The organism is Lactococcus sp. S64 (genome assembly GCF_016516525.1).
GTDB classification, from domain to species: domain Bacteria; phylum Bacillota; class Bacilli; order Lactobacillales; family Streptococcaceae; genus Lactococcus; species Lactococcus lactis.
On the sequence record NZ_JACVUQ010000008.1, the window covers coordinates 1 to 57,671 of the forward strand.

A 57,671-nucleotide genomic window follows, 5' to 3' on the forward strand; every position below is an offset into this window, starting at 1 on the left:
CAAACCGTTACCTATATCTATACTAAAAATCCAATCGAAATAAAAACTGGATCAGTAACTATTAAGTATGTTGATACAAACGGAAATTCCATTTCTGATGTAATTACAAAATCTGGAAATGTAGGGTCTTCTTTTGATAGTGAACAAAAAATTATTTTGGGCTACACTTTTAAAGAAGTTCAAGGAAATAAAAGTGGACTATTTTCAACTACTCCTCAAACCGTTACCTATATCTATACTAAAAATCCAATCGAAATAAAAACTGGAACAGTGACTATTAAGTATATTGATACAAATGGAAATTCCATTTCTGACGAAATTACAAAATCTGGAAATGTAGGGTCTTTATACACTAGCGAACAAAAGAAAATTTTAGGATATAATTTCAAGGAAATTAAAGGAATTGCGGAGGGACAATTTACAATTGAATCCCAAACTGTAACCTACGTTTATACAAAGATTTCAACTCCTACAATAATCAAAACTTCTGTAATTCCACCTAAAACTTTATCAGTAAAAACCCTACCAAAAGAATCTTTACCCGAAACTGGCGATAAATTTTTTGGCTTCACTTTACTTTCAGGAAGTCTTCTAATTCTCGTTAGCACTACCCTTTATCTATTGAAATCTAGAAAATATAAATAATAAAAAAGAGAAGTTATTAGTAACTTCTTTTTTTATTTTGTTTAAAATAATCTTTTATATTGACATATCGTATTTTTTCGATATAATAGTTTTATGGAAAATGTGGAAACTTTTAAAACCCTATCAAATGAATATCGATTGAAGATTCTTACTTTACTTAAAGAACCAAAAAAACATTTCTACAACGAAACTAAAGTAGATGAAGTTGAAACGGGTGTTTGTGTAGGTGAAATCCAAAAATTACTGAACTTAACTCAGTCTACTACTTCTCATTATTTATCTATGTTAGAAAAAGACAATTTATTAATTGCTACTCGCATTGGTAAATGGACCTATTATCGTCGAAATGAGGAGATGATTTCCGATTTTAAAAATTTCATATTAGAAGAGTTATAATTAACTTTCTTTTTACTTCTTCATATCGATATTTCTCGAATTATAGTTTTAATAATCTACTTTCCAAATATAATAATAACAGGATAAAAATATGCCAAATCAATTAACTGATCATGTTACCTTACGTCATGGGGCAACTTTAAACAACCGTATTGTAATGTCTCCAATGCAAACTCATTCTGGTTTAAAAGGTGGTTTCGCTTCTGATGATACTATTCAATATTACTCTGCCCGTTCACAAGCGGCAGGTATGTTAATTACAGAATTCCATTATGTAAGTGAAAATGGTGGACCAGCATATGTGCCAGGATATCCTGAACAATTAGGAGCTTATTCTGACGCTCATCTTGAAGGACTACGAAAAACTGCACAGGCTCTAAAAAAAGATGGAAATAAAGCTATTCTTCAAATTCATCATGCTGGGCGAGCCGCTGTAGGACGTCATGTTAATGGATTAGATGTGGTGGCTCCTTCTGCTATCGATTTTTCTTTCTTAGATTACCCTGTTCGTGAACTCACACTAACAGAGATTGATGATATTATTCTTGATTTTGGTAAAGCCACAAAACGGGCAATTGATGCCGGCTTTGACGGTGTTGAAATTCATGGTGCCAATCATTATTTAATTCAACAATTTTTCTCAAAACTTTCTAATCTTCGCACAGATAAATGGGGTGGTTCACTGGAAAATCGAATGGCCTTTCCGCTAGCTGTTGTTAAAGAAGTAAAAGCAATCGTTGATGAATATGCTCCTAAAGACTTTATCATTGGTTACCGTATTTCTCCTGAAGAACTTCATGGAAAAAATGTTGGCTATGATTATAAAGAAGCTCTCTCACTTATCTCTGAAGTAATTAAATATGAACTTGATTATATCCATCTTTCATTATGGGCAGGATACAATTCTAAACCTGAAAATAGCGAAAAATCTTATGCTGAACTTTTTAGAGAAATCTTAGATGATAAAACAAAACTTCTTATTGTCGGTGGTATTTTTGGGGAGGATACAGCGACTGATGCGATTGAAAACTATGCTGATTTAATTGCTGTTGCTCGTGGAACTTTGATTGACCCTAACTTTGCTAAAAAAGTTACTGAAGGAAAAGGGGACACAATTCTTCATAAGATTAGTCCGGAAACAGTTGAGTATTCTCACTTAACTCCTGGATTACTTGAAGCCTTTAGCCGTGAAGATTCTCTTGGCTTACCTCCTTTACCCGGAGGCGAATCAATCAGGACTTTGCATACAGGAAAGTACGATATATAATTATTTCCTCACAGAAATTTCTGTGGGGATTTTTAAATATCTAGTAGCAATTTTTTTACTTCCTTTGTTTACAATTTTGGAAGATAGCATCAAAAACACTGAATCCTCTGGTATTTTTGAATTACATTTAACTTTTTGTTAGAATAGAGGACATAAGAAAGGAGTATTAATATGTTCTCATTAAGAAAACCAATTGCTTCTCTAAAAGAAATTATTCTCAAAAGCATTTGGTTCGGATTTATTTCAGGTATGATTTCTGGAATGGTTAAAATTGGTTGGGAAGCAATTCTTCCGCCACGAACTATTGCTCGTAATTTAACCAACCCTCCACAACATATGATGGAACAGTTTGGTGTGCCATCTTCTCTCACCCACTCATACATTTTATATTCTCAAGATCAAAAAGTATTTTGGTTCTCTTTGATTCTTCACTTTAGTTTTTCAATTTTCTTTGCTGCATTATTTATTTTTATAGCGCAATACTGGAAAGCTATCACTTTATGGCAAGGTGCTGCTTATGGTATTGTAATATGGATTATCTGGCATATTATCTTAATGCCAGCTATGGGAACAGTTCCTGCTCCTTGGAACCAACCTTTCGACGAACACTTTTCTGAGTTCTTTGGACATATTGTTTGGGCCTGGGCCATTGCAGCGTGCACCTACTATTTAATAGCTAAAGATAAAAAAGGACACTTAGAAAATATTTAATATAGTAGAAGGATTATTCCTTCTTTTTTATTTTTTTTAGTTCTTTTTCAGAAAAATATTGCCCTGTTTATCTCTAAAAGGATTGGATTAACAGATATTTTATCAAAATATCATAAACCTGATTTTAAATTTCAATCTAAGGGCAAATACTTTATTACCTATTAATTTTCTCGTATATTGCAAATACTTTGTTTTTGTGTTAAACTGAACTTGGAATTTCGTTGTGATTGTTATAGTCCCTTTCGTTAAAAAAAGAAAGGAGAATGTATTATGATGACATACACTAACAAAAATAAATTTTTTGAGTATAGTATTCAACTTGATACTTCAAAAAATGTGTTTCAAGCTTTTTTGGCTAACAAACCTCAAATTTTTGGTATTGGTAATACAATTGAAGAAGCAACACACAATTTAGAAAAAATAGTATAGGAGAATAAGTCAATGGATGAACATCCCTCACCGTAAAAGTATCTACTTTAGGATATAGAGTAGGTGCTTTTTTTGTTGTCAAATTTTTTCAAATACACTTTTAAGCTACCTATTTTTATCCATTGTTTATATTCCTTAAAAAATTTTTATTCATGTTATACTTATTTAAATAGCTTTATTAGGCTTGTCAATCTATCTAAATTTTGGAGGTTTCTCTTTTGAAAAAACTTTTTACCGCACCTATGAGCAAATCAGCAGTTCCTCTATCACTGATTTTACTATTAGCTGGGTTTTTAGCATTATCTTTTGGGCTGCCAGTTATTGCTCCTTTTTCCTTAGCTATTGCTGGATTTATCAGCCTTTACATTCTTTTTGGAAAAAAGGGAATTTCTTACACTTTTTCTAAACCTCAAAAAATAGTGAGTACTTATTTTGCTGGACTTATAGGTGCTTATATCTTTGCTGGAGTTGGCATTCTAATTACTAAAATACTATTAGGAAGTTCTCCAAATTCTAATCCAGTAGCAGATGGAATGACTATTTTTGGACTTCTTAAGACAATTCCTATGCTTTTAGGGGAAGAGTTAATTACAATAATTTTACTTATAATTATCGCAAATTTATTAGGTGGAACACGCAAAGCTTTAATTGTTGCGGTTATCATATCCACTTTAATATTCGGATTTCTACATTTACCTACTTACGACTGGAATTTTGCCCAAGTTATTTTTATTATTGCAGCCGCGAGAATTCCCTTTACCCTTGCCTCTTTAAGGAGCGACTCCTTGTATACAGGTTTACTTATTCATATTACCTATGATTGGATTATTTTTATCCTCGTAATCCTATCACATCACTAATTCATTCTGTGATTGCCCTTCTAATTGTAAATATTTTATTAAGTAATTAAGATAAATAGCTCCTATGATAGGGGCTATTTATCTTAATTACTTAATAAAACCATTTGAAGTCTTAATATTAGGCAGAGGACCAGTAGTTGTATTACCGCTTGTCCCAATATATGTATTTCCATTCGTTGAAGTATCTTCTTGTGCTTCAGCTTCTGGATTCTGGACTGTATAGTCACTTTGATAAAGATAGTCACCATTTGTATGGAAGGAATATCCATTGTTATCAGTCTCATTTTTATGATCTAATTCGAGAGAGACTCTTAATTTATGACTGACAAATTTGATACTATCTTTATAGAGTTCTACCATACTTCTTCCTTGGTTACTGAAAGTTCTCCAATCAAAAGTTAATTGTTGTTTAGAGTAATTACTAAAAGTTAAAGCGTTAGAAATAAGCTCTTTAATATCTTTTGGTGTGATATCAGTCTGAATATTATCATCTAAAGAATCAATAATAGAATATAAATTAGTGAAAGAAGTCATTGATTTTAACTTTTCCTCAACTGCTGAAATTACCTTTTGTTGCCTGAAACCTCTCATAATATCTGTATCTACATGTCGTTCTCTAGCATATGAAAGAGCCTTGGCACCATCTAAGTGTTGCTTACCTGAATTAAACTTTATAGACTCAATACCACTTTCATCAGTACCCATAAATGACTTTTCAACATCAATATCAATTCCACCTATAGCATCAATAAGCTTAATAAATGAATTGAAATTAAAAACACAATAATGATCAATAGGAATATTAAAAGTTTTTTCTACCGTGTTAACTGAAGCCGAAGGTCCTCCATAAGTATAGGCAGCTTCTATCCGTTGCATACCTTTGTATGATTTTGAATCAATTTGAACAAAACTATCGCGAGGGATACTACAAAAAGTTGTCGTTTTTGTTTTTTTGTTAATTGTAATAATCATCATCGCATCCGTTCGCGTCGTTCCCAAATTTCTCTCTTGAGTATTATCTAAACCCATGATCAAAAATGACTCTGTATCTTTATGTTTCTCAGATTTATAGTTATTATCAACTTTATGATAACCCTTGTCTAATATATTATTTAAGCGATGATTGGCCATAGCGATATACCCGAATACTCCAACTGCTATTATTATTACTAGAGATATGAGAAATCCGACCATTTTTTTTATTTTATTATTTCTTTTTCTCCTATGTGGAATCATATTAATGTTTCTTCCTTTCTTTTACCTACTAAAAATTTTTATTAACCTTAAGTTCTGTCATGACTACCATCTCATTAGTAATTTCTTCAACAATACTTGAGATACTACTTATAGTTCTTTGATTTCTTGGGATATCAATGTTGTAAACTTTCGCAATCCTCCCTGGATTTGAATCTAACAATATAATCCTATCAGACATCTGCACTGCTTGTTCTATATCGTGCGTAATCATTACAATTGATTTTGTGACAATTTGTTGACTTAACCACATACTTATTAGTTGATCTGACAGCTGTTTGGATGTTACAACATCTAAAGCAGAAAAAGGTTCATCAAGTAATAATAATGTAGGTTCTGCGGCTAAAGCTCTAGCAAATCCTACTCTTTGTTTCATTCCGCCAGAAATTTCTCTTGGATATGATTTTTCATTGCCCTCTAGCCCAATCATTTTTATTAGTTTTTTTACTCTATCATTAATTTCATTTTTAGATATTTTCAAATTATTATCTATGCCAAATGAAACATTTTTATAAACATTTAACCATGGGAATAGAGCAAAATTCTGAAAAACCATACTAATGTTTGGATCCGGTTCTTTAATCTTTTTTCCTTCAAAGATGATTTCTCCATGACTTGGATGAACAAGACCAGCTAAACTTCTCAATAATGTCGATTTCCCTGCTCCTGATTGTCCAATAAGACTTACAAATTCTCCTTCCTTTACGGTAAAGTTTATGTCTTTCAGAACTTGTATATATTTCTTTGATCTTTCTACTCCATAATCTTTGCAGAGTGAAGTTACTTTTATTAAATTTTTCTTTTCCATTCTTATTTCCTCCCTTTTTAATAATGGAATTTTTCTCTAGCATATTTGTAAAGTGGTTGCCAAACGAATATAATACACAATCCTACTACAGCACACATCGCCAAAGTACCAAGTGCTGATTTATCTTTAATTCCATCATTCACAGCAATATATTGCCCTAAGCCAGTAACATTTATTGTTTCTTTACCCCACTGTAGGCTTTCCGCTGCTATATCTGCATTCCATGCTGCTCCCGCAGCATTTATGATAGCTGTTATCAAGTACGGAAACATTGATGGAATGAGATAGCGAGTCCACCACTTAAACTTGGATAATGGAAAAATTTTTGTGACTTCTTTTATATCATCTGGTATTGCTAAATACCCAGCAATAACATTGAAAAAGTAATACCATTGACAACCAACCATGATTAGCGGCAAAATCCACCACTCAAGTTGCTTATACCCTAAACTAATAAAAATTACTATGAATGGAGTATATACGTTTGAAGGAATCGATCCAACAACTTGTCCAATTGGTTGGATAAAGCTTAAACGTCTTTTGTTACTTGCAACCCAAACCCCAAGAGGTGTAAAAATCGCTGCTGCTATAAGCATTGCTAATACTACCCTCAATGTAGTTAAAAGCATTAAGTGAGGGATTATTGAAAAATCTTCATGAGGTAAGAATCTATAAAGTTTAATAGCAGAGATAACAACCGCATACCCTAAAAGGATATACCAAATGATTGAAATATATTTCTTAACTTTTCCTAGATATTTAAAAATAAGATTTATCCTAAGAATATACCAAACTCTAGGTAACTTAAAAATCCAGAAATCTTTTATTTTTTGAATCCATTTCATTAATATTTTTCCAAAATTAGATGCTTTTACTAAATTGTATACAATTGATTTTGGAGGATTACCTTGAGTTGTTCCTTCATCATAACGATAATAATAAGTAGCTTTAACCAAAGGTTGAAAAACTAAGAAATTTAGTATGACGACATTAATAATTAAAGCAATAACAGCGAAACCACAAGCTTTAAAGTCTGCGCGATCTAATGCAACTTGAATATAAGAGCCAATTCCTGGCAAAATTAAAGTTTCAGACTTAGGGATTGCGACGGTAACCTGTTCACTTGCAACAATGGCAAACCATGCTGCTGACTGAGATATGACAAGATTCCATAGTAGGCCTGGAATTGAATATACAAATTCAAGACGCCAAAATTTTTCCCAAGCACTATATCGAAATTGTGATGTTACTTCTTTCAAATCTTTGGGAACTACTTCCATTATTTGGTAAAGTGACAACATGATGTTCCATGCTTGTCCAGTAAATACTGCAAAAATGGCAAGCGCTTCAGCTCCCATTACATTACCTGGATATAATCCAAGTAAAAATGCAGTAGTGAATGTCATGAAACCTAATAAAGGAACTGATTCTAAGAAATTGACCATCGGCAAAATAATTCTTCTTGCAGTTTTAAACTTAATTGCCAATACACCACAAATAACAGAGAATAAAATTGACCACATCATTCCTACAATCATGCGAAACATTGTTCGCATTGAAAAATACGCAAGGTTTCCAATAGATAAAAAATCGTGCATTTTCTTGACATCATCCACTGAACTTTGAGAAGGTAACGATGAAAGGGGTTGGTTAATAGTTATTTGTGTCACAATAAGAATAAATGCAAACAAACAAATAATACCAATTAAAATAAAATCACCCATAATAGATTTTACTTTTGGTTGTTTTGTATCAAGATATTTTCTTCTTGACATAAAAAGCCTCCTTTTCATATAAAGGGAGGCTCTCAAAATCAATAGATTATTAGTCTATTTAATCACGACATTTGAGTTTTGGCTTTCTGAGACGTAAGAAATGATATTTCTAGTTATCTTGGAAAAGCCTTGATTCGACTAGTCCTGCTTTACCCATTATTGTCTCTCGACAGTTTTGAGCGATAACCTATGTTCTTCAGAGTAACCTCACCTAATATGATTAGTTTTTATTTACTACAAAAAAAGTATAGCACTAGCTATACTTTTTGTCAAATTAAAACGGGTAACCTACTTAAATTCTTTTTATTTCAAATTTTAAATAAATTATTTTGAAAAATACTTTTTTTAAACTAAATCGGGTACAATCCGTGTTCCTGCCCCACTTTTAACAAAGTTTTCCACATTTTCAAGTGAAGTAATCGTGGCTTGCTTACCAGTATTTTCGACAAAAGCGACAGCTGCTGCCACTTTTGGTTTCATAGAACCTGCCGCAAAATAACCTTCCTCTAGATATTGACGCATTTCGCTAACTGGTACAACTCCTAACGCTTTTTGGTTGGGTTTACCAAAATTTAAAAAGACATCACCGACAGAGGTAAAAATAACTAGTTCATCAGCATCAACAAGTTCTGCTAATTTTGCTGCCGAAAAATCTTTGTCAATTACCGCTTCAACTCCTTGATATCCCTTATTTTTTTCAATAACAGGAATTCCTCCGCCACCAGATACTGTAACCAAAGCTGATGATTCTAACAATGGTTTAATTGCGTTAGCTTCAACAATTTTGAGAGGTAAAGGTGAAGGAACTACTCTTCGGTAACCTCGTCCAGAATCCTCAATCAATTTCCAATCAGGATATTGAGTCTGAATATTTTTAGCCTCTTCTTGGCTATAAAAAGGTCCAATAGGTTTTGTCGGATTTTTAAAAGCCTCATCATTAGCATCAACTACTGTTCTTGTCACTACAGAAACAAATGGAACATCAGACATTCCATTATTAGCAAGAGCTTCTGTAAAAGCTTGTGCCATCCAATAACCGATTTGCCCTTGAGTCATAGCAACAGCTGTATCAAGTGGCATTGCCGGATTTTTAACTGAATTACTTTCAAGTTGTTGCAAAAGTAAATTACCAACTTGGGGGCCATTTCCATGAGTGACGACCATTTCAACATCATTGTCTTTTATTAAAGGCATTAATTGTTCGGCAGTCTTATTAAGTGCCATAGATTGTGCTTGCGCTGTAGGGTCGCTAGTTAAAATAGCATTCCCCCCTAGAGCAACTACAATACGTTTTGCCATTTTCTGTTAAATCCTCTCTACTCCTTATTTGGCTTTAGGTTGTTGTTGAGTAATACAATGGATATTTCCTCCACCATAAACTACTTCAACAGTGTTCACGCCAACTATTTCGCGGTCTGGAAACATCTCTTGAACTTGTTTTAATGCTAGAGCATCATTTTCATCACCGTATTGTGGTACGATAACTCCTTTGTTTGTAATCAAGAAATTCATATATGAAGCAATACAAATATCTCCGTCTTCACGTGGCATTGTTCCTTCAACTGTATCAATTCTAAATTGTTTTTTAATCGTTACATTTTTAGCTGGACAAGTCAATTTATGAACTTTGAGTTGACGTCCTTTAGCATCTGTCATTTGGCTCAAGCGTTTATAGGCATCTTGTGCTGCTTCATAAAAAGGTGACTTCTCATCCTCAGTATAAATGCATGCAACTTCCCCTGGTGCTACGAAGCAAGCAACATCATCCACGTGACCATTTGTTTCTTCTGGGTCAATTCCATCCCCAAGCCAAAGAATTTTTTCAGCATTCAAATGTTCTTTAAGTTTATTTTCAATGTCCTCTTTGCTCATGTGAGGATTGCGTCCTTCAGATAAAAGGCACATTTCAGTAGTCAAAACTGTTCCTTGACCGTCAACATGGAACGAACCTCCTTCAAGAACAAAATCATCTGTCCGATAAGAGTCAACACGTTCTAATTCACAAACTTTTTGTGCCACTAGATCATCTTGATCCCAAGGAAAATATAGACCATCAACAAGTCCACCCCAAGCGTTAAAAGTCCAGTCATTTGCTCGAAGTTCGCCCTTATCATTAATTACAAAACTTGGCCCACAGTCACGAACCCACGAGTCGTTGTTAGAAACTTCAAGCACACGAACGTCAGCGGGTAATTGATATCGAGCATTTTGATATTGGGATTGTGAAACTAACATTGTTACTGGTGTAAATCTACTAATTGCTTTAGCAACATTAGTAAAGGCAATCTGAACAGGTTTTGCTCCATCACGCCAGTTATCTGGACGTTCGGGCCAGATCATAAAAATTTGATCTTGAGCTTCAAATTCACCAGGCATCCGAAAACCATCTTCTTTTGGTGTTGTACCAATAATACGTTTTGCCATTTTTTCTCTCCTATTTTTTTATTTTTTTAAATTTAATAATTAATTCACCAATCACAATAAAAATAATTGCGCCAATTGTAATCGGTAATTGTTCTGTTAATGATGCCTTATCATATTGCAAGGGTATGGCTGTAAAAATTAATGATATGATAATAATAATCATTGGTAAGGCCATATATACTTTCAAGATTCCGTCACTACCACTCACTTTAAATGGACGTGGAGTCTCAGGGTCAATCTTGCGCAATTTATAAAAAGCAGGGAAGACCGGAATATAACTCAATAAAAATAGTACTAAATTTAGTGAGAAGAATGACCAGAACAAATCTTGGTTGGGTAATAATGGGGCAATCACAACAATAAATGTCGCTACAATCCCATTCATCAAAGCTGCCCCCCAAGAAATTCCATTAGAAGCATGTCTTTTTGAGAAGAATTTAGGCATATCACCATTATCAGCAGCATAACTAGCAATATTATTAACCCCTTGTGACCAAGAAACCATATTACCCACTAAAGTCAGCATAAACAAGAAAGCGATTAAACTAATGAACCAACCTGTCGGTGTACCCAGCATCACTTGGAAACTATCTACCAATCCCGAACTTGTCGATAATTTATCGGTTGGAATAGCAACACCGATCCCAAAGGCCGAAAACATATAAATCGCTGCAATTACGATCCCACCAATGATGATTGATTGTGGGATTTGTTTCTTAGGATTTTCCATACTGTCAGCAAAAGTACAAATGACTTCAAACCCCAGTAAGTTAAAAATGATTACTGAGATAAATGATAGACTATGCAAATCAAAACTTGGAAGTAATGATGCTAAAGTATAATGATTTGCTACTCCCTTAGTCAAAGCTGAATAAACTCCTAAGCCTCCTAATGCTAATGCTAAGAATACCTTAATTACTGCGCCGCCATTTAAAATCCAAACGCTATCACTTACTGGATATAAACTAATCAAAACAATAACCCAGATGAAAATTAATTCAATTAATAGTGAAATACCTGTATTTAATTGAAAGCCAAACATTGTATGCAATAAATCAGGACAAAGTACAGCAAGTGAAGCCATCCATAATGGGAAGTTTACCCAATAAAACCACGAAGCACGCGCTCCCCAACGATGACCAAAGGCTTTTGTAATCCAATCATACAGCCCACCCTCACCAGTATAAGTTGTTCCAAGTTCAGATGTAATTAGACCATAAGGTAAGAGAAAAGCAACGATGAGAACAATCCACCAAAAGAACTGCGAGTTACCAATAGCAGCAACCGGTGCTGCTGCTTCGGCAACAAAAACAACACAAATGACAGAAAGAATAGCACTAAACAGACTAAATTTTTTCTTTCCATTTTCCATAAATGATACACTTTCTTATTTGGCTAAGTAAGCCTCTAACTCAGCCTTAGCTTTGGCTTGTGCTTTCAAATCATAAGGATTTTTTTCAGCATAATCGGACATCAACCAAACAAGGAGGGCACGAATTGAAGTCAAGCGATTTTCGGCTTCGTCAAAACAAATTGAGTTTGGACCATCAATAACCGCATCAACAACTTCTTCACCTCTTGAAGCTGGAAGACAATGCATAAATTTTGTATGTGCTCCTGCTTTTGCCATCATCTCAGGTGTCACTTGATATTTAGGGAAGAAAATTGCTAGACGTTCTTCTTCTGATAGTTCTGCATCATACAAACCGTACCAAACATCTGTATAAAGGAAATCTGCACCAACAATTGATTCTTCATCGTCTGTTACTTCATAAGTACCACCAGAAACCTCACAATTTGCAGCTAATTTTGCTTGATGTTCTTCATTAAGTTGGTAGCCTTTAGGGCCAAAATGAACAAAGTGCATTCCCATTTTAGTTGCGATTAAACCTAATGAGAAACAAACTTGAGTCGCATCACCGACAAAGACAACTTTACAATCTTCTAATTTTTTACCAGCTGGTAAATGTTCAATCATTGTAGTCAAATCACCGACTTCTTGTGTTGGATGATTATAGTCTGACATCCCGTTAAGAACTGGAATGGTTGTATGTTTTGCAAGGTTATTAACTGATTCATGACGATCAACACGCGCCATGATGATATCAAGCAATCTAGAAAGAACTGTGCTTGTATCTTCTATTGTTTCATGACCACCGAGTTGAATTTGACCAGGTGCTAAATATTCTGCATGTCCTCCTAATTGAGTCATAGCTGTTTCAAAGGAAACACGAGTACGAGTTGATGTTTGTTGGAAAATCATTCCTAGTGATTTGTTTTTAAGAAGTGGTGGATAGTAGCCATTTTTAATTGCCGCTTTGATTTTTAAGCCCAATGTTACAATATCAAGAATTTCTTCTTTAGTGTACTCTTCTGTTGTGATGAAATCACGTTTGTTTGTTGTTACCATTTCTTTATTCCTCCTGAATAAAATAGTTATTTGACTTCCCTCTTGGGAACGTTTTCAGTATATCAAGAGCAAAAATATAAAACAATCAACTCTAGGATTTAATCTTTTATAAAAGCCGAAAACCCTTTGATATCAAAGGGTTAAGTAAAAAGGTTTAGTAAGGTTTAGAACTATTTTAACCGCTTTCTTAATTAAAATAAAAATAAACTCCATTAAAAAATGGAGTTTTAGGATTATTGAGTAAGCTCTGATTTTTCAAACGCTTCCCAGACTTCGCAAACTTCTGAACGTTTTTCAACTTGGAGTTTTATAAAAATATTGTGAGTGTGGGTTTTGACTGTTCCTAGAGAAAGATATAATTGATTGGCTATTTCTTGATTGTGTTTACGTTGAAGGAGAAGTTCAAGAATTTCTCCTTCCCGTTGAGTGATTCCATATTTATCCATAAATCTTTCAAAGTAATATTCATCTTCTTCAAAATTACTTACAGAATCATTAGTCTCATTTTTTTCATTTCTAATATCAATGACCGCTACTTCTTCGTTGCCTTTTTGATAATTGGTTAGAAAATATTTAATGGCAATAAGGCAAAGTGAGATATGAAAAATATCTTCTGAAACATTTCTATTATGGATTTTAAGCATATTTGTATGATAAATATCTCTAAAATAAATAATAAAAGTATCTTCTACCACTATAGCTAATCCAAAAAATATTGCTAGGCTTCCAATTAATTTTACATATTTTCCTAAACTGCTTTTAGGAATCATTTTTCGATTATGAATTAATAAATAAATTCCAAGATAGACCGTTAGTAATTGGCTTGGAAAATAATAGAGCCAGACCTTTAGCGCTGAATTTGCCATAAAAGGCACAACAATAAGCCATAAAGCAAAAACAATATAAATACCATATTGATAAGTTGTTATTTTTTCTTCAAATAATTCGGTCACTAATTTTAAGGCAATACCAAAAGTTGCCAAATAATAAATGGTTTCAATGATTGGATTAACCATAAATTGCCGATTATAGTCATTTGCAAATATTTGAAAGGTTTCGGACATGGTCACTATTAAACCGTTTAAAATAAGAAGCAAAAAATAAAGACTTACCAATAAATAATTTTTTTCTCGCTCTTTTAGATACAAGCTTAGAGAAAGTGACATCACGACTGTGTATAAAATTGTCAAAAAAGTAGTATAAATATAATTAAACATCATTGGATTAGACCTACTTATCTTATTATCATACTCATATCATATCATAAAAATACAAATTTATAATTTATTTATAAGCCATTAATCAATAACTAAAGAAAAAAATTGTCATCATTTTTTTCATATGAATATTTAAAATTAAAAATTACTAACAAAACTGTTAGTAATTTTCTCTTTATTGACCAAGAAGTTCTTGGGCTTTCGCTTTGTATTTTGTCATATCAATTGAAAGTCCTAGACCTCCATACATATCATAGGCATTCTCCCAGTCATTGTTAGCTGGAATTGTTGTTGATTTTATACCATTTTTCATATCCAGAAGAGCTGTAATTCCTTTAGTTAAGAAAAATGAATTTGGAATATTCGTCATTGTAACTGCTCTTGTTGTTCCCAACGCACTTGAAGCAGTAAACAATGAGAGTGGATTTTTCATTTTAGACATTACTGTTTCTAAAACTTGTTGTTGACGTTTTACTCGTCCATAATCTCCCTCATCATCATGACGGAATCGGGCATAATTCAAGAGCATTCGTCCATCCATTTTTTGAGTTCCTGGTTTAATCATCATAAATGTTCCACCACCATCAGGATAACCTAAAGCGGCTGCTTCTTCAGCTGTCAAGTCTTTGTCACTTGAAACTTTTCCTTCTGTTGCAGCTAAATCATCGGGAACAGGTACGGCAGAAAGATTCTCACCATTCACAGTCGAAAATTTTGCATCAATTTTTAGGCCAGTTGGGAACAAAGAATCAATAATCGTTGCAAAACTTGAAAAATCGACGACTGCATAATATTGACAATTAATGCCAAAGTTATTTTTCAGTGTCTCACTCATCAAATTCACACCCTGTTTATTGTATTGTTCTCCAATTGTAAAGGCAGAATTTATTTTTGAGTCTGGAGTATTACTTGAGCCGACATCAGGAATATTGACAAGGGTATCACGCATAAAGCTCACGATTTGTGTTTGATGGTTCTTGCCATTGACATGTAAAACCATAATAGTATCGGTATGAGCAACACCTGATGATTGCCATGGTCTTTGGTCTGCTCCTAACAAAAGAATATTTACAGAACCGTCCGAATTTTTTAAACTTGTGAACTTTTCTTGTTTAGCGACGCTTCCCTCATGTTTAACGCCCCTTTGATATCCATAAACAAAGAAACCAATCATGACCGCAATGATCACAACAATAATTGTTAATATTGTTCTTAACCAGTGACGTTTTTTCTTCTTGCCAGATTTAGCTTTTTTAGAAGATTTACTTTCTTTTTTTGATGGTTTATTTCTATTGTTTTCTTGATTTGAAAAACTTTCTCGCGTATTTCTTCGACTAGCATTTCTACCATTAGAAGAGGAAGTATTTTTTTGAAAGCTTTCTGGTTCATAGTCGGAATATTCATATTCTGGCTCGACGTATTCTTCAAATTCCTCGAATTCTTCGGGTTCAGATTGATTTCCAGCTTTTTTTAGTTCATTGAGTAAGTCATAGTACTCTTGACGCTCTCGGATTGTGAGATAATTGATGTTATGTCTCAAATATTCTAAGCGTTTATACTTTTTTTCATTCATTGTCATATTATTATATCAAAGTTTGATAATTCCTGCAAAATCTTACCAATCTTTAGACTATCTAATAATTAAAAAGAACTCATTTACATGAGTTCTTTAGCTTTGTCTTCAATAAATTGAACAATTTCATTAATTGTTTTTCCAGTACTATCAAGTAATATCGCATCTTCTGCTTGTTTCAAAGGAGAAATTGCTCGTGTACTATCTTTGCGGTCTCTTTCCGAAATTTCAATTTTCAAACGCTCAAGATCGGTTGGAATTCCTTTAGACAGATTTTCTTTATAACGTCTTTCAGCTCGTTCATCAACTGAAGCAACAAGGAAAATTTTCAAATCTGCCTTCGGTAAAACAACTGTTCCAATATCACGTCCATCCATGATAATTCCACCATTTTTAGCAATTCTTTGTTGTTCTGCAACCATGAATTCACGAATTTCGGTCATAGCTGAGATTTTAGAAACAGTATTTGTAACTTCATTTGTTCTAATCACTTCTGTAACATTCTCTGATCCCATTAAAACTTCTTGACCTTTTTGACCATTCATAAAAGAAATTGGATTTTTTTCAATAAATTCAATGATTTCTTTTGCATCATCTGTTTCCTTTTGCAAGGCAACAAAAGTAGCTACTCGATACATAGCGCCCGTGTCCAAATAAATTAAGTCAAGATTTCGTGCAATAATTTTAGCAACTGTTGATTTTCCACTTGACGCTGGACCGTCAATTGCAATTTGAATCTTTTTCATAGAATCTCTTTATTTACCTTATTTCCTATTTTAGTTCAATTTTTACTGACAGAATTATGTAAAAAGGTCTGTCAGTGATTTTTTATTTTAATTTTAAAACTTGTCCAGCATGAATAGCTGATCCATCAGCGTTATATCCATCAGCTGTAATTCCATTCAAACTAGCAATCGTTGCCCAAGGAATTCCTGTCTTAGCTGCAATCGTACTTGGATAATCTCCGGTAGCAATTGTATAAGTTGTTCCAGACTCAACGCTACTGCTAGATGATGAGGCAACTGTGCTGCTACTAGCAGGTGGAGTCGCTTCTGTTGAGGAAGAGGCCACGGCTTGACTGGTTGATTCTTCGGTTTTAGCTACTGATGAAGATTGATGAAAACTTTTTGCGATACTAGCTGTATTTCGTACTTGGTTATTCCATAAAATAAATCCAATAGCTAGCCCAACAAGAATAAACATGAGGATAACGAGAAAAGTCAAAAAACGCGTCGTTAACGGACGTTTACTTTCATCTCTACCTCTATCATGTCTTTTCATTTCAGTCGATTCTTCTTTCATCGCACGATAAATTTCATTATTCCAGGGTTCTTTTGTTGACACGACCTTTTCCTTTCAATTTTACTATTTTTTTATTATCATTTCCTATATGAAGATAAAAATAATTCCCGATAAATGTATCGCATGTGGTTTATGTAATCTCCATGCGCCAGAAGTTTTTGATTATCACGATAATGGAATCGTCAAATTTTATGATACGGAGGAAGTTCAAAAAGAATTTTCCGATGATAATTCACTTCTTTTAGCTATAAAATCCTGTCCTACAGGAGCACTTAAAATCGAGAGAGATTAGTGTATTATTTTATCAACTACTATTCTACCATAAGTTTTTCGATTCCTGTTACTTTTCAAAAAGATTTATCTTACTTTGATAATCTTTTTTTATTTACGACCCAAAAAACGCTTTATAAAGCTATCTATACAAATTATTTATAAAGGGTTTCCATTCCTTAAAAAACAAGTGTAATATTTTTATGAAAACATTTGCAAATATTGATTTGAAGTAGTATAATAACTAAGTAATAATTTTTATTATAATCTTATATAGGAGGTTACTCACATTGAGTATCGGAATTGTTATTGCGAGCCATGGTGAATTCGCCGCAGGCATCAAACAATCTGGTTCTATGATTTTCGGAGAGCAAGAAAAAGTACAAGTTGTTACTTTTATGCCTAGCGAAGGACCAACTGATTTGCATGCTAAAATCGAAGCTGCCATCGCAACATTTGATGCTGAAGATGAAGTACTTGTCCTTGCTGACTTATGGAGCGGTTCTCCATTTAATCAAGCAAGTGCAGTGATGGGTGAAAATCCAGAGCGCAAGATTGCTATCATCACAGGCCTCAACCTGCCTATGCTTATCCAAGCCTACACAGAACGCATGATGGATGCGTCTGCCGGGGTGGATAAAGTCGTAGCAAATATTATGAAAGAAGCCAAAGGCGGTATTAAAGTACTACCTGAAGAACTTCAACCTGCTGAAGAAACTGCTGTTGCAGCTGCTCCGGCTGCTGTTCAAGGTGCGATTCCTGAAGGAACAGTCATCGGTGATGGTAAAATTAAAATTAACCTCGCTCGTATTGACTCACGTTTGCTTCACGGACAAGTTGCAACTGCTTGGACTCCAGACTCAAGAGCAAACCGCATCATCGTCGTTTCTGACACCGTTTCTAAAGATGAACTTCGTAAGAAACTCATTGAACAAGCGGCTCCAACTGGTGTAAAAGCTAATGTTATACCAATTAAGAAAATGATTGAAGTTGCTAAAGACCCACGTTTTGGTGACACTAAAGCCCTTCTTCTTTTCGAAACTCCACAAGACGCTCTTGCAACAATCGAAGGTGGCGTACCAATTGAAACATTGAACGTTGGTTCTATGGCTCACTCAACTGGTAAAACAATGCTCAACAAAGTTCTTTCTATGGACAAAGATGACGTTGCTACTTTTGAAAAATTGCGTGACCTCGGAGTTAAATTCGACGTACGTAAAGTTCCAGCTGACTCTAAATCTGACCTCTTTGGTTTGATTAACAAAGCTGACGTACAATAATCAGAATATGCTCGTCTGATATTCTGATTACTAAAATTGAATATTAGGCAGCCAAATAATTAAGGAGATATAAAAAACATGGAATACGGTGTTTTATCTGTAATCTTGGTCATTGTTGTTGCCTTCCTTGCTGGTCTTGAAGGTATCCTTGACCAATGGCAATTCCACCAACCAATTATCGCCTGCTCGCTCATCGGTATTGTTACCGGTCATGCTTCTGCAGGGATTATCCTCGGTGGTTCACTTCAATTGATCGCTCTTGGTTGGGCTAACGTTGGTGCCGCTGTCGCACCCGATGCTGCCCTTGCCTCTGTCGCATCATCTATCTTGATGGTTCAATCAAATAACTTTGACTTGACTCACATCATGGGTACTATCGTTCCTGCTGCTATCTTGCTTGCAACTGCTGGTCTTGTATTGACTACTCTTGTACGTATGCTTTCAGTTGTGCTCGTTCACCAAGCTGACCGTGCTGCTGAAAATGGTTCATACTCAGGTGTTGAAATGTGGCACTTCATCGCGCTTATCTGTCAAGGTTTGCGTATTGCTATCCCTGCTGGACTTCTTTTGGTTATCTCACCAGATGCTATCCAAAAAGCTCTTGCTGCTATTCCTCCAGTTATCTCTGGCGGTCTTGCTGTCGGTGGTGGGATGGTTGTTGCCGTTGGTTATGCAATGGTTATCAACCTTATGGCTACTCGTGAAGTATGGCCATTCTTCTTCCTTGGTTTCGCTCTCGCACCAATCTCTGAATTAACATTGATTGCAACTGGTGTCCTCGGTGTTGTTATTGCTATCGTTTACCTTAACCTCCAAGCTTCTGGTGGTTCTGGAAATGGTACTGCATCTTCATCAGGTGACCCAATTGGCGACATCTTGAACGACTACTAAGAAAGGAGGATCTAAAAAATGTCTGAAAATAAAGTAACTCTTGATAAGAAAATCCGTCGTAGCGTTATGTGGCGTTCAATGTTCCTCCAAGGTTCTTGGAACTACGAACGTATGCAAAATGGTGGTTGGGCTTACTCGCTCATCCCAGCATTGAAAAAACTCTACCCTTCTGGCGAAGAAGCTAAAGAAGCTTTGAAACGTCACTTGGAATTCTTTAATACTCACCCATACGTTGCCGCTCCTATCATCGGTGTAACTCTTGCCCTTGAAGAAGAACGTGCTAACGGTGCTGATATCGATGATGCCGCTATTCAAGGGGTTAAAGTTGGTATGATGGGTCCTCTTGCCGGTATCGGTGACCCTGTCTTCTGGTTTACAGTACGTCCTATCGTTGGTGCGATTGCAGCTTCATTGGCTACTGGTGGATCAATTATCGCTCCACTCTTCTTCTTTATCGTGTGGAACGCTATCCGTATCGCTTTCTTGTGGTACACTCAAGAATTTGGTTATAAATCAGGTTCTGCAATCACTAAAGACCTTGGTGGAGGACTTCTCCAAACTGTTACTAAAGGTGCATCTATCCTTGGTATGTTCGTCCTTGGTGTATTGATTCAACGTTGGGTAACAATTAACTTTAATGGTCCTAACGCTGTTGTTTCAAAAATTCCTTTACAAAAAGGTGCTTATGTAGAATTCCCTAAAGGTTCTGTATCTGGTACACAACTTCATGATATTCTTGGTCAAGTTGGTAACAAACTTTCTCTTGATCCTACAAAAGTAACTTATCTTCAAGATAACTTGAATCAATTGATTCCTGGTCTTGCTGGTTTGCTTATCACATTCCTTTGCATGTGGTTGCTTAAGAAAAAAGTTTCTCCAATCGTTATTATCTTTGGTCTCTTCGTCGTGGGTATCCTCGGTCGTTGGGCTCAAATCATGTAATCGATTTGGTATAAAAAAATCAATCTTTGGATTGGTTTTTTTATTTTATTTTTCTCTAATAAATTGAAGTATTTAAGGCAAGTAAAGCGTTTTTATGGTATAATAGTTTTTAGATTATTAATCTAGGAAATGGAGAGAATCTGTGGCTCAATCACTAAATACTAAGGCTGATTATTCAACAGAAGGAATTGCTTATTTAGGTTTTGCTGAATATGGAAAAATTCTGATTGGTGATGTTGCTTTTGAGTTTTATAATGACCGAAATGTTGAAAAAAATATGACTTTTCCTTGGACGGCAGTGGCTCGTGTTGAGGGTGATGTTTCAAAATCCCTCAAAGGTGAGGTAAAAGTTGGTCGACAATTTTCAATCGTTTTACAAAATGGCTCTAAGGTTCGATTCTCATCGAAAAACTCAGGAACTGTTTTAAAATGGATTCGTCATTATTTAGGAAACGATAAAGTGGTTAAATCCCCTAGTTTCCTCGGAACTTTTAAAAATGCTTTTAAGAGAAAGAAGAAAAAATAAAAATCCCAATCTGGGATTTTTTTTGTTAGTTAGAGCAAGAACATTCATTAGTTGTGCAAGAACAGCTTGACTCATTTTTTATTAATCCAACTTTTTGTAAAATTTGTTGGCGGTATGAGGGTCGTCCGATGAAACGTGTGACTTTACTGAAGATGTAACAAGATAAGAGTGTGACAAAAAAATTTGGAAGGGCAAGATAAGTCACGACTGCTAATAGCATAACTACAATATCAATACCAAAGAGCGTTTTATCTATTTGCACTTTCCACTTGTTTTCAAAAAGTCGCGCAAGTAGAATAGAGCCTCCAAATGTTCCTTGTGATAGAACAACTAAACCTGCACCAATTCCTGAGAGGATTCCGTCTATAATTCCCACAGTAATCAATGAGTCCATTTGAAAGCCAGTAATTCCTATGGCTTCATAAATCATCATCCATCCGCTCATGGCCAGCGCTCCAGGAATGGTCAGTAACAATTCCCGCTGCTCAAGTAGTTTCCAACTCAAAAGAAAGAGTGGAATATTGACTGCAAAAAAAGTCAAAGCTGGATTCATTCCGAAAACAAAGTGAATAAATACTGAAAATCCTGCGATTCCATTGCTAGCCATAGCGTTAGGAACGACAAAAAGTTGAATAGAGAGAATATAAAGGCCTACACCAACTAGTAGTATGAATAGATCTCTGAGAAATAGTCTATCAATTTTTACTCCGATTAAAGTCATTTTACCTCCTTTATTAGTTTTTTCTTATAATCTAATGATAACATTTTTATATTTATTCTTTAAACCATATCCCTCGTTGGGCCTATTTTTATTATCTTCTTTAGTTCTTGATATAATATAGATATGTTATAATACAGGTATAAACGAAATGAGGGCGATTTTGGCAACTAATAATTCTGAAATTTTTTATGAAACAAAAGGAACAGCCTATTTAGGTGTGGTTGAAAATGGAAAAATTATCTTGGGTGATGCTGGTTTTGAATTTGAATATAAAAATCCACGCCGAGGACAAAATATTTTCTTTACTTGGTCAAGTATTAAAAGCGCCGAAGTTGATGTTTCAATCAGTGGAAAACTTGGTCAGCAGTTTTCTTTGATTTTAGACACTCAAGCTAAGGTACGATTTTCTTCTAAGGATTCCGGATCTATTTTGAAAAAAGTTGCTGAATATGTGGGTAAAGAAAATATTGTCAGAGCACCTAGTTTGCTTGACCCTTTCCGTCGCGCTTTCAAAAAGTAATGATTGATTTTAAAATGATGATTTTAAAAATTTTTGACAAAGTAATTCACAAAATGGTAAAATAAATCTAGAAATGGGTCTTATTAAATTTTTTTAGAGAGCTTGTGGTGCTGAAAACAAGTAAAATGAAATAATGACTTTCTACTTCTGTTAATTTTCTCATGAAAATGAGAACGTCTGCTTACGTTACAAGCGACTTGAGTTCTATTTTTACTGACAGCTTGAATATCAGTTTTCGTCAGTAAATAAATAGATAATTTAGGTGGAACCGTGCGATTACCGCGCCCTAATTCTTTTTGAATTTGGGCGCTTTTTTTCTACTGACAGAACTTTTTCTAAAATATTCTTGTCAGTAAGTTTTATATAAAAATAAAGGAGAGCTTATGCTTGATATTAAAAAAATTCGTGCTGATTTTGACGGTGTTGCTGCAAAATTAGCCACTCGTGGTGTTGAAAAAGAGAAACTTGAAAAACTTCATGACTTAGACATTAAACGTCGTGAACTCATTGTAAAATCTGAGGCTTTGAAAGCTGAACGTAATAGCGTTTCTGATGAAATTTCTCAAGTAAAACGTGCAAAAGGCGATGCCAGCGCACAAATTGCTGCAATGCAAAAAGTTTCTGCTGAAATCAAAGCCATTGATGCTGAACTTGCTGAAATCGAAGAAAACTTGAATGAAATCATTATCATGTTGCCAAATCTTCCTCACGAAAGTACACCAATTGGTGCTGATGAAGATGATAATGTTGAGGTTCGTCGTGTTGGTCAAACTCCAACTTTCAATTTTGAACCTAAAGCTCACTGGGATTTGGGTGAAGATTTAGGAATTTTGGATTGGGAACGTGGTGGTAAAGTCACTGGTTCACGCTTCCTTTTTTACAAAGGTGCTGGCGCAAGACTTGAACGTGCACTTTATAACTTCATGCTTGATGAGCACGGTAAAGAAGGTTATACTGAAATGATTACTCCTTATATGGTTAATCAAGAGTCAATGTTTGGAACGGGTCAATATCCTAAATTTAAAGAAGACACTTTTGAATTGAAAGATGACCGTGGTTTTGTTTTAATTCCAACTGCTGAAGTTCCTTTGACTAACTACTATCGTGGGGAAATTTTGGATGGTGCAGAATTGCCAATCAAATTCACAGCAATGAGTCCTTCTTTCCGTTCTGAAGCTGGTTCTGCTGGTCGTGATACTCGTGGTTTGATTCGTTTGCACCAATTCCATAAAGTTGAAATGGTTAAATTTGCTAAACCTGACCAATCTTATGATGAACTTGAAAAAATGACAGCAAACGCTGAAAATATTCTGCAAAAATTGGGTCTTGCATACCGTGTCGTGGCTTTGTCAACTGGTGACATGGGATTCTCTGCTGCTAAAACTTATGATTTAGAAGTTTGGATTCCTGCACAAAATACTTACCGTGAAATTTCTTCATGTTCAAACTGTGAAGATTTCCAAGCCCGTCGTGCCCAAATTCGTTATCGTGACGAAGAGGGTAAAGTTCAACTCCTTCACACTTTGAATGGTTCTGGACTTGCTGTTGGACGTACTGTGGCTGCTATTCTTGAAAATTATCAAAATGAAGATGGCTCAATCACTGTTCCTGAAGTCCTTCGTCCTTATATGGGTGGACTTGAAGTAATTAAATAATTAAAAAATCTACTGACAGAAATTTTTTGGGCTTGTTAGTAGATTTTTTTGTTTAATATTACTGACAGAAATTTCTGTCAGTAACTTTCAAAATATAATCCTAAATTAAAATCTTTAAATATTTTTGATGACAATGCTGTCAGTAAATGCTATAATTAGTTCAATTTACTGACGGAGGGCTTTGATAAATGAATAAAATATTTCCTAAAAAATTACAAGAGGGGGATGAAATCCGTGTGATTTCACCTAGTTCTTCTTTGACTCGGACTGGAAAATTTGAAGATAAATTAAAAGCAAAAGCTCGTCTTGAAGCACTTGGTTATCAGGTTACTTTTGGTCAGCATATTTTAGAAAATGATTTGCTTGAATCAAGTTCGATTAATTCACGACTTTCAGATTTCCATGCAGCATTTTCAGACCCTAATGTTAAAGCTGTTTTATGTACCATTGGTGGCTTTAACTCTAATGAACTTCTTCCTTATATTGATTGGAACATTGTAAAAAATAATCCTAAAATTTTCTGTGGATTTTCTGATATCACTGTTCTTCACCAAGCGATTTTCGCTAAAACTGGCTTGGTCACTTACTATGGTCCAGGTTATATCGCCTTTTTAATGGATGAATTACAAGACTTTCAAACTAATTCTTGGAAAAATGCAGTCGCTGGTCAGTCAAATTATTCTTTAAATGCCAGCGATTTTTACACGAGTGATGCTTGGTATGACCCCACTCAAGCTCGTCATCTTCTGCCTGCTGCTTGGAAAATATATAACCATGGCAAAGCGACAGGGGAAATTATTGGCGGAAATCTAAATACCTTGATGCTTGTGACAGGAACCAGTGCTCAAGTCAAATCCAGTCACCCAATTGCTTTTTTAGAAAATGCGGAGCAGGAAGATTTCTATGATTGGGACCGAGAATTAGCTCATTTTCTGCAAATTTATCCAGATATTGCTGGGCTTATCATCGGTCGTTTTCCTAAGGAAGAGGGGATGACTGAGGAAATTTTACACTTTATTTTAGATAAATATCCCCACTTAAAAACAATTCCAGTCGTCTATGATGTCGATTTTGGACATACTCAACCTATTTTTACTTTTCCTCTGGGAGGGCAAGCAGAAATTTCCACACAGCCTTTAAGAATTGAAATCTTAGAAGGCTAGAACATCAAAAAGGAGAGTCACATGACTGAAGTTTATTTTATTCGACATTCTCTTAGAGATAATGCAGCCTATGACGATATGGATGTTCCACTGACTGCCGAGGGTGAAAAACGCGCACTTATCTTGGCTGATGCTTTTGCAAATGTATCAATCGAGCAAATTTTTTCCAGTCCATTTCAACGTTCTGTTCGTACCCTGAATCCTCTTGCTCAATCTAAAAATCTTGAAATTCAACTCATTTCTGATTTTAGAGAAAGAAATGTTGGCCATGAAATAGCTGATTTTTGGCCCTTTGCTAAGCGACAATGGAATGATTTTGATTATAAATTTGCTGACGGAGAATCCTTACGTGAAGTTCAAAATCGTAATATTTCAGCCCTTGAACAGATTTTAACAACTTCTAAAAATCAAAAAGTTGCAATCGGAACACATGGTACTTCTCTTTCTACCATTTTAAATTTTTATCAACCAGACTTTCAGTTTCAAGATTTTCAATCTTTAGCTGGAAAGATGCCCTATGTCATCAAAATGGACTTTGCTGAAAATAAATATCTGACCCACCAAGTCATTGAAATTGATTATGAGCAATAAAAAAAGTTACTGACAGAACTGCCAGGATATTCGTAATGTACTAAAGTACAAACGACTATCCTATGACAGCAATTCTTGTCAGTAACTTTTTATTTTACAGTTCAATAATGTTTCCAGAATTCAAGTAAACAATCCACTCACAGAGATTGACCGCATAACCGGTAATTCGTTCTAAGTAAACCAGTGTCAACAAGTATTCTTTACCTGTTGTTACTGTTTCAGAGTTTTCTTTCATTCCGTCAAGAATTTTTTCTTGAATTTCATGACTCATACTTTTGATGACATATTGTTGTTCAGCAATTTCATGAGCCCGTTTATCATTGCCTTGAATATAAGCATTGAGTGAAGCATCAACGATAGATTTAACTTTTTCACCGAGTAAGCTAATATCTTCTTCAACCACGTGAATTCTTTCTTCACCTTTAAGTGAAATGGTTGCCTTAGCAATAGATGCAACGTGGTCACCCATTCTCTCAAGGTCAGATGATGCTTTTAGAACGGTGATGATTGTTCTTAAATCGCTAGAAACCGGTTGTTGAAGTGCAATCATTTCTAATGATTGATTTTCAAGACTTTTTTCTTGGTCATTAATGGCATGGTCGCCTTCAATGACTTGTTCAGCCAAATCACGATCATGGCTAACAAAGGCACGAACGGCCTTATTCAATTGAGCAGAAACTTGCGTGCCCATTGAGTAAAATTGATTATGAAGTTTATTAAGATCTTCTTCAAATTGTGTACGCAACATAATTACCCCTCTTTGTTTTTATAGTAATGTTATTATGATACATTCATTTAAATCAACGCTATTTCGCTTTCTTTAATGAATGCTAATGAAATATCTCGCTTCGCCTTTTGGCTAGACGGTCCATTCCATTTTAAAGTCAGCATCAAAGGCTGTCAGTAAAATTTATCCAAATTTACCAGAAATATAATCAGAAGTTTCTTGTTTTTCTGGATTTAAGAAAATACTTTTCGTATCATTATACTCAATCAGATTTCCGTCTAACATAAAGGCGGTACGATCTGAAATTCGTGATGCTTGTTGCATACTATGTGTAACAATCGCGATTGTATAATCTTTTTTAAGTTCAAGCATGGTTTCTTCGACACGAGCCGCTGAAATTGGGTCAAGGGCTGATGTTGGTTCGTCCATTAGGATAATTTCGGGATTGACAGCAAGGACACGTGCAATACAAACCCTTTGTTGTTGCCCACCTGAAAGTCCAAGTGCTGAACTGTGCAAAATATCCTTAACTTCATCCCAAATATTTGCTGCTTTGAGTGAATTTTCCACCACTTCATCTAGGAGTGCCTTATCTTTCACTCCTTTTAAACGCAATCCATAAACCACATTTTCATAAATTGAAAATGGAAAAGGATTGGGTTGTTGGAAAACCATGCCAATTTCTTTACGTAAATCCACAGTATCAACTTTAGGACTGTAAATATTTTTACCTTTATAATCAATGGCTCCAGTAATTGTTACTGTTGGAATCAAATCATTCATTCGATTGATTGAACGTAAAAGCGTTGATTTTCCACATCCTGAGGGACCAATGAGCGCTGTAATTTCATTCTTATAGAATGTCATGTTTATCGTATTCAACGCTTTTTTCTTGCTGTAATAAAGCGATAAGTCGCTGACGGTTAAAACTGCTTCTTTTTCCATATTTTACCTTTTTATAAGTTACTGATAGAACTACTAGCACATTCGTAATGTACTAAAGTACAAACGACTGTCCTATGACGGACAAGTTTTTCGACAAATCAAGAATCCGTCAGTAGTTTTTTTACTAACGAAAATTCCGTCAGTAATTTTAAACTTTATTTTCTCTTAACCAAAGTGACCAGAGACATAATCTTCTGTTGATTGCAAACTAGGTTGAGTAAAAATTGTGCTTGTTTTATCATACTCAATCAAATCTCCTGAATAGAAGAAAGCTGTATTGTCAGAGGCCCGAGAAGCCTGAGCCATATTGTGAGTCACAATGATAATCGTATAATTTTCTTTAAGTTCCATCATTGTTTCTTCAATTTGCATTGTTGAAATTGGGTCAAGAGCTGACGCTGGTTCATCCATCAAAATAATTTCTGGTTTTACTGACAATGCTCTTGCAATACATAAGCGCTGTGCTTGTCCACCGGACATGGCAAGTGCGGATTGATTAAGATTATCTTTTACTTGATCCCACAAAGCAGCTTGCTTTAATGAAGTTTCAACAATCTCATCCAGTTTTTTCCTGTCTCTCACGCCATCACGACGATGAATGAAGGCAATATTTTCATAAATTGATTTTGGAAATGGATTAGGTCTTTGGAAAACCATCCCAATTTGCTTACGAACTTCAAAAACATTCACTTTATTTTCGTTAATATTGACCCCTTCATAATTGATTTCGCCAGTCACCCGAGCACCATCAATCGTGTCATTCATGCGATTCAAAGCACGTAAATAAGTTGATTTACCAGAACCTGAAGGGCCAATAAGTGCTGTGATTTCATTTTTAGGAAAAGACATTGTCACGCCATGGATTGCTTCTTTTGTTCCGTTATAGAAAACACGCAAATCATTTGTTGATAATGCAATTTCTTCTTTCTCAGGCACCATAATTTTGCGCTGAGACCAGTCATATGTTGTTGCCATAATTATTCTTTCTCTATAAAATCTTTGATTTTCTTAGTTAGAAGATGTTAACTTCTTGTGAATTCGATTTCCAAGGAAACGTGCCCCCAAGTTAAAGAGGAGAACAAAGATAATCAATACTGCTGAAGCTCCTGCAGAAATTTGTTGTGCTGTTGAAATCGTTCCTTCGGTATTAAGTGCCCAGATATGAACAGCCAAAGTTTCAGCTGGTCTGAAAAGTGAGAGTGGCGAAGTCAAGCTCATTGGATTCCAGTTTGCCCAGTTAATTGGTAAGTTCGTTTGTCCAGCAGTGTAAATCAAAGCCGCAGCTTCACCAAAAACACGTCCTGAAGATAAGATAACCCCAGTAATGATTCCGGGCACAGCAGCTGGTAAAATGACTTGTGTTGCCGTTTCCCAACGTGACATTCCGAGTGCCAAACCACCTTCACGTTGTGAAGTTGGAATCGCTCGAAGTGATTCTTCAACATTCCGAGTCATCAATGGTAAGTTGAACACAGTCAGTGCCAAGGCACCTGATAGAACTGAGAAACCAAGACCAAATTGTAATACGAAAATTAACATCCCGAAAAGTCCAACAACGATTGAAGGAAGTGAAGATAAAACTTCAATAGCTGAGCGAACAACACCAGTTAGCCAATGTTTTTGATTCGCATACTCAGACAGATAAATTCCTGCGCCAAGTGATAAAGGAACAGAAATAATCAAAGTGACAATCAAAAGATAAACAGAGTTAAAAAGTTGGACTGCAATCCCACCACCTGTCAATGGATTTGACGCGGTGATGATAAATTTAGGATCTTTAAAGATAACTGGCAAACCTTTAATTAAAATATAAGCCAGTAAAAAAGCGAGGATAAGAACAATGATGCCAGAAAGGACGTAAAGGACACCAGTGGCAATCTTGTCAGAGCGTTTAGCGTTCATTATTTAAGACTTCCTTTCTTAGCAATAGCACGCATTGCGAGGTTGAAAAAGAGTGACATAATCAAAAGGAGTAAGGCAAGTGACCAAAGTGCATTCAATTGAATACCAGGTGTTGCATTTGGAATTCCTGATGTCAAGATTGAAGTCAAGGTTGAAGCTGGTGAAATCAAATCTTTTGGCATCATTACAGCATTACCTACCACCATTTGAATAGCAAGAGCTTCACCAAAAGCACGCGCCATTCCAAAGATAACAGCGGTCAAAATTCCTGGTGTTGCTGCTCTTAGAAGAACACGCCAAATTGTTTGCCAACGCGTTGCACCAAGTCCGAGTGACGCTTCTTTATAATAAGAAGGGACAGCTTTCATAGCATCCACAGTCATTGAAGTTACAGTTGGTAAAATCATGACAAAGAGCACAAACACACCTGACAAGAGACCCAAACCAGTTCCACCAAAAACATTACGAATGGCTGGAACAACAACAGTCAAACCAATGAAGCCATAAACAACTGAAGGAATACCAACAAGAAGTTCAATGACAGGTTGCAAAATTTTCTTACCATATTTTGGTGAAATTTCTGTCATATAAATTCCCGCACCAATCGCAAATGGAGTGGCAACAAGGGCTGAAAGTACAGTAACAATCAATGACCCCGTAAACATCGGCAATGCGCCAACTGCAGGTTTACCGTCAGGGCCAAGATTACCCGGTGACCAATTTGTTCCAAAAAGGAAACGGAAAGGATTAACACCATCTGAATAGAAAGTTGACAGACCTTTTTGAGCAACAAAGACAAGAATTGCACCTACAACGAAGACAATAAGGGCAATACATAAGAAAGTTAAACTCTTACCTAATTTTTCAAGTCTTGAATTTTTATTGCTTGAAAGCAATTTTTCTTTGATTTTTGAATTTTCCATAGGGACCTAACTATTTTTGTTAATTTGCATCTATCTGATTAATGCAAATGAAGTTATTGATTAAACTTATTTTGACTAATTTTTTTACTGACGGAGGATAAGTTTAATTTCCATCAGTAATTATTTAATTTTTTCAACATTTCCTTTAGCATCACGGTCAACCTTCATTTCAGAAACACGGATATAACCAAGCTGCTCTAGGGTTTTTTTATCATTTTGAACGTATTCGATAAATTTATTTTCGATTGTGTTCTTACGAGATTTATTGGTGTACATATGCTCATATGACCAAATTTTCCATGCATTAGTTTTTACATTGTCATAATTTGGCGCAACACCGTCAATATTAACCGCCTTTACACCGGGTTTATTGGTGTAACTGAAAGCAACATATGAAATAGCCCCTGGCGTTTGCCCAACTAATTGAACAACAGAACCTGAAGCATCTTGGGTTGGACCATTCACTTCTGTGGCACCATTCAACGCATATTTATCAAAATTTACTCGCGTTCCTGAACCAGCAGTACGACCAATGACCGTAATTTTTTGGTCTTGACCTCCTACTTCTTTCCAGTTGGTAATTTTACCAGTGAAAATATCAATCAGTTCTTGTTGAGTCAAATTTGAAACTTTTAACTTTTTGTTGATAATTGGTGCGAAACCAATGACAGCAACTTTATGGTCAATAATTTTATCAACTGCTATTCCTGATTTTTCTTCAGCGAAAATATCAGAATTCCCAATCTGGAAAGAACCAGCCGCAACTTGAGCCAATCCGACACCAGAACCACCACCTTGAACCATAATAATTTCATCAGGATTTTGCTTCATATATGCCATAGAAGCATGTTCAACCATGGGTTGCAAGGCAGTTGAGCCACCTGCTGTGACCTGTTTATTTCCAGAACCACAAGCTGCCAATGCAAACAAACTCACACTGGCCATCAAAGCAATAAAAATTTTCTTCTTCATAGCTTAATTATACCATAATGGCCTATCAATGAGCGGTTGATGATAGCGTTCTTATGTAAATGTTTTGTAAATAATACGGGAAAATGCCCAACTCTGAAAAAGAGTGAGCAATTTCCTGTCTTTTAGGGAAAGAATTATGAAGAAAAATTTAAAGATAGTCTCTCATCAGTTCATCCTGTTTATGTTCACTGATAAAATTTTTATAAAAAAGGAGTCAAACTTTTAAATTTTAATTTATGAAGAAGAAAATTTTTATTGCTTTGAATCCTATGGTTATAAACTAATTTATTAATTGTTAAATTTACTGACAGACTTAAATTATTTTGAAATTGACTTACTGTCAGTATTATTTTTTAGTGATATTTCCGTCAGCGTCACGTTCAACTTTCATGTCACTGATTGGAATGTATCCCAATTTTTTGATATCTTTGTTGTTTTCTGCCACATATTTAATGAAAGCTTTATCTGCTGCAGTTTCTTTCTTAGTATTGGTGTACATATGTTCGTAAGACCAAACTTTGTAGTCATTAGTTACAACATTTGCTTCTGTTGGCTCAACACCATCAATTGAAATATCTTTGATGTCTTTACTTGTATCAACATAAGAAAGTGCCACATATGAAATCGCTCCTGGTGTTTGACCAACCATTTGAACAACTGAACCTGAAGCATCTTGTGTTGGGCCTTTAACCTCTGTTGCTCCACCAAGTGCGAATTTATCAAAGTTTACGCGAGTTCCAGAACCCTCAGTCCGTCCGATAACCGTAATTTTTTGGTCTGAACCGCCCACATCTTTCCAGTTTGTCACCTTACCTGTGAAGACATCTTGCAATTGTTGAGAAGTTAAGTTTTTAACATCAATTTTTGCGTTAACAATCGGTGCAAAACCAACAACCGCTACTTTATGGTCAGTAATTGCAGAAGCATCAATTCCTGATTTTTCTTCAGCAAAAATATCAGAGTTCCCAATCTGGAAAGAACCAGCTGCAACTTGTGTCAAACCAACACCAGAACCACCACCTTGCACAGTCACTTGAACACCAGTATTTTTTGCCATAAATTCTGTTGACGATTGTTGTGCTAATGGTTGAAGAGCAGTTGAACCTCCAGCAATAATTTTTCCTGACAAAGCTTTGTCAGAAGAACTTGAGCTACTAGATGATGAGCCGTTTGATGAACCACAAGCTGCCAAAGTTAACAATGCACCAGCAGTAATAAGACCAACAAGAATTTTCTTTTTCATGAGAAGTTTCTCCAATTAATTTCTAAATAAGTTGTTAAGCGTTTTTGCTTACAAAACTATTCTATCATCGAAAGAAGGCACTGGGTGTAAACACTTAGTAAATACAAGGTAAATGGATTGTAAACGATATTTTTATCTTGAAAACTTTTTTACTGACGGTAAATCTGTCAATAAAATATGACAAAGAAGGCATATTTTCGCTGTAAATAAAAGAATTATCAGCAAGCTGACAATTCTGTCAGTAAAAAAATCACTGACAGATTTATCAGTGATTTCTTTAACGGTTGTAAGCTTTAATTTGTCTTGCAATATCCCGATTTTGTTCTTTACGTTTGAGCGTTTCACGTTTATCGTAATCTTTCTTACCACGGGCAAGCCCCATCAAAACCTTAGCAAAGCCATTTTTCAAATAAACTTTTAAAGGAATAAAAGTAATTCCTGTCCCTGATAATTCCTTATCAATCTTAGCAATTTCTTTTTTATTTAGTAATAGTTTTCGCGTACGCAATTCTTCAACATTAAAAATATTGCCCTGCTCAAAAGGAGCAATATGAACATTTGATAACCAAACTTCTCCATTACGAACTCTGGCAAATCCATCTTTTAATTGAATTTTTGCCTGACGAACAGACTTAATCTCCGTTCCTGTCAGCACAATTCCTGCTTCAAAAGTTTCGTAAATTTCATAATCATGCCGAGCCTTTTTGTTCTGAGCTAAAGGCTTATCTTCTGTATTTTTTACCATGCCCTCATTTTACCACAAAATGAACATTTATTTAAGGATTTTTAATGACAGATAAAATCTCTCTGACCAACAACTCATAAGCCCTTGATGTAAAATGTAAACCATCAGCTCTCAACAAATTTTTAGGATTTTCAGACCTCTTCATTATCTGAAAAATATCAATCACCTTAAGCGATTTTTCTTTGCCTAAATTTAATATGACTTCTCTAAAAAGTTCAACCTCGGAAAGCTTACTATAATGTGTCGGTTCATCATCATTATAAAAAGGAGGAGTAATTAAAACCGTTCTTTCTACACCCAACTGCGAAATCATTTTTAATAAATTTTCGCGAAATTCTGCCGGTCGAATCAAATGATAAGGCGAAGCATCATTTGCCCCAAAGAAAATAAAATTTAAGTCCGCTTCTTCCTCTAGAACGTATTTTAGACGTAGAAGTCCACCATAAGTATCATCTCCATTAATTCCATGAAGTACCACTTTCAGCTTGGGCTCATTTTTCTCAATTAATCTTGCAATAATATTTGACGAACCCCCTTCATCCATTCCAAAACCATTGGTAATTGAATCTCCAAAAATTGTAATCTTCATTTTAGGCATCTCTTTCAAGTATTTTCATCATTTTACCATAAAAATTTACTGACTCATATCCAGAAAATAATAAATATCGTAGAAAATCTACGATATTTATCTTCTTAGGCTAATTTTTCAGCAACTGCGGCCAAAAGTTCAGGAATTCCTGCTGCTTTTGAACCACCAGCCATGGCCATATCTGGTTTTCCACCACCACGACCATCAACAAAAGGTGCTAATTCTTTAACTAAATTACCTGCTTTTACATCTGATGACTTAGAAGCCACTAAAAGACTTACTTTTTCACCAATTTTAGCAACTAAAACAAGAACATCTGAAAGCTCTTTTTGTTTCCAAATATCTGCCAAATTACGCAAACCATTAGCGTCAGGAACAGTTACTTCACTGGCGATAAAGTTGAGAGAACCAGCTGTTTGCACATTTTTGAAAATTTCATCTGATTGACTTGCTGCAAGTTTTCCAGCCAAAGCATCATTTTCTTTTTGAGCTGTTTTAAGCTCATCTTGTAAGCTAGTAACTTTTGCTAAAACTTGTGAAGTTTGCGGCGCTTTAACCATTGTTGCTACTTCATTCAAAGTATTTTCAGCATCTTTAAAGGCTTCATAAGCTTTTTGACCTGTTACAGCAATAATCCGACGAACACCAGAACCAATTCCTTCTTCTTTAACAATCTTGAATAAACCAATTTCAGAAGTTGTTTGTGTATGTGTTCCACCACAAAGTTCGATAGAGTAGTCACCAATTTTTACAACGCGAACGTTTTTCCCATATTTCTCACCAAAGAGGGCCATCGCACCCATTTCTTTAGCTGTAGCAATATCAGTTTCAACTGTTTCAACTTTTAATGATTGCCAAATTACTTCATTAACTTGACGTTCAATCTCAGCCAATTCTTCTTTAGTCACTTGTGCAAAGTGCGTAAAGTCAAAACGTAAGAATTCAACCTCATTAAGTGAACCAGCTTGTAGTGCATGATTCCCAACAATATTATGCAAAGCAGCATGGAGTAAGTGAGTTGCTGTATGATTTTTCACAACAGCAGCTCGGCGTTCTTTGTCAATCTCTAAAGTATAGCTTTCACCAACTTTAAGTGGTGAAAGAGTTTCAACAGAATGAAGATTTTGGCCATGAGGCGCATGTTGTACATCTAATACATTAGCCACAACTTGACCCTCTGCATCTTTAATTACTCCATGGTCAGCCACTTGACCACCCATTTCAGCATAAAAAGGAGTCACATCAAAAACAAGTTGAGCTTTCCCAGAAACTTCATCAACAATTTCATCGTCTTGAATAGCTACAAGTAATTTTCCTTGAGCAGTCTTATCTTCATAAAGGAATTCTGATTCTACTTCGATAGATGACAATGTTTCATTTTGAGCGCCCATTGAACCACCTTTGACAACAGCAGCACGTGCACGCTCTTGTTGAGCTTTCATGGCTACTTTGAATCCTTCGTGGTCAATTTTGAATCCTTCATCTTCTGCCAATTCTTCTGTCAATTCCACAGGGAAACCATAAGTATCGTAGAGGCGGAAAATATCTGCTCCTTCAAGTCTATCTTTTCCTTCAGCTTTAAGATTTACCAAAAGTTCATCAATCAATTTTTGACCCGCATCAATCGTGCGGTTGAAAGTTTCTTCTTCACGATCAATAATTTGCATGATGAAGTCTTCTTTTTCAAGCACTTCTGGATAATAGGATTGCATGATTTTCCCAACAGTCGGAACGAGTGAAGCCAAGAATTTCCCTTGAATTCCCAATTTTTTACCATGCATAACCGCGCGACGAAGTAAGCGACGTAAAACATAACCACGTCCTTCATTTCCTGGCAAAGCACCATCACCGATAGCAAATGAGAGTGAGCGAATATGGTCAGCAATCACTTTGAAACTCATATTTTCGCTGTCTGGACTATATGTTTTTCCAGATAGTTTTTCAATTTCACGAATGATTGGTAAGAATAAGTCTGTATCAAAGTTTGTTTTTCCGCCTTGAATAATGCAAACCATTCGTTCAAGTCCCATTCCCGTATCAATATTTTTTTGTGGCAATTCAGGATATTCTGAACGAGGGATTGATGGATCGGCATTAAATTGTGAAAGAACAATGTTCCAGATTTCAATATAACGGTCATTTTCAATGTCTTCCGCCAACAATTTTAAGCCCACATGTTCTGGGTCATAAACTTCTCCACGGTCAAAGAAAATTTCTGTATCTGGACCAGAAGGACCAGCACCAATTTCCCAGAAGTTATCTTCAATTGGCACAAGATGTGTTGGGTCTACCCCAACCTCAACCCAACGATTATAAGTATCCTTATCAGCTGGGTAATAAGTGATGTAAAGTTTTTCTGCTGGGAATTCAAACCATTCAGAACTTGTCAATAATTCCCAAGCAAAAGCAATCGCTTCTTTACGGAAATAATCACCAATTGAAAAGTTACCGAGCATTTCAAACATAGTATGGTGACGTGCTGTTTTACCAACATTCTCAATATCATTTGTCCGGATAGCCTTTTGAGCATTAGTCAATCTAGGATTTTCCGGCACTACTGAACCATCAAAATATTTTTTCAGCGTTGCTACTCCTGAATTTATCCAAAGCAAAGTTGGGTCATTTACAGGAACAAGACTTTGAGAAGGTTCCACAGTGTGACCTTTTGATTTGAAAAAGTCGAGGAACATTTGGCGAACTTCTGCGGAAGTCATGGTTTTCATTATTTTCTCCTTTTATATAAAGTTTAAAGTCTAACAATAAACTTATTTCATATACTTTGTTAAATTTTTCACAATAAAACAATAAAATCCTACCGTAAACAAAGGGGCGTATACAGTTATACCGCGGTACCACCCTTATTCACGATAGAATTTCTATCATCTTAGTTCGGTTGTTAAAGCAGTTATCGCTGCTATAAGCACTTTTTTTAACTTGCTCATTCTCACCATTTAGAGCTCTCTTTAAAGTTAATTTTTATTATCTAAATTATTTAGATGATGAAGAACTTGATGTTTGTGTAAATTGTGAGAAGAGTGATGCAAATGCAGATTCTTTCACAGTTACGTTATTCTTTTTGAGGTATTTAGCAATAACTCCACTCACAAATGTTGTATCTTGTTCTTTTTCAGTTTTAATGACATTTTGAAGTTCCTTTTTGTACTTGTTCATGTCAGTTCCTTTTTCAGATGTTTTTACCATTTCGACAATATAGTAAGAAGTAGCACCTGTTGATGAACTTGTTGATTCAATGACATCTGAAAACTCGCCATTTTTCAATTTGAAAGCAGCTGTTTGAACTTCTGTTGGAACACTTGTTGAAGTTGAATTAAATGTTACTTTGCTTTCAGCATTTGTTTTTTCAAAGCTTGCTTTACCAGCATCATCTTTTTTAGCGGCATCCAACGCTTTTGTTGCTGCATCTTTTGATGTTTCAGAAACAACATAAGCTGTTACATCTGGATGGTAAGATTCCCAAGCTTTTTTAAGATTAGCATCTGTATATTGAGTTTCTTTGATTTCATGGTCAATCGCTGCTTGTTCAAGCATTTGTGTACGCATGTATGGTGTGAAACTTGCTTCAGTCAAGCCTTGTTGTTGCAAAGCAGATGAAAATTGACTACCATATTGGTCTTTAATTGACTTAACTTTTTTGCTGACATCTTTATCGGTTACTTCTTTTCCAAAGTCTTTAGTAAAAATTTTGTCAAAAGTTAAATTTTGAAGTAATGTATTTGTCGGTTGTGATGGAAATTGTTTGGCTTCCTTGTATAAATCAGAAACGCGAATGGTATCACCTTTCATTGTGATGATATCCTTGCTTGCTGAATCGCTACTTGAGCAACCAGATAAGGTTACCAATGCGGCTCCGGCAAAGACAGTAGTCATAACTAATCCGAGTTTTTTGAATTTCAAGATATTCTCCTTCGCATGATTCGATGTTTGTAGTTAATGTGTCCTAAAACATCCTTTTATTTTTAACTTGTTGCAATTATATCATAAAAAATTAAATAAAGCTTTAAATACACCAAAAAATGAATCAGCGAATTGACAACCTAAAAGTTTAATTTATGCTTTTTTTATCATCAACAAGCCATCTCCAAGTGGGAGAATACTTGTTAAATATTTCGGATTATCTAAGACCTCATCAAAAAGCTTGCGTAAGCCACGCTCTAGCGCCCGCTGATTTCTTTTGATTTCCATAATTGGGGTCAATATTTCTCCACCTTGAAAAATATCATCCATTAAAATCACTCCATTTTCAGATAGTAGATCTAGAGCAATTGGTAGGAATTCGATATATTTTGATTTAGCTGAGTCCATAAAGATTACATCAAATGAGCCCGATAACTCTTTCAAAATATCTGCAGCATCACCCTCTTTAAGAATAATTTGGTTTCGATGGTCATACTTGCCCAGATTTTTTTTGGCTAACTCAATCATTTCAGGATTACGGTCAATTGTTACAATCTCCGCATTTGGAACCTCTTGAGCCATTATGAGAGCCGAAAAACCAATTGCTGTTCCGATTTCGAGAATTCTTTTTGGCTGCAACAAACTCAACAACATTTGAAAATAAATAACTGTCTCATGTGGGATAACTGGAATATTATTTTCTTTAGCAAATTTCAGTACTTCTGCAAGTTCTCCGGTTATTTGTGTTTGACTTGAACGCATCCATTCTACTAATTCTGTTTTGACAACTGGTCGATTCATCATGGGGTTACTTGTACGTTTATATGTTTCAACCATTTTTAAAGATGAACTCCTTTTTCAACTAATTTTTCTAATTCACTCAATCGATTTTCAAAAAGCTCAAAGGCGGCATCTAAATAATCGGTAGATTCCATATCAACTCCAGCTTTGGCAATTACTTCTAAAGGATAAGCTGAGGAACCTGCCTTCAAATATTCAAGATATTTTTGACGATCCTCATCTGAACCATGAACAACTTTTTCAGCTAAGAAAGTTGCCGCAGCAAAACCTGTTGCGTATTGAAAAACATAGAAATTATAATAAAAATGCGGAATTCTAGCCCATTCATACTGAATTTCTGGATTTTCTTTGGCTGCTAAATTATAGTATTTTTCATTTATTTCGCCATAAAGTGAGTTTAAGTATTCACTTGTTAAAACTTCGCCGGCAGCATCTGCTTCATGAATTTTTTGTTCAAATTCGGCAAATTGACTCTGACGGAAAACAGTTCCACGGAAACTATCAAGCCAGTGGTTCAAAAGGGCGAAGCGCTCCTTATCATCTTTACTTTCCTTTAATAAAGTTTCAGTTAAAATATTTTCATTTGTAGTTGAGGCAATTTCAGCTAAAAAGATTGGATAATCCCCATAAACATATGGTTGGTTTTCACGCGTGAAAGCACTATGCATTGAGTGCCCCATTTCATGAACTAAAGTAAAAAGATCATCTAACGTTTCTTGCCAATTTAGAAGCATAAAAGCATTGGTATCATAAGATCCACCTGAATAAGCACCCGAACGTTTTCCGATATTTTCTTCGACATCAATCCATCTTTGTTCAAAAGCTGCTTTAACTTTTCCTTTATATTCTTTACCAAATATCGCTAAAACTTCTTCTGCTTTTTTCACTCCATCTTCATAGTTAAATTTATAATCTAAATTAGATAATGGAGTATAGATATCATACATCTTTAAATCAGTAATTCCTAAAATTTTCTTGCGTAGTTCAATATAACGATGTAAAAGTGGCAAATGTTGATGAATGGCCTCCATCAAAACATCGTAAACTTTTTCTGGAACAAAATTATTAGCCAGAGCAGCTTGACGGGCTGAATCATAAGAGCGGATTTGGGCATTAAGATTATGGACTTTTACATTAGTCTGTAAGGTCTTTGCATAAGTATGCTGATATTGTTCATAATTACTATAAAGTGCTTTGTAGGCTACTTTTCGTACTCCCCTATTCTTACTTTCCATTAAGGAAGAGTAATTTCCATGCGTGAGTTGGATCATCTCATCAGATTCATTTTTGACCATAGGTAACTTAATATCCGCATTATCAAAAATTTCAAAAGTTTCTGAAGGACTTTCAAAAATTTCACCAGCCGCAGCTAATAACTTTTCCTCTTTTTGACTAAGAATATGAGCTTTTTTAGCAAAAAGGCGCTCAAACATATGGTCATAGTTTTTTAATTTTTTAAGCTCCCCCAACCATTTGTTATAGACTTCTTTTGAAATTTTCAAAAACTCAGGTTCATAGAAGGCATAGACCTCTCCGAATTTCACATAGAGGGCTGTTGCTTTTGACTGATACTCCTGATACTTAGCCTCTCTGGTATCTTGGTCATTTTTCATTGAAGCATAAACATATAGTTTTTCAACTTGTTGAGAAATGGATAACATTTTTTCGGTAATTATCAGAAGACTTTCAGCTGAATCAAGTAAATGACCGGGGTCTGTCTCTTCAACGAGTGAAAGTTCGCTTTTTATTCTAGTTAGCTCTGCTTCCCATTCTTTATCTGTTTTATAAATTGTCGTCAAATCCCAAGTTAATTTTTCAGGAATTTCATTTCTGTTCTTAGCCATGAAGATCACTCCTTTTTACTCAAATTAATTTTTATTCACATTAAAAACTTATTAGCAGAATTTCATTCATTCATATCCTTCTTCTGCTTTTTCATTATAGCATAGAAACGGGGAGGATAGACTTCCTTAAAGCTATTTTGCTGAAAATTTATTAAAAAGTTTTCATAATAGAGATTAATATTATGCTTAATTTGAGTAAATTTATGTAAAGGAATTTTATCATCAAAAACTTCAAGTAAGTTCAATCCCAAAGGAGCAATAAATGAACGTTCAAAAGTCAAATTCAACAAATTTTCACCTCTTTGGTAATATTTTTCCTGAAGTTTCAACCATTTTGGTGAACAATAATAAAGTTGCCGACGAATAAATTCTGCTAGTTTAAGATCAACAATAAGTGGTATTGTCAGTAACTTTTGTGATAAAAAAGGCAGTCGTAATTGCTCAATAAGTCGTCCTTCCCCAAAAGGAATTTCTTCTTGTAAATAAATAATTTTTCCACGCAAATCTTCATGAATCAGGGATTTTAATCTCATCTTCTGAGCTTTGAAATCTAACTCCCAATAATAGAAACCTCTATTTTCTGAAAAATAGACTAGATTTTTTTGAAGTTCTGTTATTTGGTCTTTTAACCATAAATCTTGCCCCATAAGCCAAAGTACCGTAAAACCGTGGACTTGATAATTCTCTGTCCTTTCTTTTAAACGTTTCATAGAAAGATGAGAACATTGAATTTCAATAGCTATTTTATCATTTACCAATAAATCTGGCCTCTGCTTAAATTCAGGAATATAAGCTTCAATTTCTACCTTATCAGTTTTTTTAAACCATTGATAGAGTGCTTTTTTTAATCCTAAATGTTGTTCAGATTCGTTTTCAAGCCATAAGTCGCAAGCTTTGAGAGATTTATGAGCAAAGTGAGGCATCTTTATTTCACCATTTTTTATAAATAACTCTGATTTACAAGAAGGACAAAAATATTTTCCTGTCAGTTCTTTTACTTCTATTTCTAATAAGTTTACTACTTGTCCATTTTCATCAATTGCTGTCAACATATCTTACTATACGAAAAAAGTATTTATTTGTAACCAAAAAAGTTACTGACAGAAAGTTGTCAGTAACTTTTTATTATCTTTGATTCCAAAAATAGCCAATTTGTGAAACAATAGCAATACTCAAAAAGATAGCCACAATGATTCCTACTCGCATCATATGTTTTTTCTTTTCATAATTTAAAACAGCAATAAATTCACGAATAAAAGCTGGAACACGATAATACATAGCTGTCTTTCCACCCTTCCCACCTTGAGCTTCAAGTTTTAACATTGCTGCAAAAAGAGCTGCTCGAAAAACATGGTAATCAGAAGTGAAGAACAGAAATTTTTCCCTAATCAATTGAGAAGAAAAAACCAGGTTTTCGTAAGTTGTTCTTGATTGATCTTCAAGCATTGTCCGCTCAATCGGAAAACCAAGAACTTCAACCGCATACCGTTGCATAGCTCTAGCTTCAGAAACTTTCTCATCAGGACCTTGTCCACCTGAAAAAACTAAAATTGTTTCATTATCGCGGACAGCTTTGACCGCTGCCAAAATTCGATTTCCTAACAATTTACCCACATGTTCTCCCTGAATTAACCCTGCGCCTAGGACAACATAGTAATTTGCTCTTTGTTTTCGAACACGCCGACCATAGACCCAACTTGATAAAAAGAAAATTCCAAACTGCCAAGCAAGATAAATTGAAAGAATGGGATAAACCATTCCTAATATTTTTAACCAAATCCAACTATCCGGTAATCTGCCCATTGAAAGATGAATCCAGTCAACTACTAAAAAGGTCAACACAACAATAGGCAATAAAAGATTCCCTATCGATTTTGATTCTCTGCGCCACATCTTTATTGTTAACACAACGATACTTATAGGTACAATAATACCGATTATCATTGGTATGATTAAGAACATCACAACTGCTTCAGCAATAAGTAATAATAAAAGTACATTTTGATGCAATTCGGTTAATACTAATCCTGAACCAATAATTCCATTAATTGTAATCCACAAAAAGAGCAAAGCAAAAAATGATAAACGTCCCAATCGTAACGTCCTTAAATCCTTCAGTTTTCTAATTTTCCACCAAAAAATAAACGTCAATACTGCAAAAAGTATTGTTGGGATTACCCCAATAATAAATAAACCATTCTTTATATCCATGCTGTTATTATACCTTGACTTGAAGCAAACTGTCAATCAATTGCGCCAAGTCTTCTTTTGAATAAATTTTGTAAACTATATCTTGTATTTAGCCTAGATTTAATAATAAAAAATGACCTTTATGAAAAGTCATTTCAATTTAAAATTTTTTAACGTTCTTTTTACTCATAAAAGAACACTTTAATATAATTGATTGCTTGTTTATTATGAGGCATTTCAGCATGTGATGTATCTTTGCCTTTAATAAGATAATGAACTACAGAATTTCCATTTTTCATCAGTAAACGATAGATTGAAAAACTATCCGCCCAAGGAACTGTACCATCGGTTTGCTTTTCACTATCGTAATCTCCCGCAAGCAACACCGCTTGAATACTTTTATCAACTCGTTCATAATTTTGCAACCAATAATCATAATATTTCGTCTTAACTTTAGGACCATCCGTCAAAACTTGGGCTAGCGTTTGATCCGGTTGTGGAGTACTGGCATTAAATTGACCATCAAGAGAGACCCATTTTTTTATTGGAGGAAGGCTACGGTCATATCCATATTCAATTAAATAACGGTAAACACCTGAACCTCCTGCAGAATATCCTAAAACATTCGCATAAGGAATATTATAATGCTTACCAAGATAAGACATAATCGCTTTTAAAGAACCCTCGTACTTCAAAGAATTATTGGTCCCTTTGACCATTCCCACTTCTATCGTTGGATATGTATTATGCTTATCAATTTTACCAGTCACTTTAAGTGAATAATTATTATCTGTATCAACGACGATTGTCAGTCCCTTTCTAGCCCGAGTATCTCGATCAGAAGTTACATCATTAACCATAGTATTCATAGTTGATGCTTTGCCATCAGAACCTGTAATATAAATAGTAGGATAGACTGGACGATTATCATCCGCTAAAGGTGGGTGGGGAGCTAAAATAAACCGCCCAATAATAACACCAATTATAAATACACCAATAAAACTCACAATAAGAGAAATATTTTTTTTCATGCTTTGCTTCTCACATATTTCTTTAGATTACTCACATTTTTTACATTCAATACTCTTTCATTTGATTTTAGCATAAATTAGCCAAAGCAGTAATTTTTTTATCTTTAGATATGCATTATATTTGTTTCATTGGCTTGCGACTAAAGCTGTGAGTAAAAAAGACCCGTCATTTACTGACGAATCTTAATTTTTTAAAGTACTGCCAAAACAGCGAAGTTAATCAAGAATAAAAGTGCAACAACCCAAATGACAGGTTTTACTTCTTTCACTTTTCCTGTGAACAGTTTGACCAGAATGTAAGTGATGAAACCAGCTGCAATCCCATAAGAGATTGAGTAAGCAAGTCCCATAAATACTGAGGCAAAGAAAGCAGGAATTGCTTCAGTCAAATCACCCCATTTAATTTCTTTAAATGAACCAAGCATCATCATCCCAACAATAATCAAGATTGGTGCAGTTGCTTGTGTTGGAACAATTGCAAGAAGTGGTAAGAATAAACTTGAGATAGCAAACATAATTGCTGTTACCACAGATGCAAGACCAGTACGTCCCCCTGCACCAATTCCGGCTGCAGATTCCACATAAACAGTTGTATTTGATGTTCCGAAAATTGCTCCGATTGGAGTGGCAATCATGTCAGCAAACAAAGCTTTATCCATTTTAGAAGAGAAACCATGACTTGTTTCCATATCTTTCAAATCTTCATCTGTAAAGATTCCTGTTGCGCGACCTGTTCCAATAAAGGTACCAATTGGGTCAAAGATAGATGTCAATGAGAAAGCAAGGACTGTCATCAAAACTTCAATATAACGTGATGAGTCTGAGAATAAAGAGCCAAAACCTTTTGGACCAAAAGCAGCACCAAAGGTTGTTCCCATTTGATTGATAGCTGTTCCTAAGTTGTTTTCAGCAAATAAAGTATTCACATCAACTTTAACTACACCAGTCAAAAGAGCTAAGATAGTTGTTACTAAGATTGAAAGTAAAATTCCTGCACGCCATTTACGAATAACAAAGAACATTGTCACTACAATCCCAACAAGTGCGACTAATACGCCTGGGTTATTAAAAGTTACAAGTTCTGGAACAATTGATGAATTTGCTGTAATAGTTCCATGGTTGTTCACATAAGTTCCTGGGTCAGCGATAAAACGCAAAATTCCTGCATTTTTAATCCCAATATAGGCAATGAAAATACCGATACCACCACCAATTGCGTGTTGTAAACTTTCAGGAATTCCAAGAATGATTGCTTTACGAATGGAAGTAAAAGTAATAATAATATTGATAATCCCACAAATGAAAACCATTGCCAAAGCTTCTTGCCAAGTATAACCAAGCGATAATACAACAGTGTAAGCAAAGAATGCATTTAGACCCATTCCGGGTGCCAAAGCGTAGGGAACATTAGCGATTAAGGCAATTGCAAGTGTCCCAACAATAGAGGCCAAAATAGTTGCTAAGAAAACTGCTTGGACAGGCATTCCTGTTGTACCCAAAACTTGTGGGTTAACAAAGAGGATATAACTCATAGCAAAGAATGTAGTCAAACCAGCCATTATTTCACGGCCAACTGTTGTGCCGTTTTCTTCAAGTTTAAAGAACTTGTTCACGAATAATTTCTCCTTTTAGGGTCTGTGATTAAAATTTCAACCCTTTGATAAAAAGTTGTCTTTGCTTTTTAAGCAAACACGTCATAAAATAAAAAACATTATATTATTATTCTAATCAGTTTTAGTTAAGGAAACAAGAAATTTAGCATAAAAACTACTCTAAATCTTTTAATTGTTCGGTAATGGCGAACAAGTTTTTTGAAAAGTGCTTTCTTGTTCGTAGAACATGGTAGAGTTCCGCTCCTGCTTCTAACTATGATATAATGAATGAATTGACAAATAAATTTTAGAATAAGGGGAGTTTGAATGGAGAACTACAAAGAACGTAAACTGATTGCAATTGATTTAGATGGTACTACTTTGCAGTCTGATGGACGTTCAATCAGCCGTTATACCAAATATATTTTTAAACAGGTAGAATCACTCGGACATATTATCTGTATCACAACCGGACGCCCTTTTAGAATGTCTTTAGATGTCTATCGCGAGCTTGAGTTGACAAGTCCAGTCATTAATTTTAATGGGGCTTTGATTTCAATGCCTAATGATAAAAACTGGGAACATACAAAATCTTATTATATTGATCGTTCCTTCATTTTTGACCTTTTGAGGCACCAACAAAATTTTAATCTCCATTTCTTTGCCGTTGAATATCGTCGAAAGTTCTTTCTAAACACTTTCCGTAATGTCGAGCCCAAGCTCTTTGGTGTAGAAAAATTTCAACCCTATAATCGACTTCGTGCAGACCGAGTTACTGAAAATCCTCATGCAGTACTCCTTTCCACTCGCCAAAAAGATAAATTAGCATTGGCAGAGGAAATGAAACGTCATTATAATGGCAAGATTGATGTCGGCGTTTGGGGTGGACCGAATGGCATATTAGAAGTTGTTCCTAAAGGAATTTCCAAAGCTTCTGGTCTTAATCATCTACTTAAAGTTCTTGATATTCCTTTAGAGAATCTTATTGCTTTTGGAGATGAACATAATGATATTGAAATGTTTAAATTAGCTCCCAATGCTTATGCTATGAAAAATGCCTCTGCTAGACTCACTCCTTATGCCAGTGAAATTCTTCCTTGGACAAATGATGAGGATGGTGTAGCTAGACAGCTTGAAAAACTTTTTTTAACCCCGAATAAATAAATACCAATCGATGATTGGTATTTTTATTTTTACAAAATAATTTTTAAATGACAGTCTGTCAAATTCTTTTGACAGCTCCTTTTTTTGAAAATGTAAATAAATCGGCTTATAATGAAAGAGCATACATCTCTAGGAGATGTCTAGTTTTTAACAAAGATTTCAAAATACTAAGGAGTGCTTATGAAAGTTTCAATATTCTCCACTTGTGTGATGGACCTGATGTTTCCACAAGTTGGAATTGCAATGGTTGAAGTCCTTGAACGTTTGGGGATTGAAACAGATTTTCCAGAAGAACAAATTTGTTGTGGACAACCGACTTATAACTCAGGGTTAGTTAAAGAATCCATGCCAACAATTAAAAATCAGATTGATGCTTTTGAATCTTCTGATTATGTCGTTGGGATTGCTGGTTCTTGCTCAGGGATGTTTACAGAATATCCCCATATGTTCGATGAAGGTGACCCATATAAACAAAAAGCAATTGATTTAGCAAATAAATCCTATGAATTCACCCAATTTCTTTATCGGTTTTTAGGTCTTGAAGATCTTGGTGCCACATTTAATGGTGAAAAAGCAACTTATCATCGTTCTTGCCACATGACTAGAATTCTAGGTGAACGAGAAGCTCCATTCATTTTATTGGATAATGTCAAAGGGCTTGAAGTTCTTCCTCTTCCTCATTTGGAAAATTGTTGTGGCTTTGGCGGAACTTTTTCAGTTAAATCTCCTGAGATTTCAGAGATGATGGTCACTGAAAAAACAAACGATATTCTATCAACTGGTGCTGAAATCTTAATTTCTGCTGACTTAGGCTGCTTGATGAATATTGGTGGAAAATTGAATCGCGAAGGTAAAAAAATAAGAGTGATGCATATTGCTGAAATTTTAAACACAAATGTCGATTTAGAAAGAATAGATGCTGTGAAAAACCCAGCATTTATCAAAGCATAGGGGGAGAAAATGGGACTTTCTACAAGTACAAAAACTTTCGCTGAACGTTTAGAAGAGAGTAAAAAAGACCAGTTTGCTAAAGCTGCGGTAGCCAAAGCGCAGGATGCCCAATGGGAGAAAAGAGAATCTGCGCGTGATGAGCTTGGAAATTGGCAAGAATGGCGTGATATTGCTGAATCCATTCGTCAACATACTTTAAAATATTTGCCCCATTATCTGACAGAGTTTTCAGATAATGTTGCGGCTCGTGGCGGTCATGTCTTCTTTGCGGCTGATGCTAAAGAAGCCAATGATTATGTTAAACGGATTGTTCTTGAAAAAAACGCAAAAAAGATTGTCAAATCAAAATCAATGGTGACCACGGAAGTTGACATTGACCCAATGCTCGTTTCGCTTTCTGATGATATGGATATTTTGGAAACAGACTTGGCTGAATTTATTTTGCAAGTCGCTGATTGGGATGAGCCTTCACATATTGTTTTTCCAGCCTTGCACAAAAATCGTGATCAAATTCGTGAAATATTTGCTAAAAAATTAGGCTATGAGGGTGATAATAATCCAGTTAATTTGGCTCGCTGTGCTAGGGATACCATGCGTAAGCTTTTCTTAAAATCTGAAGTCGGAATTACCGGTTGTAACTTTGCCATTGCCAACACTGGTGACATTAATTTATCTACTAACGAAGGAAATGCTGATTTAACAATTTCAATTCCTAAGACACAAATTGTTCTGATGGGAATGGAACGGATTGTTCCATCAATCAAAGAAGCTGAAATTTTAGATAATATGCTTGCTCGTTCGGCCGTTGGTCAAAAACTGACAACTTATGTCACTTTTGCCGGTCAGCAGGCCGACGACGAATCCGATGGTCCTGAGGATTTTCATGTTGTCATTGTTGATAATGGACGCTCAAATGCGATTGGAACTGCTTTTGAAGCTGTTTTACAATGTATTCGTTGTGGTGCTTGTCTGAATGTTTGCCCAGTTTATCGTCAAATTGGTGGACATGCTTATGGTTCGATTTATCCTGGACCAATCGGTTCAGTTCTCTCTCCCGTTTTAGGAGGTTATGAACAATATGGTGATTTACCTTATGCTTCAACCTTATGTGGTGCATGTACTGAAACTTGTCCGGTAAAAATTCCTTTGCATGAACTTTTAATTGAACATCGCAAAGTGATGGAAGATGATCTTTCAATGCATCATGATGGCTCTTTTGTCAATTTTGAAATGAATACGATTGGGAAAGGAACAAGTAGCCCAGCACTATTTGGGATGGCAATAAATATGGCTCACACTGGTCTTAATATGTTACCCAAAGCTAAGGAGGTCAGCGTTGAGGGTTCTTTATTTAACTATGGCGCCGTTAGAAAAGCTCCTGCTCTAGCTAAAGGTTGGACAGATGTCCGAGATTTGCCAATTGCTCCGCCACATAAAGAACAATTTCGTCAGTGGTATAAAAAACATAAGGCAGGTAAATAAATATGACAGGAACTATTGAAAATCGAAGTAAATTTTTAGAAACTTTATTTGAAAAACGTGGGGGTGTAGAACTTCCATTTGAACCTTATGTTCCAATTTCAGATTTGCCTGAGACACATTTGGCTCATTTAACTACTGAGGAATTATTGGATATTGCTAAGGAGCAAGCCAGCCGAGTTTCTGCTAATTTAATCGAAACCTCTTCTTTTGAAATGAATGAAGTGATTCGCCAATTAATTGAAAAATCTGGTGGCGGACAAGTCATGATTCCTTCAACAGATGAATTTGAAAAATTAGGAGTGAATGTTATTTCAGACCAATTGGTGAAGTGGAAAATTGGTAAAGAAAATCGTGATGAAAATATTAATGCTGCCCAAAATTCTAATGTTGTCGTGGCTGTTCCTAAATTTTTCCTCGCTGAATCAGCAACGATTGTAGTCGAATCAGAAGCTGGGCAAGGGCGCTCTTTACACTTCTTACCCACTCATTATATTTCTGTAATTCCACTAAGTCGTATGGTTCCTCGTTCTACCCAAGCTGCGGATTGGTTTGATGAACATAAGAAGCCTGGGTCAACCCTTCATTTTATTTCTGGCCCCTCAAATTCTGGTGATATTGAGATGCAACTTGTGGTTGGACTTCATGGTCCTTTGGAAATTAATTATGTGATTGTCAAAGATTTATGAAAGGAAAAAACTCTGCTGACAGCAGAGTTTTTTTATTATTTTTACTGACAAATGTGTTGTCAGTAATTTTTTCTTAATCACGATTTCCACCTGCGATACCGAAGATACGGAGCAGGAAGAGGAATAAGTTTAAGAAGTCTAAGTAAAGTGATAAAGCCATCGATATTGCCCAACCGTCATTTACTTGACCGTTATTTGCATTATAAACGTTAACAATTTTTTGATTATCCCATGCAATCAATCCAGAGAAGATAACAACACCGGCAATACTTGTTAGGAACATCAAGCCTGTGCTTGCAAAGAACCAGTTGAGAAGTGTTGCCACAATCAAGCCCCAAACAGCAACACCCATTACTTTACCCATTGCAGAGAGATTGCGTTTTGTCACTCGACCATAAATTGACAATCCTAAGAACATCGCTGCTGCTGTAACAAAGGCAAGAGTAATATTAGTTGCCGTATACATAATCAATGTAAAGCTAAGCAAGAATCCAAAGAATGCTGCAAAGCCAATAAAGAGCGGTAATGCTGCTGGAGAATTTTTGAGTGCTGCTCGTTGCATTGGAAATACTAAGAACAATGGAACTAACCATAAGAGTAAGAATCCAAATCCTCCTCTGTCTAACATTGCTACCATATTATCTGCGAAAAATGTAATCATTATCCAAGAAACAACTGCAGAAATCAATACTCCTACACCCATTAATGCATAAATTTTACTGAAAAATGCATTCAATCCATCGCTTCTTTGGTCAAAGATAACATCATTATCATTCATATTTTTCATTATATTTGGCCTCCCTTTTTAATTTAATTCTAAGACTATTTTACCAAAAATTGGGCTTTTTGTCATCAGTCTTAGGTCTGATTTTTTATTTCTATTATTTACTGACAGCCTTTTATTCACTTTTAGGAACAAGGGTTGTCAGTGCTTTTCGATAAACCTTGATATCTAATGGAAGCGGATCACTTTTATCCCCATCAATTCTTGAATATGGATTATCTTTCTTTTTCTTTGAATGTGTGAGAATCTCTAAATGGTCAGTATCAAAATGAGTCATTTCAAGAAAATCATCAAATTTTCCTCGACGAAGTTTGTTCAAATGAAAAAGGATATTAAATAAATTGATTTCTTTTAATGAATAAACACGGATAAGTCCGTCATCAACTTTAGCTTTGGGGGCCAAAGCTTGCATTCCACCAATTGTATCTGTCATTGTAATCAATAATAGTTTCGTTCTTAATGACTTGGTTTTACCATTATATTTTACTTTAATTCGATAGGTTTTATTATAGCGAATAACTTTATAAGCATCTTTTAGATAAGCTAAAGGTCCAAATTTTTTCTTCTCAGAGCCGCTGACATTTTGGGCAATATCTGCTAAAATCCCTAATGTTAAACTTGATGTCATATAATCATTATTGACTTTGGCAATATCAAATTTTTGAATTTCGCCTTGACTTAAATTATTAAGTGCTTCTTCTAATTTTTGCGGAATATGAAGTGATTTTGATAAATTATTAACCGTACCATTAGGAACAATGCCTAGAATCGGTTTTGCTCCTCCTTCAAATACTCCTCCACAAATTTTATTGATGGTTCCATCGCCACCTAAAGCAACCACAAGGTCTGTTTGGTCTTGACTGGCTTTTTTTGCAAGACGGATTGCATCCTCTGGGCTTTCTGGATTGATAAATTCAAGTTTAGAGGCTGAATTTTCTGGTCTTGCAAAAAAGTCCTTAATTGTTTTCAAAACTTTGTCTTCATCATTATTACCAGATTTTTCATTATAAAATACTTTTACATTTTTCATAAAATACCTCCTTATTTTAGTGCAATGGAATTTATTGCTTACATACTAATTTTATCATATTATGAAAAATCTCTGACAAGACTTGCTTTATTTTACTGACAGACTTATTTCTAAATAAAAAACCTATCAATGGATAGGTTTTATTTTTTACTTTTTTAATCAATACTGAAATAAGGTAAACGTTTAAAATGCTTACGGCGATTCCATTTGTACTTGAGGTTAACTGACCCTTCAAGGGTAGCTACATATTTATCAACAGCAGTAACAATCCAACTTTCTTTATAGCGTGGCGGATTGATTGTCGCACCGAACATATGTTTGATGATTATGTCTTTTTCAAGAGCTGACAAGGTTGTCAGTTTGCGCGCATTACGGTAGGCGATATGAGGATGCACATAGGCATGGCTCTTAGCAAATTTTGTATTGCGCCAATCATAATAGAAAAGGTCATGCAAAAGTCCAGCTCTAGCTGTAGCTTTAGCATTGAGGCCACGTTTTTTCGCAATGAGATAGCTGACATAACTTACTCTTAAGCAATGTTGCAAGCGTGTTGAAGTATAGTGATGTGTAATCCCATCAAGCTTTTTAAGCTCATCCATTTCTAATAGATGACCGACATAACTCATATATTCTGCGTCGTTAAACCACGGCTTTTCTTCTAAATTCATGACTTGATTATAACACGATAATTCTCTTTGTCAATACGATTTACTTAGTTTTTAGATTAAATTTTTCTTTTTAAATGCTTAGAAATTTATTTTTAATGCTTGTAAAATTTTGAAAATTTGCTATTTTACTTGATTTCCATTTTTATTTATTTATTATTTTAGTAAAAAATATTTTTTCTATTTTTTCTAAAAAAGTAAGGCCGATAGTTTACAAAAACTCAAATTTCCTGTATAATTGATAGGTATTAGAAAAATCTTGGAGGGTGTAGTGTGCCCACCTGGGACATCACATCAACCGCTTTTCTATGAAAAGTAATAAAAGGAGACAAAAAATGGCAAACATTAAATCTGCAATCAAACGTGCTGAATTGAATAAAGTAGCAAACGAACGCAACGCACAACAAAAATCTGCAATGCGTACTCTTATCAAAAAATTTGAAGCTGCACCTACTGAAGAACTTTACAGAGCTGCTTCTTCATCAATTGATAAAGCTGCTTCAAAAGGCCTTATCCATGCTAACAAAGCGTCACGTGATAAAGCACGTCTTGCTGCTAAACTTGGCTAATTAAAAATGTCTGTCTCTTTGGCAGATTTTTTTATATCAAAAAGTACTGATAGAAACAAAAAAATACTGACAGCAATTTCTGTCAGTATTTTTTTATTTATTAAAGATTGCAAAGTCTTGTTGAGTTAAACCAATTAAAGGGTCAAAATTTCCTGACAAAATAAGTGCTTCTGTCAAGCTTCCCTTATCCAGTGTTTCAATTTCTTCATCTTCAAATAAAGAAATTTCTTCTACTTGTGCTGGCATTTTTTTACTGACAGAACGAATTTGCCCTTGTAATTCTACTGGCGCTGCAGGCTTCTTCTCTTTGTCAGATCTTTCTTTTTTGTCAGTAACTTTTTCACTCACAATTTCGACTGACAGATTTTTAGCCGCTGGATTTTCTCCCATAAATCGCTCAATCAGATAGGTCTTTCGATTCGCTCCTTCACGCGCCACCGCTTGTGCAAAAGCTCGTTCTTCACCAAGTAAAATCAGACTTTGTTTAGCCCTTGTAATTGCCGTATAAAGCAAATTTCGCTCTAACATGCGTGAATACGAAGAAACCATCGGCACAATAACTGTGGAAAACTCCGAACCTTGAGATTTATGAATGGACATAGCATAAGCCAAAGTAATTTTATACCACTCCGCTCTTGGATAAGTCAATTCTTGACCATCAAAATCCATCACCAACTCATCTTGTTTACTGTCAGTATATTTTGCTGCAATCAATTCTACGATTTGTCCCAAATCTCCGTTAAATACATTGGCCTCAGCATCATTTACTAAATGAAGAACTTTATCTCCTTCACGAAATTTCATATCACCCAAAGCGAATTCAAGTCGATCATTAAGCGGATTAAAGAGATTTTGCAAAAGAACATTCATTGCATTAATTCCGGCCATTCCTTTATACATAGGTGCCAAGATTTGTAATTCAAAAGGATTATTCCCTCTTTTTTGCCATGCACTTGCGATTTGTTCAACCATCTGAGGAACAAAATTAGCACTGACCTCAAAATAAGAACGGTCAGGTTTTTTCGCCGTGAAATCACTTGGCAATTGCCCATCTTTGATGTGGTGAGCTAAATCAGTAATGGTAGAATCATCCCCTTGACGAAAAATCTTATCCAATTTTACTGACGGAATTTCTGGAATTTTTAGTAAATCCGCAAAAATTTGTCCTGGCCCCACAGAAGGAAGCTGGTCAGCATCTCCAACAAGGAGAACTTTCATTGAACCAGGAATCGCTTGAAAAAGTTTATTAGCTAACCAAGTATCAACCATAGAAAATTCGTCAACAATCAAAAGAGCACCAGACAATTCATTTCCAAGAGCATCTTCTGCTTCATCTTGTCCCAAACCCAAATGGCGGTGAATCGTCGCTGCTGGAAGACCAGTCAACTCATTCATCCGTCTTGAAGCTCGACCAGTCGGTGCTGCCAGTAATATAGGAAAGACGTCATCATTATAATGGTCTGGGTCCAAATCTAGCTGATGAAGACGGGCATAAGTTTCAATAAAACCATTAATAATTGTTGTTTTACCAGTTCCTGGTCCACCAGTCAAAATGAAAAATTGCTGATTCATTGCACCAATAATGGCTTGCTTTTGCAAATCATCATAAGTAATTTCTAAATCTCTTTCAACTTCAGCCAATACTGTCAGTAACTTTTCATCAGCAAAATCTTTACCCGAACGATTAGTTAATGCTGTCAGTGATTTCCGAATCCCGTCCTCAGCAAAGTACAAGGAATTCTCAAATATTTTTGTTCCTTCTTGTTGCACTTTTCCATCAACTATTAAACCATTAATTTCCTCCGCAACAGCAGACGGGTTGACCTCGACATTACGAGCTTCTTCAAGTAAGTCTATCGTCATCTCAAGTAAATTTTTGGCTTCAATGTAAGTATCGCCTGTTGATTGCGAATGCGTATTGACCTCATGCATCAATGCCGCTCGAAATCGATTAGGGCTATCCGCTTCAATTCCTAAACTACTTGCAATCTTATCAGCTGTTTTAAAACCAACTCCCTTAACATCTTCCACAAGCTGATAAGGATTTTCCTCAATTTTTTCAATCGTTTCTTCTTTATAAAGTTCATAAATTTGAAAAGTGATTTTGCTTGGTAAGCCATATTCTGCAAGCTTGGTCAGCACTTTTTCCATTCCATGATTCTCACGTAATCGTTTGATAAATGAATTTTTTCTGGCTAGAGTCAATAGACCATCCAATTTTTCCGGCGCTTCTAAAATTGAATCTACCGTATTTTCAGGAAAAGTTTCAACAATTTTTTCTGCCGTTTTCTTACCAATTCCAGGAAATTTATCTGAAGAAAAATATTTAATTAAACCAGCACCAGAAGTCGGCACTGCTTTTTCATATTGACTGACCTGTAATTGTTCCCCATATTTAGGATGCTGCGTCAATTGACCATAAAATGTATAAGAATCTCCTTCAACCACATCCCCAATTGTCCCGTTAACCACAATTTCAAAATCATCATATTCAGCATTAGTTTCATCAATTTCAATGAGTAGAACTTTATAAAAATTACTGGGATTGGAGAAAAATATTGCCTCAATCGAACCAGTAAAATAAGTTTTTTCAATCATAGCTGTTTATCCCAAATTTTTAAGTCAAAATGGCCAGCATTTGATTCTAAAACAGTGACCGTATTATTGGCTAAACCACCAACTGAACGTAATTCAGCAATTGGAAAGCCAGCTAAATGGCGCATTCCAGCCGTTCCAGAAGCCCCGTGACCAACTAAAAGTACATTGTCCATTTTAGAATTCAACAAATCCTGAGCCAAAGAATCAAAGCGATTCAAGACAGAACTCACAGATTCAGCTCCAAAAACACTTCCATCAAATTGATCCAACTCAAAACGTGAATCATGCATTTCTTTAGGATATTTAGCAATTGCATCGCTAATGAACCAACCCTCTAATTCCCCGAAATTCCACTCCGACAATCGTTTGTCAGTACTCACACTTTGATTTGTCAGTAAATCTGCCGTAATCAAAGCTCTTTTTTGTGGACTCGACAAAACTTTGTCAAAGTCAATTGGTTCTAAAAACTTATGAACTCGTTCAATCGCTTCATAAGATTCTGGCAATAAAGGTGAATCTCCTTTTTGTCCTTGCAAACGTCGCGCCAAGTTCCACTCCGTCTTACCATGTCGTACAAAATAAATTCTCACCTTTACACCTCTCCCAATGAATAGACTGCATAATTTCCTAATAAACGAACCTTTACTCCCAAACCTGATAGTTCTTCAAGAGCATAAGGAATTTTTAAATTATTTTTTTCATTATTTACTAAATCAATATTAAAAAAGTACTGACCTAGCCTTGTTCTTAAAGGACGTGATTCAATTTTTGTCATATCAATATCACGCCAAGCAAAAACAGAAATCGCTTTATGAAGCGCTCCTGGCAGGTTATCAGGTAGAGTCAAAGCCAAACTCACCTTCTCACCTGTTTTTAGTAAATCAAATGATTTTTTCTCTTTTCCCAATAACCAAAACCGAGTAGAATTTCCTGCTAAATCCTGAATATTTTTGGCAACAATCTCTAAATCATACATTTTAGCCGCGTAAGAATTAGCAACAGCTGCAATTGGCAAATCTGGATGATTTTTCACAAATTCAGCTGCTGCTGAAGTAGAATCAGTAATTTCAACCTTTGCCTGTGGATAATGCTCTCGTAAATAATTTCGTGTTTGTGCAAGCGCTTGAGGGTGGGAATAAATATGTTCAATTTTCCCCTCTTTTGAAAGAGCCAGCAAATTTTGTGAAATTGGCAAAACAAATTCAGCCACAACTGTCGCCTTAGAATCATGAAAAATTTTATCAATACTCATATTCACAGTTCCTTCAGTCGAATTTTCAATAGGAACAAGAGCAAAATCACATTTTCCTTCATCATAAGCTTCAATAACATCCAGAATACTATCATAAGCAAATAATTCTTCTGATACAAATGCTGTCTCAGCCACCACCGAACAAAAAGAGCCACGAGGTCCTAAATACGCAATTTTCATCTTAATTTATCCCCCATTTTTCACGAATCTCTTCTACAATTTGCTCAGGACTTTTATCAGTAACATCAATCGTTAAATCGGCCACTTTTGCATAGTCATTTTTTCTTTTTTCAAATAAAAGTTGAGCGGTCTTTTTATCCTGCGCTAGAGGACGAACATTCTGCAAATCCATCGAAATTCGTTCCCAAAGCGTTTCAAAATCAGCGGTCAAAAAGACAACTCCAGCTTCTCTATCAAGAGCCTCTAAATTCTTTGGATTTTCAATTATTCCACCACCCGTTGCAATAATTATATTCTTTTGCAGCGCAAGTTCAAAAACCTCATTTTCAATTTTACGAAAATCAGCTTCCCCAAATAATTCAAAAAATTCAGCAATTGGCATCTCAATTTCATCTTCAATTAATTGATCCAAATCAGTAAAATTTTCTGTTAAAAGTTTTGCTACTGTGGACTTTCCCGCACCCATAAATCCAATTAAAATGATACTCATTTTTTACTTCCAATCACTTAAGTTCAAATATTTTCCGACAATTGTTCTAAATCGTCAAAGAAACTTGGATAACTTGTTTGAATTGCTTCGGCGCGTTCAAGCTCAATTTCCCCATTTTCAACCAAAAGTGCTGCAATTGCAGCCATCATTCCAATTCTATGGTCACCTAAAGTATTAATTGAATTTTCTGGAGCATGGAGTTTCGTTCCACCTTGAATAATCATTCCATCATCTGTTGGTTGAATTTTGGCCCCCATACTATTAAGAGCATTCGCGACAACAGCAATTCGGTCAGTTTCTTTTACTTTAAGCTCAGCCGCATCTCGAATAATTGTTTCGCCTTGAGCTTGTGTTGCTAAGAGAGCAATGATTGGCAATTCATCAATTAATCTAGGAATTAAATCACCTGAAATTTCAGTTCCTTTCAATTGACTAGTTTTTACTTTTAGAGTTGCAGCCTTTGCCACATTATCTTGCTCTAAAATTTCCAACTGTCCACCCATTGCTTGAATGACTTCGATAATTCCAGTTCTTGTTTCATTAACTCCAACGTTTTCTAAAATAAGTTCTGAATTTTCAACAACCAAGGCCGCAACCAACCAAAAAGCTGCCGAACTAATATCTCCAGGAACTACTACTTTTTGACCCACAAGTTTTTGTCCACCAGGTACAAGAATTGTTTTATCAGAAACCTTTAGTTCTCCACCAAATTGAACTAACATTTCTTCCGTATGTGAGCGTGTTTTTTCCTTTTCAACAACTTTCGTCAGC

At 35.3% G+C, this 57,671-nt stretch carries 57 protein-coding genes and 1 riboswitch (1 of these 58 running past the window's edge); of the genes, 20 read left to right on the forward strand and 37 right to left on the reverse strand.

What is annotated here, in order from left to right; translation table 11 throughout:
* From IAE51_RS08960 to IAE51_RS08985, 6 genes are all read left to right on the forward strand, one after another.
* On the forward strand, positions 1–645 hold a 645-nt coding region (locus IAE51_RS08960; RefSeq protein ID WP_233611053.1), incomplete at its 5' end, for a MucBP domain-containing protein.
* A 93-nt stretch (positions 646–738) separates the two neighbouring features.
* Complete coding sequence (locus IAE51_RS08965) at positions 739–1,041, forward strand: helix-turn-helix transcriptional regulator (RefSeq protein WP_003130388.1); 303 nt, start codon at positions 739–741, stop codon at positions 1,039–1,041.
* Positions 1,042–1,132: 91 nt separating this feature from the next.
* Positions 1,133–2,308 (forward strand): NADH-dependent flavin oxidoreductase, encoded by a 1,176-nt coding sequence (locus IAE51_RS08970; RefSeq protein WP_033899386.1) that lies wholly within the window; start codon positions 1,133–1,135, stop codon positions 2,306–2,308.
* Between the two features lie 171 nt (positions 2,309–2,479).
* Positions 2,480–3,019, forward strand: a complete 540-nt coding sequence (locus IAE51_RS08975) for a DUF1440 domain-containing protein (RefSeq protein WP_012898282.1) — start codon at positions 2,480–2,482, stop codon at positions 3,017–3,019.
* Positions 3,020–3,289: 270 nt separating this feature from the next.
* Entirely contained in the window at positions 3,290–3,448 is a 159-nt protein-coding gene (locus IAE51_RS08980) for a hypothetical protein (RefSeq protein ID WP_012898283.1), read from the forward strand.
* A 218-nt stretch (positions 3,449–3,666) separates the two neighbouring features.
* Positions 3,667–4,308, forward strand: a complete 642-nt coding sequence (locus IAE51_RS08985) for a CPBP family intramembrane glutamic endopeptidase (RefSeq protein ID WP_033899381.1) — start codon at positions 3,667–3,669, stop codon at positions 4,306–4,308.
* A gap of 87 nt (positions 4,309–4,395) precedes the next feature.
* Here IAE51_RS08985 and IAE51_RS08990 read toward each other — a convergent pair whose 3' ends face one another.
* The 11 genes from IAE51_RS08990 to IAE51_RS09040 all read right to left on the reverse strand — a co-directional run bounded on the left by IAE51_RS08990 (position 4,396) and on the right by IAE51_RS09040 (position 17,113).
* Entirely contained in the window at positions 4,396–5,544 is a 1,149-nt protein-coding gene (locus IAE51_RS08990; RefSeq protein ID WP_129881029.1) for an LCP family protein, read from the reverse strand.
* Between the two features lie 28 nt (positions 5,545–5,572).
* On the reverse strand, positions 5,573–6,370 hold the full coding sequence (locus IAE51_RS08995; protein WP_017864868.1) for an ABC transporter ATP-binding protein: 798 nt from the start codon (positions 6,368–6,370) through the stop codon (positions 5,573–5,575).
* Between the two features lie 17 nt (positions 6,371–6,387).
* The gene (locus IAE51_RS09000) at positions 6,388–8,145 is read right to left on the reverse strand and encodes an ABC transporter permease subunit (RefSeq protein WP_017864869.1); all 1,758 of its coding nucleotides are present in this window, start codon (positions 8,143–8,145) and stop codon (positions 6,388–6,390) included.
* 56 nt (positions 8,146–8,201) lie between these two features.
* A riboswitch (M-box (ykoK) riboswitch) is annotated at positions 8,202–8,371 on the reverse strand.
* 119 nt (positions 8,372–8,490) lie between these two features.
* Entirely contained in the window at positions 8,491–9,444 is a 954-nt protein-coding gene (gene arcC, locus IAE51_RS09005; protein WP_039115770.1) for a carbamate kinase, read from the reverse strand.
* Positions 9,445–9,468: 24 nt separating this feature from the next.
* Entirely contained in the window at positions 9,469–10,569 is a 1,101-nt protein-coding gene (aguA, locus tag IAE51_RS09010) for an agmatine deiminase (protein ID WP_023164426.1), read from the reverse strand.
* A gap of 10 nt (positions 10,570–10,579) precedes the next feature.
* Positions 10,580–11,941, reverse strand: a complete 1,362-nt coding sequence (locus IAE51_RS09015; RefSeq protein ID WP_200095211.1) for an APC family permease — start codon at positions 11,939–11,941, stop codon at positions 10,580–10,582.
* Between the two features lie 15 nt (positions 11,942–11,956).
* Positions 11,957–12,979 carry a putrescine carbamoyltransferase gene (gene ptcA, locus IAE51_RS09020; RefSeq protein ID WP_017864873.1) on the reverse strand — a complete coding sequence of 341 codons (1,023 nt, stop codon included), beginning with the start codon at positions 12,977–12,979 and terminating at the stop codon, positions 11,957–11,959.
* A 233-nt stretch (positions 12,980–13,212) separates the two neighbouring features.
* Positions 13,213–14,043 carry a LuxR C-terminal-related transcriptional regulator gene (locus IAE51_RS09025; protein WP_225509997.1) on the reverse strand — a complete coding sequence of 277 codons (831 nt, stop codon included), beginning with the start codon at positions 14,041–14,043 and terminating at the stop codon, positions 13,213–13,215.
* A 328-nt stretch (positions 14,044–14,371) separates the two neighbouring features.
* Positions 14,372–15,775, reverse strand: coding sequence for an LCP family protein (locus tag IAE51_RS09030; protein ID WP_023164428.1), 1,404 nt, complete (start codon positions 15,773–15,775; stop codon positions 14,372–14,374).
* Between the two features lie 77 nt (positions 15,776–15,852).
* Positions 15,853–16,515: a (d)CMP kinase gene (gene cmk / locus IAE51_RS09035; RefSeq protein ID WP_003130902.1), complete on the reverse strand. Its 663-nt coding sequence runs from the start codon at positions 16,513–16,515 to the stop codon at positions 15,853–15,855.
* Between the two features lie 82 nt (positions 16,516–16,597).
* Positions 16,598–17,113: an SAG1386/EF1546 family surface-associated protein gene (locus tag IAE51_RS09040; protein WP_023164429.1), complete on the reverse strand. Its 516-nt coding sequence runs from the start codon at positions 17,111–17,113 to the stop codon at positions 16,598–16,600.
* Between the two features lie 46 nt (positions 17,114–17,159).
* Here IAE51_RS09040 and IAE51_RS09045 point away from each other — a divergent pair, with 46 nt between their 5' ends.
* The 5 genes from IAE51_RS09045 (at position 17,160) to IAE51_RS09065 (ending at position 20,980) form a co-directional block, all read left to right on the forward strand.
* On the forward strand, positions 17,160–17,363 hold the full coding sequence (locus tag IAE51_RS09045) for a ferredoxin (RefSeq protein ID WP_010906103.1): 204 nt from the start codon (positions 17,160–17,162) through the stop codon (positions 17,361–17,363).
* 268 nt (positions 17,364–17,631) lie between these two features.
* Positions 17,632–18,621, forward strand: a complete 990-nt coding sequence (locus tag IAE51_RS09050) for a PTS sugar transporter subunit IIB (protein ID WP_003130898.1) — start codon at positions 17,632–17,634, stop codon at positions 18,619–18,621.
* Positions 18,622–18,699: 78 nt separating this feature from the next.
* On the forward strand, positions 18,700–19,512 hold the full coding sequence (locus IAE51_RS09055; RefSeq protein WP_015426886.1) for a PTS mannose/fructose/sorbose transporter subunit IIC: 813 nt from the start codon (positions 18,700–18,702) through the stop codon (positions 19,510–19,512).
* A gap of 18 nt (positions 19,513–19,530) precedes the next feature.
* Complete coding sequence (locus tag IAE51_RS09060; RefSeq protein ID WP_015426887.1) at positions 19,531–20,454, forward strand: PTS system mannose/fructose/sorbose family transporter subunit IID; 924 nt, start codon at positions 19,531–19,533, stop codon at positions 20,452–20,454.
* 142 nt (positions 20,455–20,596) lie between these two features.
* On the forward strand, positions 20,597–20,980 hold the full coding sequence (locus IAE51_RS09065) for a DUF956 family protein (protein WP_003130895.1): 384 nt from the start codon (positions 20,597–20,599) through the stop codon (positions 20,978–20,980).
* Positions 20,981–21,005: 25 nt separating this feature from the next.
* On the opposite strand, the gene IAE51_RS09070 is transcribed toward IAE51_RS09065, so the two are convergent.
* Positions 21,006–21,701 carry a YitT family protein gene (locus IAE51_RS09070; RefSeq protein WP_023189726.1) on the reverse strand — a complete coding sequence of 232 codons (696 nt, stop codon included), beginning with the start codon at positions 21,699–21,701 and terminating at the stop codon, positions 21,006–21,008.
* 148 nt (positions 21,702–21,849) lie between these two features.
* Here IAE51_RS09070 and IAE51_RS09075 point away from each other — a divergent pair, with 148 nt between their 5' ends.
* The 4 genes from IAE51_RS09075 (at position 21,850) to IAE51_RS09090 (ending at position 25,630) form a co-directional block, all read left to right on the forward strand.
* Positions 21,850–22,221: a DUF956 family protein gene (locus IAE51_RS09075; RefSeq protein ID WP_033899361.1), complete on the forward strand. Its 372-nt coding sequence runs from the start codon at positions 21,850–21,852 to the stop codon at positions 22,219–22,221.
* Between the two features lie 383 nt (positions 22,222–22,604).
* On the forward strand, positions 22,605–23,876 hold the full coding sequence (serS, locus tag IAE51_RS09080) for a serine--tRNA ligase (RefSeq protein ID WP_003130891.1): 1,272 nt from the start codon (positions 22,605–22,607) through the stop codon (positions 23,874–23,876).
* Between the two features lie 188 nt (positions 23,877–24,064).
* Complete coding sequence (locus tag IAE51_RS09085) at positions 24,065–25,039, forward strand: S66 peptidase family protein (protein ID WP_033899360.1); 975 nt, start codon at positions 24,065–24,067, stop codon at positions 25,037–25,039.
* 21 nt (positions 25,040–25,060) lie between these two features.
* Positions 25,061–25,630, forward strand: coding sequence for a histidine phosphatase family protein (locus IAE51_RS09090; RefSeq protein WP_058211651.1), 570 nt, complete (start codon positions 25,061–25,063; stop codon positions 25,628–25,630).
* Positions 25,631–25,724: 94 nt separating this feature from the next.
* Here IAE51_RS09090 and phoU read toward each other — a convergent pair whose 3' ends face one another.
* From phoU to IAE51_RS09175, 17 genes are all read right to left on the reverse strand, one after another.
* Positions 25,725–26,378 (reverse strand): phosphate signaling complex protein PhoU, encoded by a 654-nt coding sequence (gene phoU / locus IAE51_RS09095; RefSeq protein WP_003130887.1) that lies wholly within the window; start codon positions 26,376–26,378, stop codon positions 25,725–25,727.
* Positions 26,379–26,540: 162 nt separating this feature from the next.
* The gene (gene pstB / locus IAE51_RS09100) at positions 26,541–27,302 is read right to left on the reverse strand and encodes a phosphate ABC transporter ATP-binding protein PstB (RefSeq protein WP_003130886.1); all 762 of its coding nucleotides are present in this window, start codon (positions 27,300–27,302) and stop codon (positions 26,541–26,543) included.
* A 165-nt stretch (positions 27,303–27,467) separates the two neighbouring features.
* On the reverse strand, positions 27,468–28,277 hold the full coding sequence (pstB, locus tag IAE51_RS09105; RefSeq protein WP_003130885.1) for a phosphate ABC transporter ATP-binding protein PstB: 810 nt from the start codon (positions 28,275–28,277) through the stop codon (positions 27,468–27,470).
* Positions 28,278–28,310: 33 nt separating this feature from the next.
* Positions 28,311–29,204 carry a phosphate ABC transporter permease PstA gene (gene pstA / locus IAE51_RS09110; protein ID WP_003130884.1) on the reverse strand — a complete coding sequence of 298 codons (894 nt, stop codon included), beginning with the start codon at positions 29,202–29,204 and terminating at the stop codon, positions 28,311–28,313.
* Entirely contained in the window at positions 29,204–30,127 is a 924-nt protein-coding gene (gene pstC, locus IAE51_RS09115) for a phosphate ABC transporter permease subunit PstC (protein ID WP_021722156.1), read from the reverse strand. The genes pstA and pstC overlap by 1 nt, the downstream gene beginning before the upstream one ends.
* A gap of 120 nt (positions 30,128–30,247) precedes the next feature.
* Complete coding sequence (locus IAE51_RS09120) at positions 30,248–31,099, reverse strand: phosphate ABC transporter substrate-binding protein (protein ID WP_033899359.1); 852 nt, start codon at positions 31,097–31,099, stop codon at positions 30,248–30,250.
* Between the two features lie 346 nt (positions 31,100–31,445).
* On the reverse strand, positions 31,446–32,342 hold the full coding sequence (locus tag IAE51_RS09125) for a phosphate ABC transporter substrate-binding protein (protein ID WP_003130880.1): 897 nt from the start codon (positions 32,340–32,342) through the stop codon (positions 31,446–31,448).
* A gap of 277 nt (positions 32,343–32,619) precedes the next feature.
* Entirely contained in the window at positions 32,620–33,087 is a 468-nt protein-coding gene (smpB, locus tag IAE51_RS09130) for an SsrA-binding protein SmpB (RefSeq protein WP_003130878.1), read from the reverse strand.
* A gap of 31 nt (positions 33,088–33,118) precedes the next feature.
* Complete coding sequence (locus tag IAE51_RS09135) at positions 33,119–33,676, reverse strand: SGNH/GDSL hydrolase family protein (protein ID WP_023189734.1); 558 nt, start codon at positions 33,674–33,676, stop codon at positions 33,119–33,121.
* A 104-nt stretch (positions 33,677–33,780) separates the two neighbouring features.
* Positions 33,781–36,399 (reverse strand): alanine--tRNA ligase, encoded by a 2,619-nt coding sequence (gene alaS, locus IAE51_RS09140; protein WP_058213017.1) that lies wholly within the window; start codon positions 36,397–36,399, stop codon positions 33,781–33,783.
* A 265-nt stretch (positions 36,400–36,664) separates the two neighbouring features.
* The gene (locus IAE51_RS09145; protein WP_010906107.1) at positions 36,665–37,591 is read right to left on the reverse strand and encodes a peptidyl-prolyl cis-trans isomerase; all 927 of its coding nucleotides are present in this window, start codon (positions 37,589–37,591) and stop codon (positions 36,665–36,667) included.
* Positions 37,592–37,744: 153 nt separating this feature from the next.
* Positions 37,745–38,428 (reverse strand): O-methyltransferase, encoded by a 684-nt coding sequence (locus tag IAE51_RS09150; protein WP_033899351.1) that lies wholly within the window; start codon positions 38,426–38,428, stop codon positions 37,745–37,747.
* Between the two features lie 2 nt (positions 38,429–38,430).
* On the reverse strand, positions 38,431–40,236 hold the full coding sequence (gene pepF, locus IAE51_RS09155) for an oligoendopeptidase F (protein WP_200095213.1): 1,806 nt from the start codon (positions 40,234–40,236) through the stop codon (positions 38,431–38,433).
* A 62-nt stretch (positions 40,237–40,298) separates the two neighbouring features.
* Positions 40,299–41,288 (reverse strand): competence protein CoiA, encoded by a 990-nt coding sequence (locus IAE51_RS09160; RefSeq protein ID WP_143459577.1) that lies wholly within the window; start codon positions 41,286–41,288, stop codon positions 40,299–40,301.
* Between the two features lie 73 nt (positions 41,289–41,361).
* Positions 41,362–42,447: a YdcF family protein gene (locus IAE51_RS09165; RefSeq protein WP_017864887.1), complete on the reverse strand. Its 1,086-nt coding sequence runs from the start codon at positions 42,445–42,447 to the stop codon at positions 41,362–41,364.
* A 161-nt stretch (positions 42,448–42,608) separates the two neighbouring features.
* On the reverse strand, positions 42,609–43,457 hold the full coding sequence (locus IAE51_RS09170) for an alpha/beta hydrolase (RefSeq protein ID WP_010906111.1): 849 nt from the start codon (positions 43,455–43,457) through the stop codon (positions 42,609–42,611).
* A gap of 191 nt (positions 43,458–43,648) precedes the next feature.
* Positions 43,649–45,070 carry an NCS2 family permease gene (locus IAE51_RS09175; protein ID WP_012898314.1) on the reverse strand — a complete coding sequence of 474 codons (1,422 nt, stop codon included), beginning with the start codon at positions 45,068–45,070 and terminating at the stop codon, positions 43,649–43,651.
* Between the two features lie 306 nt (positions 45,071–45,376).
* Between IAE51_RS09175 and IAE51_RS09180 the strand changes: the two genes are divergently transcribed.
* The 4 genes from IAE51_RS09180 to IAE51_RS09195 all read left to right on the forward strand — a co-directional run bounded on the left by IAE51_RS09180 (position 45,377) and on the right by IAE51_RS09195 (position 49,332).
* Entirely contained in the window at positions 45,377–46,213 is an 837-nt protein-coding gene (locus IAE51_RS09180) for a Cof-type HAD-IIB family hydrolase (protein WP_003130402.1), read from the forward strand.
* 180 nt (positions 46,214–46,393) lie between these two features.
* Positions 46,394–47,164 (forward strand): (Fe-S)-binding protein, encoded by a 771-nt coding sequence (locus tag IAE51_RS09185; RefSeq protein ID WP_200095215.1) that lies wholly within the window; start codon positions 46,394–46,396, stop codon positions 47,162–47,164.
* A gap of 9 nt (positions 47,165–47,173) precedes the next feature.
* Positions 47,174–48,646 carry a LutB/LldF family L-lactate oxidation iron-sulfur protein gene (locus IAE51_RS09190; RefSeq protein WP_003130400.1) on the forward strand — a complete coding sequence of 491 codons (1,473 nt, stop codon included), beginning with the start codon at positions 47,174–47,176 and terminating at the stop codon, positions 48,644–48,646.
* Between the two features lie 2 nt (positions 48,647–48,648).
* Positions 48,649–49,332 (forward strand): lactate utilization protein C, encoded by a 684-nt coding sequence (locus tag IAE51_RS09195; protein ID WP_021465086.1) that lies wholly within the window; start codon positions 48,649–48,651, stop codon positions 49,330–49,332.
* A gap of 73 nt (positions 49,333–49,405) precedes the next feature.
* Here the strand turns inward: IAE51_RS09195 and IAE51_RS09200 are convergent, their stop codons facing one another.
* From IAE51_RS09200 to IAE51_RS09210, 3 genes are all read right to left on the reverse strand, one after another.
* Positions 49,406–50,119, reverse strand: coding sequence for a Bax inhibitor-1/YccA family protein (locus IAE51_RS09200; protein ID WP_017864892.1), 714 nt, complete (start codon positions 50,117–50,119; stop codon positions 49,406–49,408).
* 112 nt (positions 50,120–50,231) lie between these two features.
* Positions 50,232–51,146 carry a diacylglycerol kinase family protein gene (locus IAE51_RS09205; RefSeq protein WP_012898318.1) on the reverse strand — a complete coding sequence of 305 codons (915 nt, stop codon included), beginning with the start codon at positions 51,144–51,146 and terminating at the stop codon, positions 50,232–50,234.
* A gap of 155 nt (positions 51,147–51,301) precedes the next feature.
* The gene (locus IAE51_RS09210; RefSeq protein WP_003132795.1) at positions 51,302–51,814 is read right to left on the reverse strand and encodes an HD domain-containing protein; all 513 of its coding nucleotides are present in this window, start codon (positions 51,812–51,814) and stop codon (positions 51,302–51,304) included.
* 332 nt (positions 51,815–52,146) lie between these two features.
* Between IAE51_RS09210 and rpsT the strand changes: the two genes are divergently transcribed.
* A complete protein-coding gene (gene rpsT, locus IAE51_RS09215) occupies positions 52,147–52,380 on the forward strand; it encodes a 30S ribosomal protein S20 (protein ID WP_010906113.1) in 234 nt (77 codons plus the stop codon).
* A 93-nt stretch (positions 52,381–52,473) separates the two neighbouring features.
* Here the strand turns inward: rpsT and IAE51_RS09220 are convergent, their stop codons facing one another.
* The 5 genes in view from IAE51_RS09220 to aroA are tightly spaced (at most 23 nt apart) and all read right to left on the reverse strand, a layout consistent with a single transcriptional unit that may run on beyond the window.
* Positions 52,474–54,978 carry an ATP-dependent RecD-like DNA helicase gene (locus IAE51_RS09220; RefSeq protein WP_109991120.1) on the reverse strand — a complete coding sequence of 835 codons (2,505 nt, stop codon included), beginning with the start codon at positions 54,976–54,978 and terminating at the stop codon, positions 52,474–52,476.
* Complete coding sequence (locus IAE51_RS09225; RefSeq protein ID WP_017864895.1) at positions 54,975–55,568, reverse strand: histidine phosphatase family protein; 594 nt, start codon at positions 55,566–55,568, stop codon at positions 54,975–54,977. Before IAE51_RS09225 ends, IAE51_RS09220 begins: the two co-directional genes overlap by 4 nt.
* A 2-nt stretch (positions 55,569–55,570) precedes the next feature.
* Positions 55,571–56,410 carry a prephenate dehydratase gene (gene pheA, locus IAE51_RS09230; protein ID WP_014570689.1) on the reverse strand — a complete coding sequence of 280 codons (840 nt, stop codon included), beginning with the start codon at positions 56,408–56,410 and terminating at the stop codon, positions 55,571–55,573.
* Position 56,411: 1 nt separating this feature from the next.
* Complete coding sequence (locus IAE51_RS09235; RefSeq protein ID WP_058211658.1) at positions 56,412–56,900, reverse strand: shikimate kinase; 489 nt, start codon at positions 56,898–56,900, stop codon at positions 56,412–56,414.
* 23 nt (positions 56,901–56,923) lie between these two features.
* A protein-coding gene (gene aroA / locus IAE51_RS09240; RefSeq protein WP_103055050.1) for a 3-phosphoshikimate 1-carboxyvinyltransferase crosses the window boundary here: on the reverse strand, positions 56,924–57,671 show its 3' portion. Its footprint extends 545 nt past the window's final position; only the last 748 of its 1,293 coding nucleotides appear in the window; its start codon lies off the right edge, out of view — the gene reads right to left on this strand; it ends in the stop codon at positions 56,924–56,926.

Bases quoted from the DNA above. Each gene is read 5' to 3' on its own strand.
- IAE51_RS08965 (WP_003130388.1), top strand. From the start codon at position 739: ATGGAAAATGTGGAAACTTTTAAAACCCTATCAAATGAATATCGATTG.
- IAE51_RS08970 (WP_033899386.1), top strand. From the start codon at position 1,133: ATGCCAAATCAATTAACTGATCATGTTACCTTACGTCATGGGGCAACT.
- IAE51_RS08975 (WP_012898282.1), top strand. From the start codon at position 2,480: ATGTTCTCATTAAGAAAACCAATTGCTTCTCTAAAAGAAATTATTCTC.
- IAE51_RS08980 (WP_012898283.1), top strand. From the start codon at position 3,290: ATGATGACATACACTAACAAAAATAAATTTTTTGAGTATAGTATTCAA.
- IAE51_RS08990 (WP_129881029.1), bottom strand. From the start codon at position 5,544: ATGATTCCACATAGGAGAAAAAGAAATAATAAAATAAAAAAAATGGTC.
- IAE51_RS08995 (WP_017864868.1), bottom strand. From the start codon at position 6,370: ATGGAAAAGAAAAATTTAATAAAAGTAACTTCACTCTGCAAAGATTAT.
- IAE51_RS09000 (WP_017864869.1), bottom strand. From the start codon at position 8,145: ATGTCAAGAAGAAAATATCTTGATACAAAACAACCAAAAGTAAAATCT.
- arcC (WP_039115770.1), bottom strand. From the start codon at position 9,444: ATGGCAAAACGTATTGTAGTTGCTCTAGGGGGGAATGCTATTTTAACT.
- aguA (WP_023164426.1), bottom strand. From the start codon at position 10,569: ATGGCAAAACGTATTATTGGTACAACACCAAAAGAAGATGGTTTTCGG.
- IAE51_RS09015 (WP_200095211.1), bottom strand. From the start codon at position 11,941: ATGGAAAATGGAAAGAAAAAATTTAGTCTGTTTAGTGCTATTCTTTCT.
- ptcA (WP_017864873.1), bottom strand. From the start codon at position 12,979: ATGGTAACAACAAACAAACGTGATTTCATCACAACAGAAGAGTACACT.
- IAE51_RS09025 (WP_225509997.1), bottom strand. From the start codon at position 14,043: ATGTCCGAAACCTTTCAAATATTTGCAAATGACTATAATCGGCAATTT.
- IAE51_RS09030 (WP_023164428.1), bottom strand. From the start codon at position 15,775: ATGACAATGAATGAAAAAAAGTATAAACGCTTAGAATATTTGAGACAT.
- cmk (WP_003130902.1), bottom strand. From the start codon at position 16,515: ATGAAAAAGATTCAAATTGCAATTGACGGTCCAGCGTCAAGTGGAAAA.
- IAE51_RS09045 (WP_010906103.1), top strand. From the start codon at position 17,160: ATGAAGATAAAAATAATTCCCGATAAATGTATCGCATGTGGTTTATGT.
- IAE51_RS09055 (WP_015426886.1), top strand. From the start codon at position 18,700: ATGGAATACGGTGTTTTATCTGTAATCTTGGTCATTGTTGTTGCCTTC.
- IAE51_RS09060 (WP_015426887.1), top strand. From the start codon at position 19,531: ATGTCTGAAAATAAAGTAACTCTTGATAAGAAAATCCGTCGTAGCGTT.
- IAE51_RS09070 (WP_023189726.1), bottom strand. From the start codon at position 21,701: ATGACTTTAATCGGAGTAAAAATTGATAGACTATTTCTCAGAGATCTA.
- IAE51_RS09075 (WP_033899361.1), top strand. From the start codon at position 21,850: ATGAGGGCGATTTTGGCAACTAATAATTCTGAAATTTTTTATGAAACA.
- serS (WP_003130891.1), top strand. From the start codon at position 22,605: ATGCTTGATATTAAAAAAATTCGTGCTGATTTTGACGGTGTTGCTGCA.
- IAE51_RS09085 (WP_033899360.1), top strand. From the start codon at position 24,065: ATGAATAAAATATTTCCTAAAAAATTACAAGAGGGGGATGAAATCCGT.
- IAE51_RS09090 (WP_058211651.1), top strand. From the start codon at position 25,061: ATGACTGAAGTTTATTTTATTCGACATTCTCTTAGAGATAATGCAGCC.
- phoU (WP_003130887.1), bottom strand. From the start codon at position 26,378: ATGTTGCGTACACAATTTGAAGAAGATCTTAATAAACTTCATAATCAA.
- pstB (WP_003130886.1), bottom strand. From the start codon at position 27,302: ATGGAAAAAGAAGCAGTTTTAACCGTCAGCGACTTATCGCTTTATTAC.
- pstB (WP_003130885.1), bottom strand. From the start codon at position 28,277: ATGGCAACAACATATGACTGGTCTCAGCGCAAAATTATGGTGCCTGAG.
- pstA (WP_003130884.1), bottom strand. From the start codon at position 29,204: ATGAACGCTAAACGCTCTGACAAGATTGCCACTGGTGTCCTTTACGTC.
- pstC (WP_021722156.1), bottom strand. From the start codon at position 30,127: ATGGAAAATTCAAAAATCAAAGAAAAATTGCTTTCAAGCAATAAAAAT.
- IAE51_RS09120 (WP_033899359.1), bottom strand. From the start codon at position 31,099: ATGAAGAAGAAAATTTTTATTGCTTTGATGGCCAGTGTGAGTTTGTTT.
- IAE51_RS09125 (WP_003130880.1), bottom strand. From the start codon at position 32,342: ATGAAAAAGAAAATTCTTGTTGGTCTTATTACTGCTGGTGCATTGTTA.
- smpB (WP_003130878.1), bottom strand. From the start codon at position 33,087: ATGGTAAAAAATACAGAAGATAAGCCTTTAGCTCAGAACAAAAAGGCT.
- IAE51_RS09135 (WP_023189734.1), bottom strand. From the start codon at position 33,676: ATGAAGATTACAATTTTTGGAGATTCAATTACCAATGGTTTTGGAATG.
- alaS (WP_058213017.1), bottom strand. From the start codon at position 36,399: ATGAAAACCATGACTTCCGCAGAAGTTCGCCAAATGTTCCTCGACTTT.
- IAE51_RS09150 (WP_033899351.1), bottom strand. From the start codon at position 38,428: ATGGTTGAAACATATAAACGTACAAGTAACCCCATGATGAATCGACCA.
- pepF (WP_200095213.1), bottom strand. From the start codon at position 40,236: ATGGCTAAGAACAGAAATGAAATTCCTGAAAAATTAACTTGGGATTTG.
- IAE51_RS09160 (WP_143459577.1), bottom strand. From the start codon at position 41,288: ATGTTGACAGCAATTGATGAAAATGGACAAGTAGTAAACTTATTAGAA.
- IAE51_RS09165 (WP_017864887.1), bottom strand. From the start codon at position 42,447: ATGGATATAAAGAATGGTTTATTTATTATTGGGGTAATCCCAACAATA.
- IAE51_RS09170 (WP_010906111.1), bottom strand. From the start codon at position 43,457: ATGAAAAAAAATATTTCTCTTATTGTGAGTTTTATTGGTGTATTTATA.
- IAE51_RS09180 (WP_003130402.1), top strand. From the start codon at position 45,377: ATGGAGAACTACAAAGAACGTAAACTGATTGCAATTGATTTAGATGGT.
- IAE51_RS09185 (WP_200095215.1), top strand. From the start codon at position 46,394: ATGAAAGTTTCAATATTCTCCACTTGTGTGATGGACCTGATGTTTCCA.
- IAE51_RS09190 (WP_003130400.1), top strand. From the start codon at position 47,174: ATGGGACTTTCTACAAGTACAAAAACTTTCGCTGAACGTTTAGAAGAG.
- IAE51_RS09195 (WP_021465086.1), top strand. From the start codon at position 48,649: ATGACAGGAACTATTGAAAATCGAAGTAAATTTTTAGAAACTTTATTT.
- IAE51_RS09200 (WP_017864892.1), bottom strand. From the start codon at position 50,119: ATGAAAAATATGAATGATAATGATGTTATCTTTGACCAAAGAAGCGAT.
- IAE51_RS09205 (WP_012898318.1), bottom strand. From the start codon at position 51,146: ATGAAAAATGTAAAAGTATTTTATAATGAAAAATCTGGTAATAATGAT.
- IAE51_RS09210 (WP_003132795.1), bottom strand. From the start codon at position 51,814: ATGAATTTAGAAGAAAAGCCGTGGTTTAACGACGCAGAATATATGAGT.
- rpsT (WP_010906113.1), top strand. From the start codon at position 52,147: ATGGCAAACATTAAATCTGCAATCAAACGTGCTGAATTGAATAAAGTA.
- IAE51_RS09220 (WP_109991120.1), bottom strand. From the start codon at position 54,978: ATGATTGAAAAAACTTATTTTACTGGTTCGATTGAGGCAATATTTTTC.
- pheA (WP_014570689.1), bottom strand. From the start codon at position 56,410: ATGAAAATTGCGTATTTAGGACCTCGTGGCTCTTTTTGTTCGGTGGTG.
- IAE51_RS09235 (WP_058211658.1), bottom strand. From the start codon at position 56,900: ATGAGTATCATTTTAATTGGATTTATGGGTGCGGGAAAGTCCACAGTA.